Annotated in this window: 52 protein-coding genes, 1 tRNA gene, 1 other RNA gene and 1 pseudogene (2 of these 55 cut by a window edge); 27 read left to right on the forward strand and 28 right to left on the reverse strand. The window is 62.5% G+C overall.

The annotated features are described in order from the left end of the window. From VUN82_03360 to VUN82_03370, 3 genes are all read left to right on the forward strand, one after another. Positions 1–533, forward strand: partial view of a hypothetical protein gene (locus tag VUN82_03360; protein XAS72913.1) — the 3' end only. Its footprint begins 1,231 nt before the window's first position; the window shows 533 of its 1,764 coding nt (coding positions 1,232–1,764); its start codon lies off the left edge, out of view; the stop codon is at positions 531–533. A gap of 54 nt (positions 534–587) precedes the next feature. Then, positions 588–1,343: an SDR family NAD(P)-dependent oxidoreductase gene (locus VUN82_03365; GenBank protein ID XAS72914.1), complete on the forward strand. Its 756-nt coding sequence runs from the start codon at positions 588–590 to the stop codon at positions 1,341–1,343. Positions 1,344–1,561: 218 nt separating this feature from the next. Beyond that, positions 1,562–2,518, forward strand: a complete 957-nt coding sequence (locus tag VUN82_03370) for a nucleoside hydrolase (GenBank protein XAS72915.1) — start codon at positions 1,562–1,564, stop codon at positions 2,516–2,518. A 161-nt stretch (positions 2,519–2,679) separates the two neighbouring features. Here the strand turns inward: VUN82_03370 and VUN82_03375 are convergent. Then, positions 2,680–3,015, reverse strand: a pseudogene (locus VUN82_03375) (phosphogluconate dehydrogenase C-terminal domain-containing protein). 284 nt (positions 3,016–3,299) lie between these two features. Here VUN82_03375 and VUN82_03380 point away from each other — a divergent pair. From VUN82_03380 to VUN82_03390, 3 genes are all read left to right on the forward strand, one after another. Next, positions 3,300–3,530 (forward strand): hypothetical protein, encoded by a 231-nt coding sequence (locus VUN82_03380; GenBank protein ID XAS72916.1) that lies wholly within the window; start codon positions 3,300–3,302, stop codon positions 3,528–3,530. A gap of 191 nt (positions 3,531–3,721) precedes the next feature. Then, a complete protein-coding gene (locus VUN82_03385; protein ID XAS72917.1) occupies positions 3,722–4,081 on the forward strand; it encodes a LapA family protein in 360 nt (119 codons plus the stop codon). Next, positions 4,078–4,257 carry a hypothetical protein gene (locus tag VUN82_03390; protein XAS72918.1) on the forward strand — a complete coding sequence of 60 codons (180 nt, stop codon included), beginning with the start codon at positions 4,078–4,080 and terminating at the stop codon, positions 4,255–4,257. The genes VUN82_03385 and VUN82_03390 overlap by 4 nt, the downstream gene beginning before the upstream one ends. 133 nt (positions 4,258–4,390) lie before the next feature. Here the strand turns inward: VUN82_03390 and VUN82_03395 are convergent, their stop codons facing one another. Together VUN82_03395 and VUN82_03400 are read right to left on the reverse strand one after the other, a co-directional pair. After that, positions 4,391–4,690 (reverse strand): DUF4193 domain-containing protein, encoded by a 300-nt coding sequence (locus tag VUN82_03395; protein ID XAS72919.1) that lies wholly within the window; start codon positions 4,688–4,690, stop codon positions 4,391–4,393. A 157-nt stretch (positions 4,691–4,847) separates the two neighbouring features. Next, positions 4,848–7,340, reverse strand: a complete 2,493-nt coding sequence (locus VUN82_03400) for a glycoside hydrolase family 3 C-terminal domain-containing protein (GenBank protein ID XAS72920.1) — start codon at positions 7,338–7,340, stop codon at positions 4,848–4,850. A 141-nt stretch (positions 7,341–7,481) separates the two neighbouring features. On the opposite strand from VUN82_03400, the gene VUN82_03405 reads away from it, so the two are divergent. Beyond that, positions 7,482–8,096 carry a TetR/AcrR family transcriptional regulator gene (locus tag VUN82_03405; GenBank protein XAS72921.1) on the forward strand — a complete coding sequence of 205 codons (615 nt, stop codon included), beginning with the start codon at positions 7,482–7,484 and terminating at the stop codon, positions 8,094–8,096. A 54-nt stretch (positions 8,097–8,150) separates the two neighbouring features. Here VUN82_03405 and VUN82_03410 read toward each other — a convergent pair whose 3' ends face one another. Next, positions 8,151–9,497, reverse strand: coding sequence for an aspartate kinase (locus VUN82_03410; protein XAS72922.1), 1,347 nt, complete (start codon positions 9,495–9,497; stop codon positions 8,151–8,153). 205 nt (positions 9,498–9,702) lie between these two features. Here VUN82_03410 and VUN82_03415 point away from each other — a divergent pair, with 205 nt between their 5' ends. Next, positions 9,703–10,824, forward strand: a complete 1,122-nt coding sequence (locus tag VUN82_03415) for a hypothetical protein (protein ID XAS72923.1) — start codon at positions 9,703–9,705, stop codon at positions 10,822–10,824. On the opposite strand, the gene recR is transcribed toward VUN82_03415, so the two are convergent. From recR to ffs, 3 genes are all read right to left on the reverse strand, one after another. Beyond that, on the reverse strand, positions 10,778–11,377 hold the full coding sequence (gene recR, locus VUN82_03420; protein ID XAS72924.1) for a recombination mediator RecR: 600 nt from the start codon (positions 11,375–11,377) through the stop codon (positions 10,778–10,780). The two genes, VUN82_03415 and recR, sit on opposite strands and share 47 nt — an antisense overlap. A 33-nt stretch (positions 11,378–11,410) precedes the next feature. Then, positions 11,411–14,737, reverse strand: a complete 3,327-nt coding sequence (locus tag VUN82_03425) for a DNA polymerase III subunit gamma and tau (GenBank protein XAS72925.1) — start codon at positions 14,735–14,737, stop codon at positions 11,411–11,413. 34 nt (positions 14,738–14,771) lie between these two features. Next, positions 14,772–14,868: signal recognition particle sRNA small type (gene ffs / locus VUN82_03430), an RNA gene on the reverse strand. A 233-nt stretch (positions 14,869–15,101) separates the two neighbouring features. Here ffs and VUN82_03435 point away from each other — a divergent pair. Next, positions 15,102–15,665: a DUF3800 domain-containing protein gene (locus VUN82_03435; GenBank protein XAS72926.1), complete on the forward strand. Its 564-nt coding sequence runs from the start codon at positions 15,102–15,104 to the stop codon at positions 15,663–15,665. A gap of 151 nt (positions 15,666–15,816) precedes the next feature. Here VUN82_03435 and VUN82_03440 read toward each other — a convergent pair whose 3' ends face one another. Next, on the reverse strand, positions 15,817–16,140 hold the full coding sequence (locus tag VUN82_03440; protein ID XAS72927.1) for a hypothetical protein: 324 nt from the start codon (positions 16,138–16,140) through the stop codon (positions 15,817–15,819). A gap of 303 nt (positions 16,141–16,443) precedes the next feature. On the opposite strand from VUN82_03440, the gene VUN82_03445 reads away from it, so the two are divergent. Beyond that, positions 16,444–16,528, forward strand: a tRNA-Ser gene (locus VUN82_03445). A gap of 43 nt (positions 16,529–16,571) precedes the next feature. On the opposite strand, the gene VUN82_03450 is transcribed toward VUN82_03445, so the two are convergent. Next, positions 16,572–17,501, reverse strand: a complete 930-nt coding sequence (locus VUN82_03450; protein XAS72928.1) for a LysR substrate-binding domain-containing protein — start codon at positions 17,499–17,501, stop codon at positions 16,572–16,574. 123 nt (positions 17,502–17,624) lie between these two features. Here VUN82_03450 and VUN82_03455 point away from each other — a divergent pair, with 123 nt between their 5' ends. Next, positions 17,625–21,086 carry a bifunctional proline dehydrogenase/L-glutamate gamma-semialdehyde dehydrogenase gene (locus tag VUN82_03455; GenBank protein XAS72929.1) on the forward strand — a complete coding sequence of 1,154 codons (3,462 nt, stop codon included), beginning with the start codon at positions 17,625–17,627 and terminating at the stop codon, positions 21,084–21,086. 186 nt (positions 21,087–21,272) lie between these two features. On the opposite strand, the gene VUN82_03460 is transcribed toward VUN82_03455, so the two are convergent. Together VUN82_03460 and VUN82_03465 are read right to left on the reverse strand one after the other, a co-directional pair. Beyond that, positions 21,273–22,196, reverse strand: a complete 924-nt coding sequence (locus VUN82_03460) for an oxygenase MpaB family protein (protein ID XAS72930.1) — start codon at positions 22,194–22,196, stop codon at positions 21,273–21,275. 92 nt (positions 22,197–22,288) lie between these two features. Next, the gene (locus VUN82_03465; protein ID XAS72931.1) at positions 22,289–23,728 is read right to left on the reverse strand and encodes an MFS transporter; all 1,440 of its coding nucleotides are present in this window, start codon (positions 23,726–23,728) and stop codon (positions 22,289–22,291) included. A gap of 96 nt (positions 23,729–23,824) precedes the next feature. Between VUN82_03465 and VUN82_03470 the strand changes: the two genes are divergently transcribed. The 4 genes from VUN82_03470 to VUN82_03485 all read left to right on the forward strand — a co-directional run bounded on the left by VUN82_03470 (position 23,825) and on the right by VUN82_03485 (position 27,722). After that, positions 23,825–24,202, forward strand: a complete 378-nt coding sequence (locus tag VUN82_03470) for a MarR family transcriptional regulator (GenBank protein XAS72932.1) — start codon at positions 23,825–23,827, stop codon at positions 24,200–24,202. A gap of 197 nt (positions 24,203–24,399) precedes the next feature. Next, positions 24,400–26,016: a M23 family metallopeptidase gene (locus VUN82_03475; protein ID XAS72933.1), complete on the forward strand. Its 1,617-nt coding sequence runs from the start codon at positions 24,400–24,402 to the stop codon at positions 26,014–26,016. A 99-nt stretch (positions 26,017–26,115) separates the two neighbouring features. Beyond that, positions 26,116–26,598, forward strand: a complete 483-nt coding sequence (locus VUN82_03480) for a glutathione peroxidase (GenBank protein XAS72934.1) — start codon at positions 26,116–26,118, stop codon at positions 26,596–26,598. Between the two features lie 140 nt (positions 26,599–26,738). Then, on the forward strand, positions 26,739–27,722 hold the full coding sequence (locus tag VUN82_03485) for a phosphodiesterase (GenBank protein ID XAS72935.1): 984 nt from the start codon (positions 26,739–26,741) through the stop codon (positions 27,720–27,722). Here VUN82_03485 and VUN82_03490 read toward each other — a convergent pair. Together VUN82_03490 and VUN82_03495 are read right to left on the reverse strand one after the other, a co-directional pair. Then, positions 27,700–29,229 (reverse strand): stealth family protein, encoded by a 1,530-nt coding sequence (locus VUN82_03490; GenBank protein ID XAS74592.1) that lies wholly within the window; start codon positions 29,227–29,229, stop codon positions 27,700–27,702. The two genes, VUN82_03485 and VUN82_03490, sit on opposite strands and share 23 nt — an antisense overlap. A gap of 123 nt (positions 29,230–29,352) precedes the next feature. Next, a complete protein-coding gene (locus tag VUN82_03495) occupies positions 29,353–30,273 on the reverse strand; it encodes a hypothetical protein (GenBank protein ID XAS72936.1) in 921 nt (306 codons plus the stop codon). 137 nt (positions 30,274–30,410) lie between these two features. On the opposite strand from VUN82_03495, the gene VUN82_03500 reads away from it, so the two are divergent. Together VUN82_03500 and VUN82_03505 are read left to right on the forward strand one after the other, a co-directional pair. Further along, on the forward strand, positions 30,411–30,710 hold the full coding sequence (locus VUN82_03500) for a type II toxin-antitoxin system VapB family antitoxin (GenBank protein ID XAS72937.1): 300 nt from the start codon (positions 30,411–30,413) through the stop codon (positions 30,708–30,710). A gap of 22 nt (positions 30,711–30,732) precedes the next feature. Next, positions 30,733–31,377 carry a LytR C-terminal domain-containing protein gene (locus tag VUN82_03505; GenBank protein ID XAS72938.1) on the forward strand — a complete coding sequence of 215 codons (645 nt, stop codon included), beginning with the start codon at positions 30,733–30,735 and terminating at the stop codon, positions 31,375–31,377. Between the two features lie 115 nt (positions 31,378–31,492). Here VUN82_03505 and VUN82_03510 read toward each other — a convergent pair whose 3' ends face one another. Further along, complete coding sequence (locus VUN82_03510; protein ID XAS72939.1) at positions 31,493–32,179, reverse strand: TetR/AcrR family transcriptional regulator; 687 nt, start codon at positions 32,177–32,179, stop codon at positions 31,493–31,495. Between the two features lie 160 nt (positions 32,180–32,339). Between VUN82_03510 and VUN82_03515 the strand changes: the two genes are divergently transcribed. The 5 genes from VUN82_03515 (at position 32,340) to VUN82_03535 (ending at position 38,325) form a co-directional block, all read left to right on the forward strand. Next, positions 32,340–33,338, forward strand: coding sequence for a LacI family DNA-binding transcriptional regulator (locus VUN82_03515; protein XAS72940.1), 999 nt, complete (start codon positions 32,340–32,342; stop codon positions 33,336–33,338). A gap of 181 nt (positions 33,339–33,519) precedes the next feature. Beyond that, complete coding sequence (locus VUN82_03520; GenBank protein XAS72941.1) at positions 33,520–34,854, forward strand: extracellular solute-binding protein; 1,335 nt, start codon at positions 33,520–33,522, stop codon at positions 34,852–34,854. A gap of 36 nt (positions 34,855–34,890) precedes the next feature. Continuing rightward, positions 34,891–35,835, forward strand: a complete 945-nt coding sequence (locus VUN82_03525) for a sugar ABC transporter permease (GenBank protein ID XAS72942.1) — start codon at positions 34,891–34,893, stop codon at positions 35,833–35,835. 2 nt (positions 35,836–35,837) lie between these two features. Further along, positions 35,838–36,737 (forward strand): carbohydrate ABC transporter permease, encoded by a 900-nt coding sequence (locus tag VUN82_03530; GenBank protein ID XAS72943.1) that lies wholly within the window; start codon positions 35,838–35,840, stop codon positions 36,735–36,737. Between the two features lie 49 nt (positions 36,738–36,786). After that, complete coding sequence (locus tag VUN82_03535; protein XAS72944.1) at positions 36,787–38,325, forward strand: alpha-N-arabinofuranosidase; 1,539 nt, start codon at positions 36,787–36,789, stop codon at positions 38,323–38,325. Positions 38,326–38,406: 81 nt separating this feature from the next. On the opposite strand, the gene VUN82_03540 is transcribed toward VUN82_03535, so the two are convergent. After that, positions 38,407–39,108: a DsbA family oxidoreductase gene (locus VUN82_03540; GenBank protein XAS72945.1), complete on the reverse strand. Its 702-nt coding sequence runs from the start codon at positions 39,106–39,108 to the stop codon at positions 38,407–38,409. Between the two features lie 218 nt (positions 39,109–39,326). On the opposite strand from VUN82_03540, the gene VUN82_03545 reads away from it, so the two are divergent. Together VUN82_03545 and VUN82_03550 are read left to right on the forward strand one after the other, a co-directional pair. Continuing rightward, positions 39,327–40,409 carry a glycosyltransferase family 4 protein gene (locus tag VUN82_03545; protein XAS72946.1) on the forward strand — a complete coding sequence of 361 codons (1,083 nt, stop codon included), beginning with the start codon at positions 39,327–39,329 and terminating at the stop codon, positions 40,407–40,409. Positions 40,410–40,449: 40 nt separating this feature from the next. Beyond that, entirely contained in the window at positions 40,450–42,585 is a 2,136-nt protein-coding gene (locus tag VUN82_03550; GenBank protein XAS72947.1) for a glycogen debranching N-terminal domain-containing protein, read from the forward strand. 32 nt (positions 42,586–42,617) lie between these two features. Here VUN82_03550 and VUN82_03555 read toward each other — a convergent pair whose 3' ends face one another. The 5 genes from VUN82_03555 to VUN82_03575 all read right to left on the reverse strand — a co-directional run bounded on the left by VUN82_03555 (position 42,618) and on the right by VUN82_03575 (position 46,745). Further along, positions 42,618–43,148, reverse strand: a complete 531-nt coding sequence (locus VUN82_03555) for a GNAT family N-acetyltransferase (GenBank protein ID XAS72948.1) — start codon at positions 43,146–43,148, stop codon at positions 42,618–42,620. Positions 43,149–43,235: 87 nt separating this feature from the next. Next, on the reverse strand, positions 43,236–43,628 hold the full coding sequence (locus VUN82_03560) for a universal stress protein (GenBank protein XAS72949.1): 393 nt from the start codon (positions 43,626–43,628) through the stop codon (positions 43,236–43,238). Continuing rightward, positions 43,625–45,235 (reverse strand): tripartite tricarboxylate transporter permease, encoded by a 1,611-nt coding sequence (locus tag VUN82_03565; protein ID XAS72950.1) that lies wholly within the window; start codon positions 45,233–45,235, stop codon positions 43,625–43,627. Before VUN82_03565 ends, VUN82_03560 begins: the two co-directional genes overlap by 4 nt. Then, positions 45,235–45,738, reverse strand: a complete 504-nt coding sequence (locus VUN82_03570; protein XAS72951.1) for a tripartite tricarboxylate transporter TctB family protein — start codon at positions 45,736–45,738, stop codon at positions 45,235–45,237. Before VUN82_03570 ends, VUN82_03565 begins: the two co-directional genes overlap by 1 nt. Further along, positions 45,735–46,745: a tripartite tricarboxylate transporter substrate-binding protein gene (locus VUN82_03575; protein XAS72952.1), complete on the reverse strand. Its 1,011-nt coding sequence runs from the start codon at positions 46,743–46,745 to the stop codon at positions 45,735–45,737. The genes VUN82_03570 and VUN82_03575 overlap by 4 nt, the downstream gene beginning before the upstream one ends. A gap of 285 nt (positions 46,746–47,030) precedes the next feature. On the opposite strand from VUN82_03575, the gene VUN82_03580 reads away from it, so the two are divergent. From VUN82_03580 to VUN82_03590, 3 genes are all read left to right on the forward strand, one after another. Next, positions 47,031–48,602 (forward strand): sensor histidine kinase, encoded by a 1,572-nt coding sequence (locus VUN82_03580; protein XAS74593.1) that lies wholly within the window; start codon positions 47,031–47,033, stop codon positions 48,600–48,602. A gap of 2 nt (positions 48,603–48,604) precedes the next feature. Then, positions 48,605–49,273 (forward strand): response regulator, encoded by a 669-nt coding sequence (locus VUN82_03585; GenBank protein ID XAS72953.1) that lies wholly within the window; start codon positions 48,605–48,607, stop codon positions 49,271–49,273. A gap of 101 nt (positions 49,274–49,374) precedes the next feature. Then, positions 49,375–49,800 (forward strand): ChaB family protein, encoded by a 426-nt coding sequence (locus VUN82_03590; protein XAS74594.1) that lies wholly within the window; start codon positions 49,375–49,377, stop codon positions 49,798–49,800. Between the two features lie 30 nt (positions 49,801–49,830). Here the strand turns inward: VUN82_03590 and VUN82_03595 are convergent, their stop codons facing one another. The 8 genes from VUN82_03595 to VUN82_03630 form a co-directional block, all read right to left on the reverse strand. Then, positions 49,831–50,307 (reverse strand): heme-degrading domain-containing protein, encoded by a 477-nt coding sequence (locus VUN82_03595; protein XAS72954.1) that lies wholly within the window; start codon positions 50,305–50,307, stop codon positions 49,831–49,833. Beyond that, on the reverse strand, positions 50,304–51,338 hold the full coding sequence (locus VUN82_03600; GenBank protein XAS72955.1) for a Gfo/Idh/MocA family oxidoreductase: 1,035 nt from the start codon (positions 51,336–51,338) through the stop codon (positions 50,304–50,306). Before VUN82_03600 ends, VUN82_03595 begins: the two co-directional genes overlap by 4 nt. A gap of 4 nt (positions 51,339–51,342) precedes the next feature. Beyond that, a complete protein-coding gene (locus VUN82_03605) occupies positions 51,343–52,242 on the reverse strand; it encodes a biopolymer transporter Tol (GenBank protein XAS72956.1) in 900 nt (299 codons plus the stop codon). A gap of 30 nt (positions 52,243–52,272) precedes the next feature. Next, a complete protein-coding gene (locus VUN82_03610) occupies positions 52,273–53,274 on the reverse strand; it encodes a sugar phosphate isomerase/epimerase family protein (GenBank protein ID XAS72957.1) in 1,002 nt (333 codons plus the stop codon). Between the two features lies 1 nt (position 53,275). Then, positions 53,276–54,490, reverse strand: a complete 1,215-nt coding sequence (locus tag VUN82_03615) for a Gfo/Idh/MocA family oxidoreductase (protein ID XAS72958.1) — start codon at positions 54,488–54,490, stop codon at positions 53,276–53,278. Positions 54,491–54,508: 18 nt separating this feature from the next. Continuing rightward, positions 54,509–55,648 carry a Gfo/Idh/MocA family oxidoreductase gene (locus VUN82_03620; protein ID XAS72959.1) on the reverse strand — a complete coding sequence of 380 codons (1,140 nt, stop codon included), beginning with the start codon at positions 55,646–55,648 and terminating at the stop codon, positions 54,509–54,511. Beyond that, the gene (locus VUN82_03625) at positions 55,645–56,421 is read right to left on the reverse strand and encodes a sugar phosphate isomerase/epimerase (GenBank protein XAS72960.1); all 777 of its coding nucleotides are present in this window, start codon (positions 56,419–56,421) and stop codon (positions 55,645–55,647) included. The genes VUN82_03620 and VUN82_03625 overlap by 4 nt, the downstream gene beginning before the upstream one ends. A gap of 66 nt (positions 56,422–56,487) precedes the next feature. Beyond that, positions 56,488–57,137, reverse strand: the 3' portion of a protein-coding gene (locus VUN82_03630; protein ID XAS72961.1) for a carbohydrate ABC transporter permease. It continues 190 nt past the right edge of the window; only the last 650 of its 840 coding nucleotides appear in the window; its start codon lies off the right edge, out of view — the gene reads right to left on this strand; its stop codon occupies positions 56,488–56,490.

Consider the following 57,137-nt stretch of genomic DNA (forward strand, 5'->3'; position numbering starts at 1 on the left):
TGCAGGAGCTGGTGCTTGAAAATGCGCTGCGCCTGGGCGGCGGCAAGACCGTCCACGTGGGGCCGGTGACCCTCCTTCCCAGATTCAACGCCGTTGCAACGTCCGGCGTTGCCTCCGACATGGAATTTGATGAGTTGCAGGCCGAACCTTTCGCGGCTGCTTGGGTCTTGGCAAGTGTCGCGGCACTAACTCGCAAGGAGGTCGGTTCCGTAACCTTCTTCGAAACATCTGGGCCAAGGGGTATTGCTGACCGTACGGGACGGCTGAACCCTGCCGGTGAAGTGCTGAAGGAGCTTGCGGCCCTGAGGAGCAGCCCGACGCTGTCAGTTGACCTTTCGACCGATCTTCCCGTCACGATATATCCAGTCCAATCGTCGGCAGGCCTAGTCGTTTTCGGAGCAAACCTGTCCCAGTCGCGAGTAGACCTTAACATCCACGGACCGGATGACGACGTGGGCGAAGGGCCTCGGCGCCTTACCTTGCAGCCGTGGTCAGCAGACATTCTGCATTACTGTCCCCAACCTGTTGATTAGCTCAAGAAGTTCACGCCCGCGCCGAACCGCATCGCCCCACAAAAGGAGACCCTGATGACCCCACGCCTACAAGGAAAAACTGCCCTCGTTACAGGGGCCGGCTCGGGCATCGGACTTGCTGTTGCACAGCGATTCGTTGCCGAAGGTGCAACGGTCTACTTTGCCGATGTCAACGTGGAGGCAGCAGAAAAGGCTGCGGCGGCCACGGGAACAACCCACGCGCACGCTCTTCGGATGGATATTTCTGACGAGGAAAGTGTCATGGCCGCTTACGCTGCCTTGGCCGTTAACGACAGGCTGGATGTTGTTGTGGCGAACGCTGGAGTACAGCTGTTCGGTCATGATGCTCGAGTCGGGGAGCTTGATCTGGACGTGTGGGAGAAAACAATCAACATCAACCAGCGGGGCACGTTTCTCACCCTCAAGCACGCTGTCAGGGCAATGGAAAACAGGGGTGGCGCCATCATCTGCACAGGCAGCCCCACGGCCGTCGTGGCGTGCGGCAGGACGTTCACCGCGTACACCAGCTCCAAAGCCGGAGTGCACGGTCTTGCGCGTGTGGTCGCAGCTGATTACGCACACGCGGGAATCCGCGTCAACATCGTCGTCCCCGGATACACGGAGACGCCCCTCGTGCAGGCCATCGCAGATGACCCTGTTAGCCGCGCCGGCCTGGTTGAATCCACGATGATGAGGCGCCCGGGAACAGCCTCCGATGTGGAAGGCATCATGGTGTTCCTGGCTAGCGACGATGCCGCCTACGCTACCGGCGGCATTTTTACAGTCGACGGCGGCCTGACAGCACTATGAAGGGTCATGGCACTGTCCGCAGGGCATGCCATAAAGCCCTGGGAGGGCGCCAGTTGGACCTGGCCAGCATGCTCCGGCCGCGCAAACAGCCTCCGTAACGGCAGCAGGCAGGGTTCGTGGCCGTAACAAAATACAACCCGCAATCGGAAGCATGCTCAAAGCATGATTTCCAGTTGACTCAACATTTCGATAAGCAGCACTAACACTCAGGAGTCTCCATGCAAAGACGCAGACTAATTATCAATACCGACGCCAAGAACGAGGCGGACGATCAGTTTGCGATCGTCCAGGGTCTTCTTTCGCCGAGTCTGGACATCCGGGGAATTATTCCGGCGCATTTCGGAACATCCCGTACTCTTTCGAGCCGAGCAGAGTCGCGCGAAGAGGTCGATTTTTTGCTGGACCATCTCCGGCTTCGCGATAACATTGTGGTCGCCGATGGGGCAGATGTAGCGCTTCCTGACGAATTCACTGCCGTCCCCTCCGCGGGTTCGCGTTTGATAATTGACGAGGCGTTTGCGAGCGATGACCGCTTGTTTGTGGCATTTCTTGGTCCTTTGACTGACATGGCCTCGGCGATCCTCGAGGAGCCCTCTATCCAGGACCGGGACGTTGTCGTCGTGTGGATCGGTGGTCCTCCCTACGGCGGTACGGTTCACGAGTACTCAAATGAGTTCAATCTCAGCAACGACGTGCATGCCGCCAATGTGGTCTTCAGCTCGCGACTCACCATCTGGCAGATCCCGATGAGCGTCTACACCATGGTGGGCGTCGGTTATGCAGAACTGGCAGGTAGGGTCCGGCCTTGCGGAAAGTTGGGTGAATACCTTACTCAACAACTGATCGACTTCAACGACGCCCATGGGCTGAACATGGAGTACCGCACCCTGGGCGACAGCCCGGCCATTGGAGTCGTGATGAACCCATCTGGCGCAATTTGGCGGGACTGGCCAAGACGCCGCTTCACTGATGACTGCCAAATGATTCCGTCGGACGGTGGCTCAATCCTGGACGGCCCCCTCAAACCGACTCGCACTGTAGATGCTGATTTCGTCAATAGAACCGTGCGGGTAGCGGAATCAATTGACTCGCGCTGGCTCCTTGAGGATTTCTTCCATAAGCTGGATCAGTTCTCCAAGAGCATTGAAGCTGGTGGCGCCAGCGGAAAAATATAAGCGACAAGTGCAGTAGGACCTGGTCGCCGAAGGTCTTTTCAAGTAAGAAAGAAAAGCTCCCAACTGATACTGTTGGGAGCTTTTCTTTTGGGAGAAATAGGTGGTAATACGATGTGCCGTAGTAGGAAACTCACATGGCTGCCGCCACGGTCCTAACAGCTCTAACGCTTTACGGCTTCGAGCTTGAGCATTTTGGCGATGACGTTGTCGAGTTCGGAGTCGTTGAAGATCTTCTTCCAGTCGTCCTTGATGATGGTGTCTTTGCCGTACTGGATGGCGATTTCGCAGGCCTCGGAGAACGGGTTGGAGCCGCGCAGGGCGTTGGTGAGGGCGATTTGGACGTGGCCGAACAGCATGGCCTTCGCAGCGGCCTCGGGTACGCCGACGGTGTGGACGGTCTCGTGCAGCGCCTCGTTCAGGAGGGTGCCGATCATGCAGGCCTCGGGCGCGTCGTCGTCGATCGCGGCGACTACGTTCTGGGGGGCGCCTTCGCCGCCGACCCAACGCCAACACGAATGTATGCCGGCGTCGCTCCTGACATCCCAAGTAGCCATCTTGGAGCCCCCCTTGCGTAGATGAACCCCACATTGCGGTTCCTTTGGAATCGCCGCTGAACGTCGCAGTGGAATCCATCCTGGCCTCCTTGGCAGCCATGGCCCGGCCCCTTCCGGCACCAAACGCTCGCGCCTTTTCCGGTCCGCGGGCGTAAAATTGGCGTACTGGTACGGCATACGCCGTCCTGCCGCTTTTTCTCTCTCCAGTTGAAAGGAGGTGGAAGAACATGGGACGCAAGTTGGAAACCTTTCAGCACGTGACCGAGCGGCTGCAGTCCGTATTCGGACCGGCAACCCATGGGGACACGGATGCCCCTGTTGTGCATAAACACGACGACTTCGAAACGGCTTCCGAGGAAGACTTGAAGAATTTCGAGGTTGAGACCGATTCGGAGGGTCATCACTACGCTGTCCGGAACAACGATCCCGGGCCGACTTCAACTGACTACAGCGTGTGACCACCAGTGACTGTGACCGACAGTAACAGCGGCACCCAAATACCGAAGGACCGGACCGCGAACTCCGGTCCTTCCTTATTCCGATCCAGCCTTGCCCTGCCACTGTTGAGCCACTTATAAGCATGCTTATTATATGAGTGCACGGACAAGTGATGAGCACGCATACGTTCTGGGAAATGAGGGGGCTGTCAATGAGCGCTCAAGATGATGCGGCAATGGCCCAGAGAGGCTCTGGACGGGCGGACCACATACAGCCAGGGGTGGCACCGGCAAGTTCCCGGCCCACGCGAACAGCAGCGATCTGGGTGGCCGTAGCTGTGGGCCTGGTGGTGTTGGTCCTGTTGATCGTGTTCTTCGTCCAGAACCAGGACATGGTCACCGTCCGGTTCTTCGGATTGGAAGGCTCCCTCGCCCTCGGCACCACGCTTTTCATCGCAGCCGTTGGCGGGGGTGTGCTGGTGGCGCTTGCCGGCGGTGCGCGGATTCTTCAACTCAGGGTGAGCAACCATCGGCGCCAGAAGATGATCGGCGGACAGGGAGGCGGGCTATGACGGACACGCCACGCGACGATGACAAGTCGCCGGGCCCGCCTGCTCCAGAGGACGGCAGGGAGGCCGCCAGCCTTCTCGGCGACGCCCTTTCGCCTGTGGTCGCTCCTGAATACACCGACGAGGAGCGACTGTCGGAGCCAGATAAGTCCGAGCCCGATAAGTCCGAGCACGTATAAGGAGGGCAAAGAGGAAGCAGGCGACAAGTAGTTAATTGCGGAAGGACCGGAGCGTGCGCTCCGGTCCTTCCGCAATTAATCCCGACGGCGGCACTCCCTGACGATTCATGTTCCGCCGGGGTGGCGGTCGTCTTTAGCCTTCGCAGTCAGTGCAGTAGGCGACGCCATCCTTTTCGCGGGCAATCTGCGAACGGTGGCGGACCAGGAAGCATGAGTTACAAGTGAACTCGTCGTTTGCCTGGGGGATGACCTGGATGATGAGTTCTTCAGCGACGATTTCGCCGCCGGGACCGTTGGCGTCCAGGCCGTCAGTTTCGTCGAGTTCAAGAACGACGCTCTTCGCCGTGGGGGCGCTGGCGGACTGGAGCGCCTGGAGGGACTGCTCCTGGTTCTCTTTTACATCGGTACGGAGTTCGTCGTAGTCGGCTGCCACTTTTTGATGCCTCTTCGTGTTAGGGGGTTACCGGGTATGCAACGTACAGCATGCCATGAAAATTCCATACCATACCCCAGATTCGGCGCTTGTGGCGAAAACCACGTGCGTGGCGGCCCAAAAAAGGCCGCCACGCCGCGCCAATTGCCCTCTATTATTACCGCACCTCGATGTCCAGAGTCTGGAAGGTGTCCGCAACATGGCGACCCACCAGCAGCCGGAAGCTTCCACGCTCAAACTGCCAGCCGCCGTCGTAGTGCGCAAAAGCCTTTGCCGGAATGCGGACTTCAACGCTGTCAGTCCCCGCTGGAGCAAGGTGCGTTCCCGCGTAGCCCGCCAACCAACGGACCGGACGTTCCACAGCGGAATCGGTGCGCTCAAGGTAGACCTGAACCACTTCACGTCCCGTACGCGTGCCGGTGTTCTTCACCGGGACGTGCACAACCACGTCCTTGCCGGCCTGAACCGACTGTGGCGCGTGTGGGGTGCCGAATTCGAAAGTCGTATACCCGAGACCGAAGCCGAAAGGCAGCGCCGGAGCCGGGCCGCCTGCCGCTTGCTGCTTGAGCCACGCGCGGTAGCCCACATGAATTCCCTCGGAGTAGACCACTTTGCCGTCTACGGGAGTGGTGTTCAGGACCGGGACATCTCCAAGGGGTGCCGGCCACGTTGTAGGGAGCCGACCACCAGGTTCATCGGCGCCAAGCAGGATATCTGCAATCGCGCTGCCGAACTCCTGTCCACCGAACCAGCCCAGCAGCACCGCGTTTACCTTCTCGAGCCACGGCATCACCACCGGTGAGCCCGAGTTCACAACCACTACCGTGCGTGGGTTGACTGCGGCGACAGCCTCAACGAGTTCGTTCTGGAACCCGGGGAGGTCCAGGTCCTTACGGTCAAAGCCCTCGGATTCGATGGCTGCATTGGTTCCTACGACCACAACAGCTACATCTGAAGACCGGGCGGCTTCCACCGCGGCGTCGATCTCCGCCTGGGGATCCGCCACCACGGTTTCTTCGCCCAGCAGGATTGCCGTGAACGGGATGATCTGTTCCTTGGGGAGGCGGTATTCGGCCTCGATGCGCACGCTTTGGCCGACTGCGGTCTCAACTGCGTGAACAGTCTTGGGCGGATCGAAGAGTGCAGCACCGAGGACGTCGGTGTCGTCCTGGATCTCTTCGTTGAAGACTTCGGCTCCATCCAATGAGAGACGGATGTGCCCCACAGTGCCTACTCCGAGGTGGTGGACACCTGCCGAGTCGGCTGTCCAATCGGTTTCCATCCGAATGATGGCAGCGCCTTCCGGGATGCCGATTCCGAACCAGATCAAATGTGAGGCGAGGCGGTCGTCGCCCGAAATCTCTGTGCCGTCCTCCGCGAGGAACGTCACACGGATCCCTGGGACGTTGGAGACCGGATTGTGCAGTGAAGTCCGGGGGAACGCCTGGAGGCCCTCGGCCACCTTGGCGCCGCGCGCGTAGGTGACACGGACGCCGTCGGGCAGTGCATTACGCAGGCCCTCCAGTGGCGAGACGGTGTACTTAGGCATCACCGTGGCGCTTCCGCCGCCTTGCGTCCGGGCCTCTGCCGCATTGTGGCCAATCACCGCAACGCTGTTCAGGGTGGTGGGATCCAGTGGCAGGATGCCGCCTTCGTTACGGACCAGCACGGCGCCTCGGACGGCAACTTCACGCGCGACGGCGGCCCCGTCAAGTTTCGCGGGGAGATCGGTGACCGCGGGCTGGAAGCCTTCGAGGGAGCCGACGCGGGCAGCGAGTCGCAGGATACGGGTGACCTTTTCCCGGATGGCCCCGCGGCTGACTCGGCCATCATTGACGGCGGCCAGAAGCTTGGGTCCCCAATGGCCTACAGGCCCTGGCATTTCCAGATCCTGGTGGGCGTTTGCGGCATCAACGGAACGCACTCCCGTCCAGTCCGAAACCACCACGCCGTCGAAGCCCCATTCCGTGGAGAGCGGGGTTTCCAGCAGCTTGTTTTCGCTCGCCGTGGTGCCATTGATGGAGTTGTAGGAGCTCATGACCAGCCAAGCTCGCGCTTCCGTAATGGCGTCTTCAAACGCTGCCAGATAGAGCTCGCGCAGCGGGCGTTCGTCCACTACAGAGTCGGAAGTGAAGCGTTCCGTCTCGGCCTCGTTGGCCAGGTAGTGCTTGGGAGTCGCTCCTACGCCCATGGACTGCACTCCGGCGACGTACGCGGCGGCCATCGTTGCCGTGAGCCGCGGATCCTCGCTCATGCATTCGAAATGACGGCCACCCAGCGGCGAACGATGAAGGTTGATGGTGGGGCCGAGTACGGCGTGGACGCCCTTGCGGCGGGCCTCCTGGCCGAGAACCTGCCCGTAGCGGCGAGCGGTTTCCACGCTCCACGTGGCGGAGAGCGCGGACGAGGACGGGAGGGAGATTGAGTCGTGGCGTTCGTCGAAGTCTTCGCCACGGACGCCGGCCGGTCCGTCGGACAGGACGACGCGACTGAGCCCAATTTCAGGGATGGCGTGGGTGGACCAGACATCCGCTCCCGTCAGTAGTTGGATCTGCTGCTCCAGGGACAGGCTCTGTGCCAGTTCCCGGATGCGATCTTCGGCATCGGGCACGCCTGTTGCCAGGACTGCTTGGGAGAGTGTGGGGTTCATGTACTTGACTCCTGATGAACTCAATGACCCACCGTCGGGTCTTATCAGGAGACTTTAGCGACAAAAATCTAGTGTGACTAGGTTTTTATGGAAATAAATCTAGGACGACTCGATTTTTGATGGGTGAAATAGACTGACTCAATGTCTACTTCCAAGGCCCGCGGTCAATATGCGAAGGGTGCGGAACGCCGCGAACAAATCATCCAGACGGCTACCGACGTCTTTGCGACCGAAGGATTCGAAGGGACTGCGCTCAAGCGCGTCGCGGAACTCGTTGGGGTCAAGGAAGCCACCCTTTTCCACTACTTCAAGGGCAAGCAGGAACTCCTCACCGCAGTCCTGGCAGAGCGCGACCGACGGGCCATGGCTGTGGCAGGCCAGGAGGAGGTGGGCCTTAGCCTCATGCCGCCGATCGCCGAGCGGAACCAGCATGAGCCGGGGCTGACTACGCTGTACGCCGTCGCATCCGCCACAGCCAATGATCCCGGCCATGACTCCCACGGATACTTCAAAGAGCGGTACGAAAACGTGGTGCAGGGAATCAGCGAGGACATCGCCCGACGCCAGCAGACCGGTGAAGTCCGGGGCGACGTCGACGCGGCCATGCTGTCCAGATTGGTTGTCGCGGCGTTCGATGGCCTGCAGTTGCAGTGGCTCTATGACAAAGACGTGGACATGGCGGAGGGACTAAGGCAGCTCATCGACGTCCTGCTGGCTCCGACTCACCCAAGTAGCTCGCAGCAGAGCGCGTTATGAAGGCTCAAAACGCGCTCTGCTGCGACCTGGTTGGGGTGCGTCGCTTGCTGAGCCCTAGCGGCCGGTGCCGCCATAAACGGTAGCTTCAGCGTCGCCGTCGAGCTCGAACGCGGCGTGGATGGCGCGGACGGCGTCATCCAGGGCGTCCGCGCTGGTAACCACGGAGATGCGGATTTCCGACGTGGAGATCATGTCGATGTTGATGCCGGCATCGGAGAGGGCCTTGAAGAACGTTGCCGAAACGCCGGGGTGTGAACGCATCCCAGCGCCGATCAGGGACAGCTTGCCAACGTGCTCGTTGTATTCGATGCTCTCGAAGCCGATCTGGCCTTCAGCTGCCCGCAGGGCTGCCAAAGCATCGGCGCCTTCAACGATTGGGAGGGTGAACGAGATGTCCGTGCGGCCCGTGCCGTGGGTGGACACGTTCTGCACGATCATGTCGATGTTCGAGTGCGCGTCCGCGATTACCTGGAAGATCGCGGCGGCCTTGCCGGGGATGTCCGGTACGCCTACAACGGTGACCTTGGCTTCGGACCGGTCGTGTGCAACGCCTGAGATGATTGGCTGCTCCAAGGCAACTCCCTCTTGAATCGTGAACTTTTCATCGGCGCTCGGGATGACCCACGTGCCTTCGTGCTGGCTGAATGAGGAACGGACGTGCAGCGGCACGCCGAAACGGCGGGCATATTCCACGCACCGCAGGTGCAGAATCTTGGCGCCGGAAGCAGCGAGTTCCAGCATTTCTTCGCTGGAGATGCGGTCGATCTTCTGGGCGGAGGACACAACGCGGGGGTCGGCGGTGTAGATGCCGTCCACGTCGGTGTAGATTTCGCAAACGTCGGCTTCGAGCGCTGCAGCCAAAGCAACGGCCGTAGTGTCCGAGCCGCCACGCCCCAGCGTGGTGATCTCGTTGGTGCTGCGGCTCATGCCCTGGAAGCCCGCCACGATCGCAATGTGTCCCTTGTCCAGGGCGGTGCGGATGCGGTGGGGGTCGACGTCGATAATCCGGGCCTTGCCGTGGATGCCGTCGGTAATCATGCCTGCCTGGGAGCCCGTGAAGGACTGTGCCGAGGCGCCAAACTTGTTGATGGCCATAGCAAGCAGTGCCATGGAAATTCGCTCTCCTGCGGAAAGGAGCATGTCCATTTCGCGGGCAGGAGCGGAGTCCGTCACCTGTCCTGCGAGGTCCAGGAGTTCGTCGGTGGTGTCTCCCATGGCGGAAACAACAACCACAACCTCGTTGCCGGCCTTCTGCGCATCCACAACACGCTGAGCGACCCGCTTGATGCCATCAGCATCGGCAACCGAGGAACCGCCGAACTTCTGAACGATCAGCTGCTTGGTAATGGCAGCTCCGTCGGAGAGCTCTTCGATCTTCACTTCGGTAGTGGGCATAGTCATGCGCGCACCCTCACTGCATCAATAGGGTTCGAACGCGGCATGCCAAACTCCAAATTCCAAATTTGAGCACGCCTGCGTAGCTTATTTGGCCAGTTTATCGCCGTGTTGTCTCACCACAGGAATTGTGACCACATGGCGGCCACACAGGCGTTTCGGCAGCAGGTCCACGGGCGTACGATCCCTTTTATGAGCATTGCGTGGTGCCATGGCCTGGGTTCCTGAGGACCCGGACGATCCCGGGCCAGCGCGCAGCGATTCGGAATACGAAGTGATCGGCGGCGGCGTCATCGACGACCGGTTTCCGCGGCGCGACGGGACCGCGGGCAGTGAACACAGGCTGAACCATCAACCTGGGATCGCTGACATCCTTGGAGCCGCTGTGCGGGAGGCCTGGGATGACTGCCGCACGTCCTTGCGATCGTGGTTCTGGTTGGCCTGCGCATGCGCCCTGATGCTCGCCTGGGCGACGGCCGCAACTGTGGTCGCCTTCGGCGAAGCCAACGGATGGTTCGAATCGAGCCTGTCAAGCGCCATCTACATTTTGATGGCCGGATTGATGGCAGTCGTTTCGGCGCTCCTCGGAGCAATGTGGGGCTTCCGTCAATTAGGGCGAACATTCTTCGGCGTGCTGTTCGCCGCATTCTTCCGCGGGGCGGTCTTCGCAGTGCCATCCGGCATCGTGCTGCTCGCGGTGGGCGTGGCCGTCGGCGGGCCGATCGCGTTGGCGGGTGCCGGCGTCGTGGTTGTTGTCCTTGAAATTGTGTTGTTTGGACTCATAGGTGCCGGTGCCCGCGCATGCTCTGGCCGAACGGCGGCAAGTGTTGCCCTGGCTGCGGCGCTGGTGGCGTTCCTGTGCCTGGGCAATGTAGCTGCCACCATTGCGCTGCTGCCCGGGACCGTCGTGATGGACCAAGCGTCAGTGCCCATCAACGTGGAGCGGGACGACAACGGACGGATCACAGCGTACGAGTGCGTTGGGCGTCTCCGCCCCGTGGAAGTGACGCATACAGAGCGGGTTGCTTGGCTGGCAGCTTCCAACCCCGTCCTGCTCTTCGGTAGCATCGCCTCGGAGGCGCTCCCCAAGGAGCATGAACTGGCATGGGTGTTGTCCGGCCTGCAGTGGGCAGCGGATGGACCGAGCCGTGATGTTCCGTGTATCGGAGGGGAATCAAGTGATCAGCTTGCGCCTCCGGTGCCCATCGCCCTCACCGGCCTCGTGATTCAGGCAGTGGTCGCTGCCTTGGTGCTCCTGCCAGGGCGCTGGTTGTCGTCACGCCGCCTTATGTCAGCGCATTCCGGCGGCCCTCAAACGCCCGGCCAAGCGTGACTTCATCGGCGTACTCAAGGTCCCCGCCCACTGGCAGGCCGGAAGCCAACCGCGTGACCGTGATCCCGATCGATTTGAGCATGCGGGCCAAATAGGTAGCCGTGGCCTCGCCCTCAAGGTTTGGATCAGTAGCGATGATGATTTCCTGGATGGCGCCATCGTTGAGGCGTGTGAGGAGTTCGCGGATCCGCAACTGCTCCGGGCCAATGCCGGCGATCGGATTGATGGCTCCACCCAGCACGTGATACCGGCCGCGGAATGATCGCGTGCGCTCGACAGCAAGAACGTCCTTGGATTCCTCAACCACGCAAATGACCGACGGATCCCGCCTCGGGTCGCGACAAATGTTGCACATTTCCTGCTCGGTGACGTTGCCGCACACAGTGCAGAACTTGACCCGTTCCTTCACCGTGGTGATGGCCGTAACGAGCCGTTTCATGTCCTCGGGATCGGCCTCAAGGATGTGGAACGCCAGGCGCTGTGCCGATTTCGGGCCCACACCGGGAAGCCGGCCGAGCTCGTCAATCAGCTCTTGAACTGCACCTTCGTACAAAATGTCCTCGTTTGTTTGGTATCAATGCTGTCATCAGCGGGGTTGCAGGGGAGAACCATCCAAGGCGCGCTCTTCGATCAGCTTTCCGCCCAGAATACGCTCCACGGCAGCCCGCCCAAAGACCCTCGATTCCTCGATCGTCTCGTCCTCCGGGCTGGGGATGTCCTCAGGTGCCGGCTCCGACCGGGCCTGGGTCCGCACGGGCGCCTGCACCCGTCCGGCTTGGGCTTCAGGACTGTTGGTCAAGCGCTGGTAAAGGCTCTGGCGACCCGAAGGACCGCTCGACGGCGCGCCTTCCTCAAGCGTCGCAACGGAGCCACTGGCGTGTTGGGTTTCCGTAGCTGTGATGGGCCATGCGGCAGGCGCTTGGGTCGCCTGGGCAGGTATGGTGCCGGGCCAGCTCGACGCCGGAGCGACGTCCCAGCCCGACGAGCCGTTTTGCTCCGCTTTGGTCAGGTGGCCATACGTCGGGGTTGCTGCGTCAGCCGTGTTCGCTGGGGCTTGCGCCGCCGTTGCTTGCGCCGCTGGGGCTTGCCTGTCGGTTGGGGCCTGCCAGTCCGGGGCTTGCGCCGCGGCGGGTTCGTAGTCGGGGTTGCTCGACACACCCGTGTCGGCCTCAACTGGAGCCTGTGGTTTGGCACCCACGTTGGAGTCGGTCCCGACCACCCACGTGCCCGGCGCTTGTTCTACTGCCCGGGACCAGGGGTCGTGGGAAGCGGTCGCTTCTGAGGTTTTGACAGCTGTAGTGACCGGCGATGCGGGGGTGTGCTCCGCAGGGGTTTGGTGGTCAGGGATTTGTTCCGATGACGTGGACTGTGCCGGACGTTCCGAGAAAGCCTGTGCCTGGGTGGTATTCGGACCGGAAAAAGCGGGTGAGGGTTCCCAATCCATCGGCGGTTCTTCGTCCAGCGGTGGTGCATCTTCGTCGAGCGGAGGACCCCAATCCTCGTCGGGGTAGGAGTAGTCTCCAGTTGGCTCCAAAGCGGCAGCAGGCGCGCGTGTCTCTGCAGTTGCAGGTGCTTGGGCGGCCGGTGCTGGCGTCTCTGGATAGGCAAGTGCTGGTGCGGCTTGCTGCGCGGGTTCTGGCGTCGTCCACTGGGCAGGTTCTGGCGCAGCACTGGGAACCATGGCTTCCCTATGCGGCGCGTCCGTTGCCGAAGCAGAAGCGGCGGGTGCCGGCGTCGTGGGTTCTTGCTGTGCCGGGGCGTGCGCATTGGCGGGGACTGCCTCCGGCCCGGCGGGAACCGGTGGGGCTGCCTGAGGGCCAGCGGGTGCCAAGCCCCAGGCAGAGTCGACCGACGAAACAGGGGTCGGGGCAGGGGCAGGCGCGGCCGGCACTGGCACGTCCGGCACCGGGACAGCTGGCGCTGTGCTTGGGGCCGGCGCTGCCGAGAGTGATGCTGATGGTGATGTCGACGGTGCTGTGGTGCCAGGTGACGCCGGAAGATCCCGGCTAGTAGGTGCTTTTGGGTTTGGCTCAGAGCTCGCTGAGCTGTTGCCGCCGGCCACTGCGACGATCTGGCAGTCGATGCCGATGGTCTTGTGGATTGCCTGGCGAAGGTTCTCGGCGTGATCCGCGCGCCCAAAGGCACCGGCGAGCCCGGCCGTGGTGAAGGCGAGTGTCAGCACCTGGCCGTCGAACTGTGCCACCTGGGCATTCGGTTCGACCAAGGCCCAGGTGCTGCGCTTGATCTTGGTCAGCGTCTGCAGGACTTCGGGCCAGGCGCGACGGAGGGCTTCGACGTCTCCACCAGCGGCTGGCGCTGGCCGGGACGCCGGGGCTGGCTGCGAAGCTGGTGCGGTCTGCGAGGCGGGTGCAGTCTGCGGAGCTGGTTGTGGCGCGGCGGGAGGGGCCGTCGCAGCGGGTTGCTTCGGCGAGGGAGCATTCTGGACAGGACGCTGTGCAGCCGTCGACTCGTCCACGGGCCAGTCGTTGGTCGAGACGCGAGGAGCGGAGAGTTGCTCCCGCGACACGGGCGTTGACGACGTGTCCGGCACGGCTACAGGCGCCTGAACTGGTGCCGGTGCTGGTGACTGAACTGGTGCAGATGCCGGAGTCGCCGTCGGTGGGACCGATACTGCTGCCGCCGGCGCTTGCGCGGGGGCAGACTGGGCAACGGGTACAACCGCGGGTGAAGAAGCCGCGGCGGAAGGCGTGCCGGAAGCGGCAGCCGGGATCCCGGCGTCGCCCGCGTAATTCAGTCGACGCTCCACGCGGTCGATCCGGGCCGCAATGCCCCGTTCTGTTTCCTCGGAGCTGGGCAGCAGGATCCGCGCGCACAGAAGTTCCAAGTGCAGGCGCGGGGAGGTGGCTCCGGTCATTTCCGTGAGCGCCGTGTTGGTGACGTCCGCGGCGCGGGAAAGCTCCGCAGCGCCCAGGTTCGTGGCCTGGTTGCGCATCCGGGCAATCTGGTCCTCGGGCACGCCACGGAGGATCGCCTGTGCGCTCTCAGGCATTGCCTGGACGATGATGAGGTCCCGGAAGCGCTCCAGGAGGTCTTCCACGAAGCGCCGGGGATCGTGCCCGGTCTGGATAACGCGGTCAACGGCGCGGAAGACAGTTGCGGAATCGGCTGCTGCGACGGCGTCCACGACGTCGTCCAGCAAGGAAGCGTGCGTGTAGCCGAGAAGCGCGACGGCGAGCTCGTAGTCCAGGCCGTTGGGTCCCGCGCCTGCCATGAGCTGATCCAGCACGGACAAGGTATCGCGGACGGAACCGCCACCGGCGCGGATAACGAGCGAAAGCACGCCCGGAGCTACGGGGACGTTCTCCTGGTGGCAGAGCAGCTCAAGGTACTTCATGAGCGGCTCGGGCGGCACCAAGCGGAATGGGTAGTGGTGGGTACGCGAGCGGATGGTGCCGATGACTTTGTCCGGCTCCGTGGTGGCAAAGATGAACTTGATGTGTTCCGGCGGCTCTTCGACGATCTTCAGGAGCGCGTTGAAGCCAGCCGACGTGACCATGTGCGCTTCGTCGATAATGAAGATCTTGTAGCGGTCCCGCACCGGGGCGAAGGTTGCGCGCTCGCGGAGATCGCGGGCGTCGTCGACGCCGCCGTGGCTGGCGGCGTCAATCTCGATGACGTCCAGGGACCCTGAGCCGCCGCGCGCGAGTTCGATGCAGCTGGGGCATTTGCCGCAGGGGGTGTCGGTGGGTCCCTCGGCGCAGTTAAGGCAACGGGCCAGAATGCGCGCGGAGGTGGTCTTGCCGCAGCCGCGGGGGCCGGAGAAGAGGTACGCGTGGTTCACGCGGTTCTTCCGCAGGGCCGTCATCAGGGGCTCGGTGACGTGTTCCTGCCCGATAACGTCCGCGAAAGAGTCCGGGCGATACCTTCGATACAGGGCAGTTGTAACAGTCACAAGTGAAACCTACCTATAGGGACTGACATTTTAAATAAGAGACCCCTCATGCACCCGCCAGAGCCCATCTACCCTTGCTACCTTCCGGTCCTGGGGGAGTTCAACAGGATGACGCCACATGAGGGGCCGTCGACAAGCTTACCTGAACTTGGTTATTGGTTCGAATCGGCACAAAGGGCTGTGGAAAACGCTCGACGGCGGCTGGTTGCGAGTTTCGGCCGCTCCTGAGCGCTTGCCTTGGACGTGTGAGAGGAATCCGTAGTTTGTCGGAGAGGTGCAATAGGATCGCCAAATCAGTCCCGCCGCGTCTGCCGATAAAGTTCATTTGCGCAAAGGGTTAGTGATCTAGCGTTAAGACGGAGGGATGGCGACGTACGCGTTCATCGACGAGTCCCTGGTAGGTCTTCGAAGCGGGAATGATGTCTACGTCCTTGGGGCGGTAGTGCTTGCTCAATGTGACTTGGAAGTCGCTCGGGAAGCCCTGCGGTCGTTGAAAAGTAAATCAGCGAAGAAGCTGCATTGGCGCGATGAGCGTGTTGATTCGCGACGCCGGCTGGTCAAGGAAATCTCCAGTCTTCCGCTAACTTGTTGCGTGGTGGTCCGATCAGAGCCCAGGGCGGACAGTCAAGAGCGGCAGCGAAGGCTCTGTTTGGAGCGGCTGTTTCACGAACTGGATCATCTTGGAGTATTGCGCGCCGTTATTGAGTCCCGAGGCAAAGCGGATGACGGGCGGGACATGAAGATGCTCCAGATCATGCGTTCGGCACGTGCAATAGGCCCCGGCATACGGATGGAACATATGGCCGGGCCGAATGAACCACTACTCTGGGCCGCGGACATCGTATGCGGTGCCGTTACGCAGCGGGAGCAGAACGTGAGCGAATATTTTGACGAGATCGCCTCCTTGGCGAACCTCCACCTGCTCTGACCAGCAATTAAAAGCGCGAAGCCCCAGGCCCTGTCATCCGGCAGGAACTCCTGAGGCTCACTTCCAAGCCCACCTCGATGGACTGGCGTCTAACCAGTATCGTTGGCGAAGGCAACCAGGTCAACAGGGATGAGCGAAAGGACCCAACTTCTCAGCGCCACCCATTCACCGGCCACGTCATGAAAGCCGGTTCCTCGTAGGGGTGCGCAGCGCGCAGAGCCAGCACAACGGCGTCGAGCACGTCCTCCTCAACCACGCACTCAACCCGGGTTTCCGGCACCTGCTCGCTGGTTCCGACGTCGCCGATGAACGGCTGCGCGCCCGGCAGGGGAGTGAAGTGGCCAGTACCCGGTGCTGTAAACGAGCAATGCGAGTAGTCGCCGATCCGGCCTGCGCCGGCGTCCCCGATTGCCTTTAGGACGGCCGAAGTGTGGGTCTCGGGAACGTAAACAACCAGGGCGTGGAGCTGCGTCATGGGAACATCCTGTCAGTAACTTCGGCTGCAAAGCAGCGCACACCATTGCATATCTGCGGGTCACAGCGGACCATGGGTATGTACACCGATTGGGGCAATCTCAAGATTGTGAGCTGCGGGGCCTGGGGGCGAGGGGCCGGACCCGGCAGCTCAACGGTGATACCGCAAGAATGGGCGCGTTGGGGGCGTCCATTTTTCCGTTAAGGAGCGGTTTTGACCGACGCACCTGGAGGCCTCGCCGGGCCGATTACACGATGCCGAAATTCTCAGGTACAGTAGTATCTGCTTTCGATTCGGAAGCAAGGAGAATTCGCCTAGCGGCCTATGGCGCACGCCTGGAACGCGTGTTGGGTTAACGCCCTCGGGGGTTCAAATCCCCCATTCTCCGCGTTTGGCCCCGGTCCCCAGGACCGGGGCCTTTTGCGTTCCTGCTACCGCGCATCCGCCTGCTGCCCTGCGTCAACTTGCTGCGCAGCGGCCACCCGCTCCAGTACTTCCCGGCACGCAAGAATCGCGGGGTGGATCCGCCCGGCCGTCCTTGTGGACGTGAAGACGGTCCGCGTTGGCAGGCTGGGGAGGTCCAGCAGTTGGACGGGGCGCGTCCGGCCCGTCCAGACGAGGTCCGGCATGAGGGCAACGGCGTTTCCGGATTCAATGAGGCGGATCTGCGCCTGAAGGTCGGCTGTTTCGTAACGGACGTCCGGTTCGAAGCCGGCGGATCGGCAGGCCTGCTCAGCCCAGTGCCGGGAGGCGGCGCCACGGGGCTCCATGACCCAGGGCATGTTAGCGGTGTCGGCCAGTGAGGCAACAAGTTCCCCGCCCAGTCCTACCGGGGGAGTGGCCAGCCGGATGGCGTCACTGGTCAGCGTTGCCCGGTCCAGCCCCGGGTGATGCGGCGCAGCGTGTCCGGGATATTGCTCGGCCACTACGATGTCGAAGTCACGTGCCCAGGTTTCGTAAAGGGCCGTCTCGGGTTCGCGCTGGGTCATTTCCACGCGCACTTCCGGATACTCCTGGCGCATGATGCTGAGGAAGTCAGGCAGCAGCGCGAGTGCGGCCGACTGGAACACTGCCAACCGGACCGTTCCTGTGACTGTGGACAGCGACGCGGCCAGTTCGGTTTCGGCGCGTTCCAGTGTCTCCAGGAGGGCGGCGGTGTGTGCAACCAGGATCTCGGCTTGAGGTGTCAGCTGCACCCGGCGGCCAGCCTTGCGAAGCAGTTCGACGCCTGCTTCCTTCTCCAGCAGGGTCAGTTGCTGGGAAACGGAAGAGGGGCTGTACTGCATGGCATCGGCCACCTCAGCGAGCGTTCCGCGGATCTTCAATTCGTGCAGCAAACGCAGCCTGCGGACGTCCAGCAAGGCGGCCTCCAAAGGATCGGGATGGGTAATGAATATTCGTCAGAAAAGATCGCTTTTCCTAACGTGATTGTAGATCCATACTGATGGAAACAAACAAACTTCTCCGTCTCAGAAGGAGCTCCAATGACCAGCACCCTCCCGGTTGCCGCCGCCCCGCGCACTCAGGATTCCGGGCAGTTCGATGCACTTGCACAGGAAGCCATCGCGTTGGTCCGCCACTGGCTTACCGAAGCCAGCAAGATTCCCGTGGACGTGTCCGCCCAGCGCCTCGCCGGCGTCTTGAAGGACCCGAATGGCCTTGACTTCACGGTCGGATTCGTCGACGGCGTCATCCGCCCCGAGGATCTGTCGGTCGCCGGCCGCAAGCTCGCCGAGCTGGCCCCAAAGGTGCCCAAGTTCCTGCCGTGGTACATGCGCAGCGCTGTCCGTGTAGGTGGCGTGATGGCTCCGATCCTCCCGCACGTGGTCATTCCGATTGCGCGCCGCGTGCTCCGCGAGATGGTGGGCCACCTGATTGTGGACGCCACGGATGCCAAGCTCGGCCCCGCCATCGCCAAGATCCGCCAGGACGGCGTGCACCTGAACGTGAACCTCCTCGGCGAGGCTGTCCTCGGTGAGCACGAAGCCCAGCGCCGCCTGGATGGCACGCTCAAGCTCCTTGCCCGGGAAGACGTTGACTACGTCTCCATCAAGGAATCCTCCACCGTGGCCCCGCACTCCCCGTGGGCCTTCGACGAAGCCGTCGATCACGTGGTGGAGAAGCTCACCCCGCTGTACCGCCTGGCCGCGTCCTTCCCCAAGCCCAAGTTCATCAACCTGGACATGGAGGAGTACAAGGACCTCAGCATGACCATTGCCGTGTTCAAGCGGATCCTGGACATGCCGGAGTTCAAGAACCTCGAGGCCGGTATCGTGCTCCAGGCGTACCTCCCGGATGCGCTCGGTGCCATGCACGAACTGCAGGAGTGGGCCGCTGCCCGCCGCGCACAGGGCGGTGCACCCATCAAGGTCCGCGTCGTCAAAGGCGCCAACCTGCCCATGGAACAGGTAGAAGCTTCCCTGCACGATTGGCCGCTGGCGACGTGGGGCAGCAAGCAGGACTCGGACACCAGCTACAAGAACGTCATCAACTACGCCCTCACCCCGGAGCACATTGACGCCGTCCGCATTGGCGTCGCGGGACATAACCTGTTCGACGTCGCATTTGCGTGGCTGCTCGCCAAGGAACGTGGCGTGATCCAGGGCATCGAGTTCGAAATGCTCCTCGGCATGGCAACCGGCCAGGCCACGGCTGTCCGCAAGGACGTCGGCAGCCTCCTGCTCTACACACCGGTGGTCCACCCGGGCGAGTTCGACGTCGCCATCGCGTACCTGATCCGCCGCCTCGAAGAAGGTGCCAGCCAGGAAAACTTCATGTCCGCAGTGTTCGAGCTCAGTGAAAACGAAGCTCTCTTCAAGCGTGAGCAGCAGCGCTTCCTGAACTCCCTGGCCAGCATGACAGACGAGGTTCCGGGCCCCAACCGCAAGCAGGACCGCCGCCTGCCAGCCGAACCGGCCCCGTTGGAGGGCTTCCGCAACACTCCGGACACGGACCCGGCACTCCCGGCAAACCGCGCCTGGGGCCGCGAGATCCTCAAGCGCATTCCCGGCTCCACCGCCGGCAACAAGATCGTGGAATCCACCAAGGTCTCCGACACCGCCCAGCTGGACCAGATCATCGCCACCGCCGTGGATCACGGCAAGGCCTGGGGCGCCCGCCCGGCAGCCGAACGCGCCGCAATCCTGCACCGCGCCGGCGACGTCCTTGAAGCCCGCCGCGCAGAACTCCTCGAGGTCATGGCTTCCGAGACCGGCAAGACCATCGACCAAGGCGACCCCGAGGTCAGCGAAGCAATCGACTTCGCGCACTACTACGCCGAGCGCGCCAAGGACCTGGAAACGGTCGACGGCGCCACCTTCGTCCCAGCCAACCTCACCGTCGTGACCCCGCCGTGGAACTTCCCGGTGGCGATCCCCGCAGGCTCGACGCTCGCAGCGCTCGCCTCAGGTTCCGCCGTCGTGATTAAGCCTGCTAAGCAGGCGCGCCGCTCCGGTTCCGTCATGGTGGATGCGCTCTGGGAGGCTGGCGTGCCACGTGAAGTCCTGGCGCTCGTGCAGCTTGAAGAGCGGGAACTCGGCACCCAGCTGGTCTCGCACCCGAGCGTCGACCGCGTCATCCTCACCGGTGGCTACGAAACCGCTGAGCTGTTCCGCTCGTTCCGGCAGGACCTGCCGCTGCTCGCGGAAACGTCGGGCAAGAACGCTATCATCGTCACCCCGAGTGCTGACCTGGATCTGGCCGCGAAGGACGTCGTGTACTCGGCCTTCGGCCACGCAGGCCAGAAGTGCTCGGCTGCATCGCTGGTGATCCTCGTGGGCTCGGTCGCGAAGAGCGCGCGTTTCCATAACCAGCTGATTGACGCAGCCCGCTCGCTGACTGTCGGCTACCCGGAGAACGCCACATCGCAGATGGGGCCGATCATCGAGCCGGCCAGCGGCAAGCTCCTGAACGCCCTGACCACTCTGGGCGAAGGCGAAAGCTGGGCGATCAAGCCTGAGCGCCTGGACGAGACAGGCCGCCTGTGGTCCCCGGGCGTCCGTTCGGGCGTCAAGCGTGGCTCCTACTTCCACCTGACTGAGTTCTTCGGCCCGGTCCTTGGCGTGATGACTGCTGAGACCCTCGAGGAAGCCATCGCCATCCAGAACGAGATCGAGTACGGCCTCACCGCTGGCCTGCACTCCCTGGACTCCGCTGAAATGGGCGTCTGGCTGGACACCATCCAGGCCGGAAACCTGTACGTCAACCGCGGCATCACCGGTGCGATCGTCCAGCGCCAGCCGTTCGGTGGCTGGAAGAAGTCGGCCGTTGGCGCCGGAACCAAGGCTGGCGGACCGAACTACCTCATTGGCCTGGGCAGCTGGCTCCCCGCCGAAGCCAAGGCCAAGCGCGGCACCGTACTTCAGGGCGCTGCCGCCCAGGTGCTTGCAGCTGCCAAGTCCGCTGACGTGACGGCCGGGGAGCTCCAGACCCTCCAGCAGTCACTCTTCAGCGACGCCGCCGCCTGGGAATCCGAATTCGGCACCCGCAAGGACGTCTCGGCGCTCTCGGCAGAGCGCAACGTTTTCCGCTACCGCCCGATCCCGGTCACGGTCCGCCTCTCCGAAGGTGAGCGGCTCGCTGAGCTGCTCCGCGTAGTGGCAGCCGGCGCAGTGGCGGGCTCGGCGCTCAAGGTGAGCTCCGCCGTCGTGCTTGAAGATGCTGTGGTGAATGTGTTCGCGAACCTGGGCGTCAGCGTCCGGATCGAGGACGACGCCGCATGGCTGGCTCGTGCAGCAAAGTTCGACGCCGGCCGGATCCGCCTGATTGGTGGCGACTTTGCCGCGCTGAGCGCAGCCATGGGTGGCCGCCCGGATGTTGCCGTCTACCACGGTGAAGTGACGCAGGCCGGCCGCATCGAGATGCTCCCGTTCCTGCGCGAGCAGGCCGTGTCCATTACGGCGCACCGCTTCGGTACCCCGAACCACCTCTCGGACCACCTGATCTAAGGCCTGGCCACGAAGGCCGGGTAGGACGGATTCGTTCCGACCTGCCCGGCCTTCGTTGTTGTCGATTGATCAGGCCCTACGTCCACCACCCACTTTGGCTGGGTTTGAGCCCGACACACCAGGAATTGCGGCGCGGTCAAATGCCTACGGATTCAAAGTGGGTGGTGGCGGTACAGGCCAGGACCATCAGGCCTCCGCATATCCCAGCCTCTGCAGCCGCCGTCGCGCTGCGAGTTCGCTTGGACCATGTGAACCAAGGGCCAGCCGGACCATGCCCAGAACAATGCGACCGGTGGTGATGGCAGGCAAGGGGATTGGACCCAGTCGCGCGGGTCGCAGGCCCAGCATGTCCCGGTACTTGGGTTCAAGGCTTGCGACGGCGGCAGCGAACAGTATCCGGTATCCCGGCAGAAGGAGTGGGCTCAAGGGCGGGCGGCGTATAAAGGCAATGGTTTCCGCCAGCCGGTCATCCGAGCGCAAGATCCCGGAGGCGTACCAGGCTTCCAGTTCCTGGCGCACCTGGGCTTCGGTGAGCGGCGGGTCCTCCACGCCCATGAGCCGGCCGGCCTGCGCCCACTCGCGGACGTAGGCATCCGGGCTGCCGGGTATCGGATGGCCCCAGATGCGGTTGGCAGTAAGGAAGGAATCCGCGTAGGTGACATGGACCCAGCGGAGCAGTTCGGGATCATTGGCGGCGTAGGGGCGGTACGCTCCGGTGCCGTCCACGTAGCTTCCCCGGACGTGCTCGTGGATTTTCCGGACACGGTACGTTGCTGCCTCAGCAGCTTCCTTGGAGCCGTACGTGACCGTGAAAATCCAGCGCACGGTACTGGCCAGCCGGCCCAGAGGATCTTCTTTGAAGCCGGAGTGCTCGTAAACACCCGCAAGCGCGCCGGGATGCAGGGACTGCATCAGCAGGACCCTGATTCCGGCGACGATAGTGGCCATGGAGCCATGCACCGCCCAGACGGCCGAGCCCGGAAGGTGATATCCGGCGTCGTTCCCTTCTGCGAGGCGCGGCACCCACTCGGGTGGCGTTCCGGCCGTTCCCGTGAAAGTGCGTTGAAGTTCGTACCTGTACTCGGTGAGGTAATTCCTCATGCATCCCATGAGACCGCTCTTCGCGGAACCTGTACAGAGCAATTTGTGTACAGCTCCTGCCCTGCGGAGGCGGTCGAAAGGGCAGGAGCCGTGCACAAAACCTAGGAGCGAATCCGGCGCCTTGACGGTGCAGCTGCCACCAGCAGCGCTGCAATGGCGACGGCGGCACTCAGGATGAGGCCCGGGCGGTACTGTTCCAGCATGGCTTGGGCGCTGACGGTTCCAGCCGCCTGTCCGTGGCCGCTCACCAAAGCGGTGGTGACTGCCAGGACCAGTGCTGCCCCCACTTGGGTGCTGGTCTGGATCAAACCGGCAGCCAGGCCTTGCTCAGAGTCCTTGATGCCCGTGGTGGCCTGGACATTGATGGACGGGAAGGCCAGAGCGAATCCGATGCCCAGCAGGATCACCGAGGGCAGGATGTCCAAGGCGTAGTTGGGCGTGGTACCCACCCGGAGGAACAGGACGTAGCCCAATCCAAGCGCCGTGAGGCCTGTGAGGATCAGTTGGGTGGCACCGAATTTCTCGATCAGCCGGTCAGCAAAAGGTGCACTCGTGGCCACCAGCAGTCCAGCGGGCAGCAGAGCCAAAGCCATGCCCAAAGGCGTCCAACCGAGCACCGACTGCAGGAACATGGTGACGATGAACTGGAAACTCAGGTAGGAACCGAAAAGCCCCACTGCACTGAGGTTGGCCCGGGCTACCCAGCCTTCCTTAAGGATGCCGAAGCGGATCAGCGGGTGCTTGACCTTGTTCTCGATCACCGCGAAGGCCGCAAGGACCGCCGCAGATACTGCGAATCCGGCGATAGTTGCCACAGATCCCCAGCCCTGCTCCGGCGCTGAAACCAGCGTATAGACGAGGCCGAGCATGCCCAGCGCGAGCGTCACGGCACCCCAGATGTCATGCCCGCTGTTTTCTGCGGACGGCTTGTCTTTCGGAATGAATTTCATGCCCAGCAGGACAACAGCGACGGCGATCGGCACGGAAACCAGGAACGTCCACCGCCAGCTCAGGCTGGTCATCAGCCCGCCGACCACCAGGCCCAACGAGAAGCCGCTGGCGCCGAACGTGGTGAAGATGGATAGAGCCTTGTTGCGCTCGCGGCCCTCGGCGAAGTTAGTGGTGATGATCGAGAAACCTGTTGGCGCGGTGAACGCTGCCGCGAGGCCCTTAACGAACCGGGTGGCGATCAGGATCGCGGGATCATCCACGAGGCCACCGAGGAGTGAGGCTGCGGCGAACACCGCCAAGGCGATGAGGAATATGCGACGGCGGCCCAGCAGGTCCGCGAGTCGGCCGCCCAGGAGCAGGAGGCTTCCGTAACCCAGGACGTAGGCGGAGACGATCCACTGGAGGGAATCGGTTCCGAGGTTGAGTTCATGTCCGATGGAAGGCAGGGCCACGCCAACCATGGAAACATCCAGCCCGTCCAGGGCGAGGACGGTGCAGACAACCATCAGCAACAGCCACTGGGCGCGCGTCCAACGTACGGCTGCAACCACGGTCTCGGCAGATCTTTGAAGGGTGGTGGGTGATGTCATGCCACCAAGCTATATGACACGTCATTGAATGACAAGGAATATGACGCAGAATATTATGACGTGGATTCTAATGGCGGAATGGACTAGGATCGGGTCATGGCAACGACGCGTGACCGCCAGCTTGTTGAGCAGTGGCGAAGCATTCAGGACTCCTACTTCCGCACCGCAGGAGCCATTGACCGCGCCTTGGAAGCCAAGTTCGATATCGGGTTGAACGAGTTCGAAATCCTGGACCTCGTGGCAGAAAGCACTGACGCCGCTTGCCGCATGAAGTCTTTGGGGGAGCGCACCCCCATGACCCAAAGCGCCGTGTCCAAGGTGGTGGACAGGCTGGAAAAAGCAGGGCTGGTCTCCCGCCAAACGTGCGCCGATGATCGTCGCTCCCTGTTTCTTGAACTCACAGAAGCCGGCCGCGCGCTGCACGAATCCGCCGCCGTGGAACACCGTGCACTGCTCAAGGAAAACCTCGGCTAAGGCGTCCTCCCCGAATCTCAAGATCCCTTGAGCAAAAACTGAGGAAACCCTGCGCTTCACTGGGGCCGGAAAGCCTTTATTTTCATTTTGATTCCCGCAACAATGGTGCTTGCACGCCAGGCTGGGGTTTGGTGCCGCTGGCTTTGGGGAGTGTTCTTGTGGGCAAGCATAGTGAATCTTACCGATATGTAGACTTGGTGCGCACCGACGTTTTTCGTCGCATGCTCATCGCCGGAATCCTGGCAGCCGTAGCCTTTTTCGCTTTTGGTTTCCAACCCCTGAATTCCGTCTCTACCGGCTCCGTGGATGGTTCTGTGGCGCAAGGCGTCGTTGGACCTTTCTCGCTTGGCAGCCTAGTGCCGCCAGAAGCCGAAACAACAGTGATCGACACCATGCCTGAGCCGCCGGCCCAAGAGGCTGGCACGCCCATGGTCTACTTCGACCGCGCACTTGTCCGGACAGTGGCCAAGGACGGATCCTCCGGCCTGACCGTCGCTTCGTCAGGTTTGTCGCGTCCACCGGCCGGCAGCCTTTACGCGCCGCTGGAAGTCCTCAATCCGAGTTCTCCGTACGGCTACCGCTACAGTCCGTTGACCGGACTTCCCGGCGAGTTCCACTGGGGCCAGGATTACGCTGCGGCATGCGGCACACGGGTCTACGCCGCCGACGCCGGAGTGGTCAAGGCCGTCGGCTGGCACCCTTGGGGTGGAGGCAACCGTGTTGAGATTGAACACGGCAACGGCCTGGTCACCACGTACAACCACCTTCAAGGGATTGGTGTTACCCAAGGCCAGTCCGTGCGAGTCGGAGAAGTCATCGCCGAGGTAGGGACCACAGGGTGGTCCACTGGTTGCCACTTGCACTTTGAGACGATCGTAAACGGCCTGCACACCAACCCCAATGGCTGGATCTACCTGCCGCTCCGGCAGATCGATCCGCTGCAGAACATCACCATGGTGAACTACCAGCCTGGAGTTGGAACAGGCGTCTCTGCCTCGCCGCAGTGGGCCGTGCCGGTGTCAGACAGCAGCAACCGGGCCGTCATAGGTGGCGACCACGAAGAGAGCGTTGCTCCGCCGGTGATCACACAGCCGGGCACTTCGGGCACGACGCCGCCTGTCACGCAGGCGCCGCCGGCTACCTCGCCGCCCACGCAGACCGTCACACCGACTCCGACGGCCACGGCAACGCCAACCCCGACAGGGACGGCAACGCCTACGCCAACGGCTACAGCGACACCAACCGCGACGGCAACGCCAAGCCCGACGGCGACTTCCACGCCGACGCCCACGCCGACGCCCACGCCGACGTCCACTACAACGACGCCTGTCACGACGACGCCTGGTACGACAACACCTGGCACAACGACACCTGGCACAACGACTACTGTGCCCAGCACGTCGCCGGTGGCTCCCAACACCGCCACCCCGCCCGCCGTCGTCGAGCCCGTGGCGCCGGTCGCGCCCGTGGCGCCTGTTGCTCCCGCAGCGCCCGTGAATCCGGCCCCTGCTCCAGTAGCCCCTGCGCCCGCACCGGTAGCTGTTGCACCAGCCCCCGTGGTAGTTGCGCCAGCGCCGGTAGTTGTAGCACCGGCACCCGTGGTGGTTGCTCCCGCCCCGGCCGTGGTCACTCAAACCGTGGCGCCCGTGGCTCCCGTGCCGGCGGCCCCCGTGCCCAGCCCCGCGGCAGTGCTTCCGTCAACGCCTCCGGCAGTGGTTCTTCCGCCTGGATACATCCTCATTGGCCCGGACAAGGTCCAGCGGCCGGACGGCGTGATCGTGCCGTTGTCTTCGCTCATCCTTCCCGCGTCATAAGCCAGCGAGCGTAGGTACCCCTAGGTTTCATGGCTGCGGCAGCTCCCGTAAGCTCGATGGCGGCAATCCCGCCAGACGACGTCGTCAGGAAGCGATCACATGAGAACCCTGTACAGCATTCCCCTCACCTTCAACGATGGCTCTGAAGCAGACTTCGGACGCTTTGAAGGGAAAGCGGTCCTGGTGGTGAACGTGGCCTCCGAATGCGGCTTCACGCGCCAGTACGCGGGCCTTGAGGAACTCTACGGAAAGTACCGTGAGGACGGCCTGGAAATCCTTGGCGTGCCCTGCAACCAGTTCGGCGGCCAGGAGCCCGGCGCCGACGAGGAAATCGCGGAGTTCTGCGAACGCAACTTTGGCGTCTCTTTCCCGCTCACCAGCAAGGCCAACGTGCTGGGCAAAGAGCAGCATCCATTGTTTGCCGAGCTGACCCGGGATGAGTCCGGGCAGCCGGTCAAGGTCAAGTGGAACTTTGAGAAGTTCGTCATAAACCGTGACGGCGAGCTGGTTGCACGGTTCCCCTCAACGGTTGAACCTGACGCGCAGGAACTGGTTGACGCCGTTGAAAAGGCTTTGTCATAAGAGTCCTCGAATTCGAAAGGAGAAAGAAATTTTCCAACATTCCGCCGGCAGTTGGCCTCTTGTTGGCTTGTTGTCTGGTTGGATTGGAAGTACTGGAATGACACGGGAGACGCCGTCTCCCACCAAACGCTAAGGCAGCTATGGAGCTCATCGAGGCCGAGTACCCCAAACCAGGTCATGTGCTTTTGCACTTGAGCGATCTTCACTTGGTGGCCGGTCCAGACACACTTCATGGTTCTGTTGACAGCGCTGCCAGGCTCCAGGAGATCTGCGATCAGATCATTGCCTCCAGGATCAGGCCAGAGGCCATCATCTTCACCGGAGACCTTGCGGACAAGGGCGAGTTCCGAGCCTACAAACGTCTCCGCGAAATGATTGAGCCTGTGTGCGATGCGCTCGGAGCGAAGGCCATTTGGGCCATGGGCAACCACGACAACCGCGCGAACTTCCGTTCCGCCTTCCTGGATGCCTCCGTAGCGAGCCGGCCGCAGGATCCTGTGGACCGCAGCTACTTCGTCAACGGGCTCCGGATCATCACCCTGGACACCACGGTCCCCGGACACCACCATGGCGAGTTGTCCGAATCCCAGCTTCAGTGGCTGGCTGACGAGTTGGCCACTCCCGCCCCGGACGGCACCATACTTGCCCTTCACCATCCGCCGGTCCCGTGCGTCCAGGACCTGGCCGTGTTGGTGGAGTTGCGCGGCCAAGCCGCCCTGGCCGCCGTCGTCCGAAACACAGACGTCCGCACCATCCTGGGTGGCCACCTGCACTACTCGACGACGGCGAGCTTCGCCGGCATCCCGGTATCGGTCGCCTCAGCTACCTGCTATACCCAAGACCTGGGGGTGCGTGCCGGCGGACAGCGCGGACGTGACGGAGCGCAGTCGTACAACATGATCCACGTCTACGAGCACACGATCGTGCATTCCGTGGTTCCGATGTCCGGTGGCGTCACAGTTGGCGAGCCCTTGGATGCAGCCGAGGTTCAGCGGCGGCTGGGGGCGGCCGGCATCCGCATTCCGCACGAGTCCCGGGTGGGGGCCCACACGTCGCCGGGCACGCACACCTCCTCGCTTCCGCTTGTTTCTCCCGGTGGCTTTACTTCTCCCAAGGTGCCTTAACCGGGAAGTACTTCTCCAGGAAGTCGGTCACCAGGTCGGCTCGTTCATTCGCCTCGACTTCGGGGAAACTGCCGTCATTCAGGCAGAAGAAGTCCATGTGGCGCTTTGCGAGCAGCTTGGGCAGGTAGTGCAGTCCGGCCCACATGGTGGAGTCCACATACCTGACCTTGGCGTTGGTCTGCGTAACGGCGCGGCCGGTGAGCAGTGCGTAGTAGTGGTAGAACGAGTTGGTCACTGAAATGTTGTCGGCTGCTCGGAACCGGCTGCCGGCGGTCTTCGCGAACTCGGCGGGAAATTCCTTCTCCATCTGGGCCACCACGCTCCGGCGCAGGGGAGCGGCCGTGTGTTCCAGGTGCCTGGTGGTGATCCGTCCGAAGCGTTCCCACAGCAGCTTGCGGTTGACACGTGCAGCGTTCTCGAAGCCACTGCGTTCGGCATCGTTCTCTCCGAGCCCAATTCGCGTGTCAGCCTCGATGAACTTGGTGATTCCTCCGGGCGTGAAGAACATGTCCGGGCCAACGGGACGGCCGAAGAACATGTCGTCGTTGGAGTAGAGGAAGTGCTCGGACAGTCCCTCGATGTGGTGCAGCTGGCACTCCACGGCTTGCGAGTTGTGGGTGGGCAACACTGACGGATCGGCGAAGAACTCTTCGCTGCGCACGATCGTCACCGAGGGGTGGTCGGCCAACCACGCCGGGGCGGGCGAATCGGTGGCGATGAAGATCCTGCGGATCCACGGTGCAAACATGTGTACCGAGCGCAGCGCATACTTCAGCTCGTTGATCTGCCGGAAGCGTGCCTCATGGTCGTCGCCCTCGCCGAGGACAGCCCCAGACTGCTGGGCGCGCCTCCTGGCGATGTATTCGGGGTCGCTGCCATCCACCCACGAGAAGACGATGTCGATGTCGAAGTCGATGTCGCTTGCATGGTCAGCGAACATGTTCTCGATGGTCGGCCAGGTGAGGCCGTGGCGCTGCACGGTACCGCGCACGGCGTCCTGGCGCAGCATGGTGCGCCGTGTCAGGGAATTCTCCACGGGGAGTTCAAGGCGGTCGCCTTCGAACCTCCACAGCTCCAACTGGACACCAAGGGCAGGGCCGTACCAAAGCCCGCCGCCGAGCTCCACCCTGGGCCGGTACAGGCGGAAGATCCGTGCCTTCCGGTTGGCCGAGAGTTCGCCATCTGCCACCAGGACCGAGGTTTTCTTCTTGGCATCGACGGTCATGGAGTAGAACGGCTCATTGCGGAAGGCAGCAACCAGGGCCTCGCGCACATCCTTGCGCGACTCCCAGTCGACGGCGATGACCGGCCTTTCGTCGTTGCCACGCACCAGGATGAAGTCCACGCCGGCTGCGTCCAAGGCAGCGCGGATGGCCAGGAGGTCAGCAACCATGGCCTGCTGGGGCGTGAGGTCGCCGTTAAGGAGGGCGTATCGCCCGCGGTGACGGACGACGTCGGACCTGTGCTTCAGGTGGGCAACGACGGCAGGTGAGACCGCCTCGGCGATCGCATCTTCCTCTACGGTGGGGCTGCCGTGGTAAATCGGATCGACCTGTGCTTGCGTGATGGCTTTTCTCCGTACTGTTGTGAGTCGTTACTGTTGTGAGTCGTTTCTGGGGAATCCAGGAGTCTAGATGGCGAGGGCGTCGCGCCAGCTGCGCAGGAAGGCTCCGCCGGCGTCGTCGTGAATGACGTCGTCCGCCAGCTCGAGGTCAGCGGCGGTAAGAATGGTGTAAGGCTTCACCGGAACGCCGTCTGCGGGCCGGACGTCCACGTGCTTCACGTCGTGGTCGTTGTGGTGAAGCCAGTCTGCCATGGCGTAGTCCGTACGGGAATCACCTACTGTGCGCCAGGAGAGTGGGGTGATTCCCTGGGCGGCCAACAATTCCACAGCCCGGCTGGCGCCAAGGTCCTTGCCCAAGCGGACGGATTCGATGTCCGTGGAAATGATGGTGGGGTCCAGTCGGTAGTCCACGGTGTCATCGGACTCAGGGGCGTGGTGGTCCAGGATGGCTGCGTTCAGGCCGTGGCGGCCCATGATGTTCAGGGCATCGGCGTCGAAGAGTTTTTGCTCGGCCAGGTAATCTTCGCTGGCCACTTCAACGTGCTGCTCAACGGAGACCATGGCACGCTTGGTCTCATCGAAGAACATATGCGCGGAGTAGTCCTCGGCAACGAGCCTGCGGATGTCATCCCCATATGCCTTGGGCACGGCGAGCTCGTGGTCCACGTGGATGGGGCCAGGACCGGCGGCGGTGTAGCTGAACCACACGGCGCCCTTTTCGCAGATGGCGTGGATGATGGTGTCGGCCGGCATTCCAGCAGCGATCATCGGCCCCATGACCTGTTCGCTGATGAAGGCATCCGAGCGGCCTGTGTTGAAGATGACGGGGATGCCGGCCGAAGCCAGCGCCGCGAGGTCTGCGATGATATCCGGCTTGACGTCGCGCGTCACAGGGCTGGCGATGGGGCCGTCGACGTCCAGCAGCAGCGCGAGGGCTGGGGCCGTGTGGGCAGCGGTCCGGTCGGTACCTTGGAGCGATTGAGTCATGCCCCTATTCTGTCAGTCCCCGAGGTGTGCATCACAGCTGTGACGCCAGACGTTCGGATAGTCACCGTTTGGCCACAACCTGCGTGTGCCGGGGGTCACAAGTTCCGTTAGCGCAGCAACTTCCATAGGCTTGCAGGGTGATCTTCAAAGCTGTGGGCGAGGGACGCCCGTACCCTGACCATGGATATTCCGCGCCCCGTGACTGGGCTGCCCTTCCACCGCGGCCCGTTCGCCTCGATGAACTCGTCACCACCAAGCGCACCCTTGATCTGGAGGCGTTGCTGGCAGAAGATTCAACGTTTTTTGGGGATTTGTTCCCGCACGTGGTTCAGTACCAGGGCGTGCTGTACCTCGAAGATGGGCTGCATCGGGCAGTCCGCACCGCGCTCCACCAGAGGACGGCCATCCACGCACGCGTGCTGGTGATCGATGGCTAGGCAGCGCAAGCGTCCCAAAGATGTGACGCAGTTACACGGGCACCATGTGGTGACCGGACCGGAGCTTCGTGCCACCTTCGCCGAGGACGCACGTGCCCAACGCAGCCGCTTCCGGCGCCGGGTCTTCCACGCCATCGTTCTTGTCCTGCTGGTTGGTGTCATAGCGGCCGGAGCAATCGGCGCCTGGGCCATCATGAACGGCGTCATCAGGATTCCGACGGCGATCGCCAGCAAGGCGCCCACCAGCCTCTGCCCCACCACCACGTTCGATTACGTGCCCAACGAAACCGTGAATATCAACGTCTTCAACGCCACATCGCGTGCAGGCCTCGCTACTACTGTTGCCGACGAGTTCAAAGCACGGGGGCACAAAGTCCTGTCTGTGGACAACAGCGACACTGCCTACTCGGGGATCGGCGTGGTCGTTTCAGGAGTCAAAGGCCAGGCAGCTGCATTCAACATCCAGCGGAATTTGGCGGGTACGGACTACTTCCAGGACAACCGCGAAGACGAATCAGTGGACGTAGTCCTCACCCGAGGCTTTCAGGGCTTGGTGGAACCGCAGCTCGTGGATCAGACTCCCGGCAAGCTCAGCTGTCCGCGTGAGGACCTGAGGATTGCGGATACTTCCCGATGGCCGATCATCCCCACCCGCCCGGCTCAGTAGGGCGGGGCAGTAGGCCGGGACAGTAGGCCGGGCTGACGACGCGTAGGCTGATTTTCGCCACGCAAAGTGGTGGGCGATGCCCTGATTTGGGTGTCGCCGCCCTGTTGCTCTGGCGTTAGCCGGCCAGAGTGTCAGGGACTGCACCATCCACGCGGATGGCCTTGCCGGCCTCATCGAACTGCGCTCCCGCACCTAGCTGGATGAACCGCACCGTTTGCGCTGTCTGGAGCTCGACGTCGGAGGCTGGGGCAGGCGGGGGAGTCTCGCCGTCGGGCGTTCGGTTGCGTCGTGCGGCGCTTGCTGAGAGTGTGCCGTGGATGAGCCGCGCCAACTGGGCGACATCCGTGTCCGGCAGGTAGCCCTGCTGGACGCCGTCAGTCAGGATGTCCTGGAGGAGGACGTTGAGATCGCCCACGTGATCCGCGAGCTTAGCGAACGAGGCTGGGGATAAGACGGCGGCCATCGCTGGCCCCGGCGGAAGGTGGCGGCGGCTGAGGTCTTCTACCTGGGCGCGGACGTAGAGGGCCAGCCGGTCCACCGGGTTATCAAGAGCTGCAAGCGATTCGCGAAGGTCCACGATGAAGCGCTCGGTTTCATCCAGCGCGTACGCAATGAGCAACTGCTCCATGTCTGCGTAGTAGTTGTAAACGGCGGTGCGGCCAACACCCGCGTGGCGCGCGACGTCCGTCATGGTGAGGCCGGGCAGGCCATGGGTAAAGAGGAGCTCGCCAAAGGCGGTCAGAATACGGCGTTGGGTCTCGGCGCGTTGGGCAGCATTCGTGGCGGCCGTGATCCTGGGCATATAGACACTTTACAATGATGTGTCACCAAGTCCTGCCAACTGGTGTACATCTGGCGCCCTTGGAGGCCTTCCTCGAGCCATTGCGCATGGGCAAACTCGCGTAACATCGTGGGAACCGGACTCGAACTTCACCCGGACACTAAATTCACAAGGGGGACTGTTGCGGGCAACGGTCAAGGATGTGGCACGCCGCGCGGGAGTGTCGCCGAAAACCGTCTCGAACGTCATGAACGGAATCGTGCCGGTCAGCGCTCCAACGCGGCTCAGGGTTGAGCAGGCAATGCAGGAGCTGGATTACGTTCCCAACCTTTCCGCCCGCGGACTCCGCAACGGCCGCTCCGGTGTCATCGCGTTGGCCTTGCCTGATCTGGCCACCCCGTTCTCCGCTGAGATAGCCCAGAGCATCGTGGAAGTAGCCCACGAGCAGGGCTGGAGCGTCCAGATCGAGGAAACCGGTTCGGATCCGCAGCGCGAGCAGGAGTTGATGACCCGCGCGCGCTCCAACCTCATCGATGGGCTCATTCTCAATCCGGTGGTGCTGGATGAAAGTGCCGTCAAGGTTGGGGTGGCCTTGCCTCCCGTCGTGCTGCTGGGTGAAGTGACCCAGGAGCTTGCGGACCGTGTTTACGTGGACAGTTTCGCGGCGGCACGGGATATGACGCTGGCCCTGGCCAAGTTCGGGCGTCGGCGTATCGCCGTGCTCGGCATAAACAAGACTAGGCAGTCTGCCACGTCGATTCAACGCAGACAGGGTTACGAGGCTGCACTCCAGATCCTCGGGATCCCCTTGGATGAATCCCTGCTGATTTCCTGCTCGCCTTGGACGCCTGGAGCTGCAGCCGAATCACTGACCCGCTATCTGGATTCCAACCCGCTGCCGGAGGCGCTGTTCTGCTTCACGGATTCGCTGGCCATTGGAGCCCTCAATACGCTGTGGAAGAGGGGTGTCCGTGTTCCTGATGACGTCGCGGTGGCCGGTTTCGACGACGTCATGGATGGGCGCTACGCAGTTCCCTCGCTGACCACCGTATCTTTCGACAAGCGGACCATCGCCACCGAAGCGCTGCGCCTGCTCACTGAGCGTATGGCGGACAGGGGCCACGGACAACGCGTCGTCACGGTGGACTACACCATTGTAGAGCGGGACAGCACGGGCTAAGCGGCCCTTGAAATTTAAGTGTGCGCGCTAACAATTTCTCTTGCCTCAAATATTACAACGATGTAATGTGAGAGCCGCGTCACCCCCGGGCCACCCTTTTACCCGGCAGTGGAGATGCACCGAAGCCGGATTTGCGCAGCAGTTGTGTCCTTTTCAGCGGACCCTTCCAAAGGAGTGACGGGTGAAGCAGTTTGAATCTTTGACCGGGAAACAGTTGTCCCGGAGACAGTTATTAACGGGATCGGCCCTCCTCGGAGGCGGGCTTCTGGCCACCAGCCTCACGGGCTGTGGAGGTGCGGCCCAAGCCACCGGCGTCAGGGAGATCAACTTCTGGCATCTCTTATCCGGCGGCGACGGTACCAAGATGCAAGCGATGATCGCCAATGCCAATCAAGCCAACCCCGGTTTCAAGGTGCACCCCACCGTGTTGGCCTGGGGCCCGCCGTACTACACCAAGCTGGCCATGGCATCTGCCGGGGGCCGACCTCCTGAGGTAGCCATCATGCATGCCAGCCGGGTCCCGGGGTATGCCCCGGGCGGCCTCATAGAGCCTTGGGATCTGGGGCTGCTTGCGGAGAATGGCATCACGCCGGAGAACTTCGCGCCGCGCATCTGGGAAAAGGGCCAGCAAGATGGGAAGGTTTTCTCCATCGCGCTGGACTCCCACCCGTTCATCATGTTCTACAACACGGACGTCGCCGGTAAAGCCGGGCTCCTGGAAAGTAATGGCCAGTTGCAGGAGGTCAGTTCGCCCGATGAGTTCAAGGCCATGGCACTGGAGATGCAAAAGATCACCAAGGCCCACGGATTGTCCTTTGGCTACCTGAACCTGGGCTCGCAGATGTGGCGACTGTTCTACACGCTCTACAAGCAGCACGGAGCGGAAATTGTCCTCACGCCCGGCCGCCAGATGGAGGCGGACAGGGACGCTGCGATCGAATCGCTGGAGTTCATGGCCTCGCTCTTCGACGACACCATCGCGGCCAAGAGCGGCGACATCAACACCGGTATCGCAGAATTCGTCCGTGGCGATTCGGGAATGCTCTTCAGTGGAGGCTGGGAACTGCCCACCATGAAGAAAGCAAAGTTGCCGGTTGACGCCGCCACCATCCCCACTCTTTATGGGACACCGGCCTCCTACGCCGACTCGCATTCCTTCGTCCTCCCGCGGCAGCTCGCGGTAGACGAAGCGAAACGGAAGGATGCGTACAAGTTCGTCAGTGACGTTCTGAAGGGTTCGCTGTTGTGGGCCGAGGCCGGCCATATCCCGGCGTACCAGCCGGTGGTTCAATCGCCGGACTACGGGAAGCTCACGCCGCAGATCCACTACGCCAACGCGGCGGACATCATCGCCTACGATCCCGAATCCTGGTTCAGCGGCTCGGGATCGGACTGGCAGACCTACTTTGCCGAGCATATCCAGAACGTGCTTCTGGGGCGCGACAAAGCAAGCACAGGGTGGGATGGCTTCGTGGCCCGCACCAACGACCTTCTATCCCGGCCCAACCCGGTCTGACCGGTACCAGCGCACCGAGCGACAAAGGAGTCCTTCATGAGTTCCTCTACACTGTCCCGGCAGACCAGCCAACCACGGACAACACCAGGCCCAGGCAAGGCAGGGCTATCTCTGCGAAGAAGCAGGGACAACCTGAACGGATGGGCCTTCGCAACCCCGTTCCTGGTGTTCTTCCTCGTCTTCCTCGTTTGGCCCATTCTGTACGGCTTTTACATGAGTCTCACGGGCAAATCCCTGACAGGCGCCAACGACAGTCTCATCGGCTTTGCAAACTATGCTGAAGCCTTTGCCGATGCCGGCATGTGGCGTTCATTGGGCAACACCCTGTACTTCACAGTCATCAGCACTGTCCCACTGGTGCTGGTTGCGTTGGTGATGGCGGCGCTCCTGAATATCGGCCTTCCAGCCCAGTGGCTATGGCGGCTTTCCTACTTTGCACCGTTCCTGTTGGCTTCCACCGTTGTCTCGTTGTTCTTCGTCTGGATGTACAACCCGCAACTGGGTTTGATCAACGATTTCCTGTCAAAGTTCGGAATACCAAAAGTCGGGTGGCTGAACGATCCCAATGTGGCCATGTGGTCAATCGTGATCGCGACACTCTGGTGGACGGTGGGCTTCAATTTCCTTCTCTATCTGGCGGCAATGCAGAACATCCCCGTCCAGCACTATGAGGCAGCGTCACTGGATGGTGCCGGCCCTTGGCGGCAATTCTTCTCCATCACTCTGCCGCAGCTCACGCCCACCACCGTAATGATCGTGTTGCTCCAGATCCTGGCTTCCCTGAAGGTCTTTGACCAGATTTACCAGATGACAGCCGGGGGTCCGGGCGGATCTACCCGTCCCGTGGTCCAGTACATCTTCGAAACCGGGTTCACCGGATACCGGCTGGGGTATTCCGCAGCTATCTCCTACATCTTCTTCGGACTGATTGTGCTGGTTTCCGCGCTGCAGTTCGTCATCACCCGCCGCAGGAGCGCATAGCCATGGCAACCCCTACCCTCACCCGTTCGACCCCAGCCGCGCCAACCACCGCCCTGAAAATCCGCCAGCCACGGAAAAGGCTGACCGTCGGCAGGGTCGCAGCAGTCGTCGTCGCCGCTTTGATCGCTGTCCTCTGGCTGATCCCGTTCGCGTGGGCCACGGTCACTGCCTTCAAGTCCGAAGCGGATGCGTCGGCGTCCAAGGTCAGCTGGTTTCCGCCGTCGGGATTTACCTTCGATGCCTTCGTCAATGTGTTCCAAGCCGGGAACATCCCGCTCTGGACGTGGAACTCGCTCTACACCTCCGCGGCCATCACGGCAATCACACTGGTGATCTCGGCTCTCATGGCCTACGCACTCTCCAGGATCGAGTTCAAAGGCAAGAAGGTCCTGATGGTCGTGATCATCGCAGCCATCATTGTCCCGCCACCCGTGCTGATGATTCCGCTCTTCTACCAAATGCTCGCGTTCAAAATGATCGATACCTCATGGGCCATCATCCTGCCGCAGGTGATCCATCCCGCCATGGTGTTTGTCCTCAAAAAGTTCTTCGACCAGATCCCGCATGAACTGGAAGAAGCTGCAGTGATGGACGGCGCCAGTCGCCTCCGGATCTTCCTGCAGATCATCCTGCCGTTGTCCCGGCCCATCCTGGCCGCCGTCGCGATCTTCGTGTTCATCGGTGCGTGGAACAACTTCCTGTGGCCCTTCATCTCCACCAACGACGACTCCCTGCTGACCCTCCCCGTAGGCCTGCAAACCATCAAGAGTGCTTACGGCGTCCAGTACGCACAGAACATGGCGTCCGCTTTGTTGGCCGCTTTGCCGCTCATCGTCGTCTTCCTGTTCTTCCAACGCCAGATCATCAAGGGCGTCGCGACGACGGGACTCGCCGGAACCTGATCCGGCACCTTCGCCTACCAACTGTTTGAGAACACAACCAAGGAGATACATGTCCCGCGCACGCATCACCCTCGATCGCGATTTCACCATCGGCGAGGTACCCCGACGCCTCTTCGGCTCCTTCGTGGAACACATGGGCCGCTGTGTGTACAGCGGCATCTACGAACCCGGACACCCTGAGGCCGACGAGAACGGCTTCCGCCAGGACGTCCTGAAGCTGGTCAAGGAACTTGGCGCCACTGTTATCCGGTACCCCGGCGGCAACTTCGTCTCCGGCTATAACTGGGAGGACGGGATCGGCCCCCGCGAAACCAGGCCCCGCCGCCTGGACGGTGCCTGGCACACGGTGGAAACGAATGCTTTCGGCCTTCACGAGTTCGTGGACTGGTCCAAGCAAGCCGGTACGGAAATCATGGAAGCCATCAACCTGGGCACCAGGGGAGTGGATGCTGCCCGCGAGATCGTGGAGTACGCCAACCACCCTGGCGGGAGCTACTGGTCCGATCTGCGCGCCAAGAACGGCCACAAGGACCCGTTCGATATCAAGCTGTGGTGCCTGGGCAACGAAATGGACGGCCCGTGGCAGATCGGCCACAAGACCGCCGAGGAGTATGGGCGACTTGCCCAGGAAGCGGCCAAGGCCATGCGCTTCGTGGACCCCGACATTGAGCTTGTTGCGTGCGGCAGCTCCAACTCCCGGATGCCCACGTTCGGTGCCTGGGAGCAGACGGTCCTCACCCACACCTACGACGAGGTGGATTACGTTTCCCTCCATGCCTACTACTACGAGCACGAAGGTGATGTTGGCAGCTTCCTGGCATCCGCCGTCGATACCGACTACTTCATCGAGTCAGTGATCGCCACCGCGGACGCCGTGCGGGCCAAGGGCAAGCACAAGAAACACATCAACCTGTCCTTCGACGAATGGAACGTCTGGTACCAGCGCGGCCTGGACACTGAGGACCAGCCTCACAACGTGATCAAGGCGGGCTGGCGCGAGCACCCGCGCATCATCGAAGACAAGTACAACGTGACGGATGCCGTGGTGGTGGGCACCCTGCTCAACTCCCTGCTCCGCCACGGCGACCGCGTCAAGATCGCCAACCAGGCGCAACTGGTCAACGTCATCGCGCCCATCCTGTCGGAAGAGAACGGACCGGCGTGGAAGCAGACCATTTTCCACCCGTTCGCCCGGATGGCTGAGCTCGCCAAGGGCCAGATCCTGCGGCTTTCGGTGGACTCGGACAAGTACTCGAACAACCGCTTCGGGGACACGGACCTTGTAGATGTCAGCGCTACGTGGAACGAGGAAACGGGCCGGCTGGCCCTGTTCTTCGCGAACCGCGGGCTGGAAGAAGCTGCCGACGTCGAGGTTGCCCTGCGCGGCTTCGACGCCCGCCAGGTTCTCCGCGCCGAAGTCCTGGAGATCCCCGAGGGCGGCGACAGGTTCACCACCAACACGCAGGACCAGCAGGGCCGCGTCGGTCTGAAGCCGCTGGAAGGCGTCAAGGCGACTGGTTCGGAGCTTCGGCTGACGCTGCCCGCGTTGTCCTGGGCCGTCGTCGAGCTTGAGGTCGTGAAGGCCTAGCGTCGCCCCTTAAGAGCAACGCGGGGTCACTTATGGCCTATCCCGAGGCGGATTATGGGCCATAAGTGACCTCGCGTTGTTTTAATTGACGCTGCAGCCGTCCGGACCGCAGGCCTCTGCGTCGGATGCGCCCACGGGGATCAGGGGATTGGCTTCCTGCCACGCCTGGTTCAGCGCCTCACTGAAGAGCTCAGCCGGCTGGGCGCCCGAGATGCCGTACTTGCGGTCGATGACGAAGAACGGAACGCCGGTGACGCCGATGGCGCGGGCCTCGTTGATGTCCTCGTTGACGGCGTCTGAATATTTGTCGCTGGTGAACAGCTCTGCGACTTCGCTGGCCGGGAGTTCCAGAGCGGCGCCAAGTTCCGTGAGGTATTCCTGGTTGCCGATGTCCTTGCCGTGCTCGAAGTGATCGCTCAGCAACCGTTCTTTGGCGGCATCCTGGCGGCCATGGGCTGCGGCGAGGTGGATGAGGCGGTGGGCCGTGAAGCTGTTGGCGACTACTACCTTGTCGAAGTGATAGTCCAGGTCCTCGCCCTTGGCGGTCTCCGTGACATGGGCGAACATCTGCTTGACCTGCTCCGGGGCCATGCCCTTGCGCTTGCTCAGGTAATCCAGTTCCGTGCCGTCATAGTGCTCCGGGATTGAGGGATCCAGCTGGTAGCTCTTCCACTCAATGTCCACGGAATCACGGTGCGGGAACTGTGCCAGGGCAGTCTCAAAACGGCGCTTGCCGATGTAGCACCACGGACACGCGACGTCGGACCAGATCTCAATCTTCATGCTGTGGTCAACCTCCAGGGCCGCGGGGGCATTCCGGAAAAGTCTGTTATTTTCGTCACCCATTGCCGGGGCGGGCGTGCCCAGCCTAATGTGTGAAGCAGGTTATGCAGCTAGCCGGTGGGGCGCTCTTCGCCCCAGGAATCGCGTGTGTCTGGGGCCGCGATCAACACGAGGTTGAACCCCGTGCGTGGGTTCGAATGTTTGTGGAGGCCTACAGCATGCGCGTTGGACTCATCGTTGGGCCATGGTTCACAGTGCCCCCGGAACGGTACGGCGGCACGGAACGGGTTGTAGATGCGTTGGCCCGCGCCCTTGCCGATGCCGGGCACGAGGTGCTCCTGGCCACGGCAGCCGACAGTACTTGCCCGGTTCCCCAATTGCGGGGCTTTGGGCCGAGCGAGCCTGAAGAGTTGGGGCAGACGCTCAGCGAGTTGCACCACGTCATCAAGGCTTATGCCGGCATGAAGGACGTAGACATCATCCACGACCACACCCTTGCCGGGCCCCTCTACGCCCACCGGCCGCCGGGTGTTCCCGTAGTGACCACCGTCCATGGCCCGCTGACACCGAGGTATGCAGGGCTCTACCGGGATATGGCCCAGGACACCGCAATCATCGGCATTTCGCATGACCAATGCAGCCGCATTTCCGACCTGCAAATATCCGCAGTCATCCACCACGGCCTGGACCTGTCCACGGTTTCTGTCGGCGACGGGGCCGGCGGCTACGCATGCTTTGTTGGACGTATGTGCCCGGACAAAGGCTTGCTGGAGGCGGTGGCCGTTGCCCGCGAGGCCGGTGTGCCGCTGCGCATCGCTGCCAAGATGCATGCCAAGGAGGAGCGGGACTACTTCCACGACGTCGTGGAGCCGATCCTTGGGTCACAGGAAGAATTCCTCGGCGAACTCTCAGATCCGGAGAAGTACGAACTGATGGGTGGGGCGATGGCGCTGATCAACCCCATCCAGTGGCATGAACCGTTCGGGCTGGTCATGATCGAGGCGTTGGCCACAGGAACACCAGTTCTGTCCACCCCCATGGGCGCGGCACCGGAAATAGTCCAGCATGGCGTCACAGGATATCTCTCGCAGACCAATGAACTCGCAGGGTTTGTACAGGACGTGCAAGGGATCAGCCGTGCGGAATGTCGGCGAACCGTGGATGAGTATTTCAACGCTGCACGGATGGCGGCGGACCATCTGGACCTTTACGCCACGGTCATTGAAGAATTCAAGGCCGGGGGACTTCCCGGGGACGGCAAGTTGCAAGACAATCAGAGGCAAGCCCCCATCAACCTGTGACTGATGAGCAGGACATCTCCCGAGGAAGGCTTCGTGGGCCATGACTGCTTGGAACGCCGATACGGAGGCAGGCGCTTCCGAGCTGGGCGCTGTAACCATCGTGGAAGGTTCATCCTTCTGCATCTCCGCCCACTCCGGTGACATCCACGGCGGCGGCTCCCAAGGCACCTACTACCAGGACACCCGGATCGTGTCGCGTTGGATCCTGAGGATCAACGGGGCCCTCCGGGAACCATTGGGCACCACCAACCGCACCGCGTTCCAAGCCGAATATGTTGGCCGGGCCTGCTCCAGCGATGGGCGCTTTGACAGTCCGCTGGTTGTACAGCATCAGCGGCATGTGGGCGCCGGACTGCGGGATGACCTCACTATCAGGAACTACTCCGGGCAGCCGGCGCCGTGCGAAATCGAGTTGCTCATCGACGCCGACCTCGCAGACCTCTTCGACGTCAAGGGTGGCCGGGCAAGCCGGGCAGGAACCGCGGAGAAGACTGCCCACAAGAAGGAGCTGCACATTGAGTCCGTCCACGCCAACGGGGAACGCCGTGGCGTGGTGTTCCGGGCTTCGGGAGCCAAAGCGAATCCGGAAGGACTAACGTTCCACATCACCATCCCGGCCCGCAGTCAATGGAGTACCAGCGTCATTGCCATTCCGTTGATCAACGGAAAACGCCCGGATGACCCGTTCACGGAAACCACGGCGCTGCACCACACCATTGGGGTCCGTCGGCACATGGCGTGGGCGGAGCACATTCCCCGGATCGCAGTCACGGACAGAAACGTTGAGGAAGTCCTGGAACGAAGCCAGAGCGATCTTGGTTCGTTGCGGATCTTCGACCACGAACACCCCGGGCGTGCTGCTGTCGCAGCAGGCGCGCCGTGGTTCATGGCACTGTTTGGACGCGACTCCATAGTGGCGTCGTATATGTCACTCATGGTGGATCCCGGACTGGCAGCGGGCTCGTTGCAAACACTGGCCGGACTTCAGGGCAGCAAAGAGGACGTCGACTCCGAGGAAGAACCGGGTCGGATGCCCCACGAGGTGAGGCTGGGAGTCACGGCAGGACTCTCCTTGGGCGGAACCGCCTACTACGGGACGATCGATGCGACCCCTCTCTTCGTCATGCTGCTGGGGGAGCTGAGCCGATGGGGCTTGGGCGCGGACATCATCGAGTCCCTCCTTCCCCATGCCGATCGTGCTATCTCCTGGATGGAAAACTACGGCGACCGGGATGGCGATGGGTTCATCGAGTACCAGCGCCCCAACAGCCACGGCCTGATCAATCAAGGGTGGAAGGACTCCTGGGACGGCATCAACTTCGCAGACGGCAGGATCGCTGAAACACCCATCGCATTGTGCGAGGTCCAGGCCTACGCCTATGGGGCCTACGTTGGGCGTTCGCTCTTGGCGCGTGCAGCGGGCGATACCGCCGTCGAACGCCGTTGCGCCGACCGGGCCGAAGCGCTGAAGGATGCGTTCAACGAGGCTTTCTGGCTGCCGGACAAGGGTTATTTCGCCCTTGCCCTGGATAAGGACAAGAAACCCGTGGATTCCTGTACGTCCAACATGGGCCACTGTTTGTGGACGGGCATTGTGGACGAGGACAAGGCTGCACTTGTGGCGGAGCGGCTGATGTCGCCTGAGATGTTCACGGGCTGGGGGATCCGCACCCTGGGTTCGGACATGGGAGCTTACAACCCCGTCAGCTACCACAACGGCTCGGTCTGGCCTCACGATACGGCTCTCGTGGCCACTGGACTCATGCGGTACGGCTTCGTCAAGGAAGCCAGCCGGGTAGCGAGTGGATTGTTCGACGCCGCTGAGCACTTTGGCGGTCAGCTTCCGGAACTGTTCTGCGGCTTTGATCGCTCAGACTTTCCGGAGCCGGTGCCCTATCCGACGGCGTGTTCCCCGCAGGCGTGGGCGGCTGCGGCCCCGATTCAGCTGGCCCGCATCCTGCTGCGGTTTGACCCAGATTTCACTAGGAAAGTACTGCATCTGGCGCCCATCCTCCCGGATGCGTTCGGGGAGTTCAAAGCCGAAAACGTGCTGCTGGGGCGCTCGCGGGTCACCATCCAGGCTTCCGCGGGCAATGGCACCGTGACAGGGTTACCGGCTGGCTTGGAGCTGCACTCCGATCCCCGACCACCCTTGGCGGGGGACTTGTTCGGCTAGCTGGTCACGGCCTCAGGCCGAGCTGCCATTGACTAGAGTGTGTGTTCCATGACGAAGTCATGTTCCACGGTGTCTCCCAGTTTGAAGGACTTGGTGCCCACCCTCTGGAATCCATTCTTTTCGTAGAAGCGGATGGCCTTGGCGTTTTCACTGTTCACGCCGAGCCAGACTCCGGCCGCGCCCTTCTCTGCGGCATCGGCGATCGAGGCCTTCATGAGGCGGGATGCGGCTCCCTGGCCGTGGTGGTCCGGGTGGACGTAGCACTTGCTGACTTCCGTGGAGGGGAGCGCAGAGAGCACGGAAGCTACATCCGGGTCGCTTGCCGGCTTGGCAATCAGCATGGTGTACCCGTTGAGCTGGCCGTCGTCGTCGAGCACCAAAATGGTGATGTTCGGATCGGCGAGGTAATCCACGAAGTTGGCCTCGGCGAGCGTCTTCTCGAGATGGGCCTGGATGTCCGCCGGTGAGGCGCCGGGCGGGCACGCCAGCGGGAAGGTGACGGCCGCCAGTTCGGCGAGCTTTCCGGCGTCGTCTGCTGTTGCTGTTCGAATGGTCTCGGCCACGTGGTCCCCCTTGGAGTCTGTTTACGGCTAATGCCCCTAAGAACGAATCTTAAGGGCATTAGCTGAACACATCTCCCGGTTTTGCGTTTAGTCTGCTTTCACCGCGAGCACCGGGCAGTCCGCCTCCAACAGGATCCGTTGCGAGACGCTGCCCATGATGAGTTTGCCTACCGGGCTGCGGCGGCGGAGGCCAATCACAATCAGCTCGGCGTTGTGCTCGTCGGCCGCATCCAGTACCTCAGCAGCGGCATCATGGCCGCGGACGGGCTGCTTGATGATGTGCTCGATGCCTTGCAGTGCCAGGCGTTCCTCGATGGTCTGGATCTCAGGTTCCTGGGCATACCTGTTGTCCACCAAGGCGTCGCCCTTGGAAGAGTTGATCACCAACAAGGTGTCGTTGCTTTTCTTCGCTTCGGCGATGGCTTGGGTCAATGCGGCTTCGCCCTCGGGCGTGGGGACGTATCCCACCACGATGGTCATGGCTTCTCCTTGTTGTGGTGGACGTTGTGGTGGCCGTTGTGCTGGAACTCGTCAGCTTGGCTGGCGGCATCCTCTGTCAGGGGCGTTTCACTGGGGTGCGCCGGTACGACGCTGGCTGGCACCGGACGGTTGCGGCGGACCAGCTTGAAGAGCAGCGGCCAGAGGATGACGATAGCCACGATGATGTAGACGACGACGGCGATTGGCTCGCTCCACAGCCCGGCGGGGTCACCGGCGAACAGCTGGAGAGTCCTGCGCAGCTGCCCTTCGATGCGCGGGCCGAGGATGACGCCCAGAATCAGGGGCAACACAGGTAGCCCGAAGCGCCGCATCATGAATCCCAGCGCTCCGAGCACCAGCAGGATCACCAGGTCGAAGGCTTGCAGGTTCACCGAGTAGGCGCCCAGCGTGGCGAAGAACAGAATGCCGGCATAGAGGTAGGGCCGTGGAAGCTGCAGCAGCTTGGCCCACAGGGGTGCCAGGGGCAGGTTGATGAGCAGGAGCAGCAGGTTACCGATGAAGAGGCTCGCGATGAGCGCCCACACCAGGGGACCTTGGCTGGAGAACAGCTGCGGGCCGGGCTGGATGCCGTACGAGGTGAACGCCGCGAGCATGACGGCGGCAGTGGCATTGGTGGGCAAGCCGAGGGCGAGCATTGGGGTCAGGGTTCCGGCTGCGGCAGCGTTGTTGGCCGCTTCGGGGCCTGCGACGCCTTCGATGGCTCCCTTGCCGAATTCCTCCGGATGTTTGGTCAGCCGTTTCTCGGTGACATAGGAGAGGAAGGTGGGGATCTCGGCACCGCCGGCGGGAAGTGCGCCAAACGGGAAGCCGAAGGCCGTGCCGCGCAACCAGGGTTTCCAGGAGCGGGCCCAGTCCTTCTTGCCCATCCAAGGCCGCCCGACGGGAATGATGTGAAGCGGTGAACGCCGCAAGTGCGCGGCAACCCACAGTGCTTCACCAACGGCGAAGATGGCCACTGCCACCACCACGATATCCAGGCCGTCGGCCAGCATCGGCTGGCCAAAGGTCAGGCGGCGCTGGCCGGTAACGGAGTCAATGCCCACCAAACCGATGGCCAGGCCCAGTCCCAGGGAGGCAAAGCCCCTGAGCCGGGATGAACCCAGGACCGCGGTGACGGCCAGCAAAGCGAGGATCATGATGGCGAAGTAACTCGGTGCGCCCAGGCTTACGGCGAACTGAACCACCAACGGTGCAAGTCCTGCCAGCAGGGCCGTACCGATCGTGCCGGCAATGAACGAACCAATCGCCGCCGTCGCTAGCGCTTGTGCTGCCCGCCCGGCTTTCGCCATCTTGTTGCCCTCGATGGCCGTCACAACAGACGACGATTCGCCGGGTGTGTTCAGCAGGATGGACGTCGTCGATCCGCCATACATGCCGCCGTAATAGATGCCCGCGAACATAATAAAGGCGCTGGTGGGCTCAAGGGCGGCCGTAACAGGAAGCAGCAGCGCCACAGTCATGGCCGGGCCGAGCCCTGGCAGAACACCAACGGCCGTTCCCAGGAGCACGCCGATCATGGCGTACAAGAGGTTCAGGGGGGTGAGGGCGGTGGCAAAACCGTCCATCAAAGAGGACCAGACGTCCATCAGAGGATTCCTTCCAGGAGTCCGGCCGGCAACGCAATGCCAAGGCCGAGGTAGAAGCCGTAGAAGGTGGCCAGGGATAGTGCAACGGAGATGATCCCGTCACGAACGTAGTGCCGGCTGCCAAGTGCCAGCACGCTGCCCCAGAACAGGACAGTGCCGGAGATGACCCAGCCGGCCCAGTCGATGAGCAGGATGTTGAGGATGAAGGCTCCTGCAAGGGGAAGCACGGTCTTCCAATCGGCGGGGTGCGCGAGGTCAATGTCCTCGCCGCCTTCCACTTCGCCTTTGCCACCGCGGAGAACGTTGATGGCCAGCAGAACTGCGCAGACCACCAGGAGCCCGGCAACAACGAAGGGAACCGCCTTGGGCCCTACCGGGTCCGACTTCGAATAGGGGGTGACCAGGCCGTTGGCGTCGAGGAAGACAAGGACGCCTACCGCGCCGAGCAGGAGGGCTACCCCCAGCTCGGCGCGGCCCTTGAGGCCTGTTGCCAGAGTGCTCACGCCAAGCCAAGCTTGGTGAGCACGTCCGCCACCCGCTTGTCCTGGTCCGTCAGGAACTTCTGGAACTCGTCACCGGTGATGAAGGCGTCGGTCCAGCTGTGGGTCTTGAGGGCTTCTTTCCAGCCAGCGGATTCGTGCATCTTCTCCAGTGCGGCAATCAGGGACTTCTTGTCGTCCTCGCTGATGCCTGGAGGCGCCACCATGCCACGCCAGTTGGTGAAGACCAGATCGATCTTGGACTCCTTCAGCGTGGGGGCGTCAACACCTTCAAGACGCTTCTCGCCACTGGTGGCCAGGACGCGTACTTCACCGGACTTGATCTGCTGAAGGTACTCGCCGGCACCCGAAGCAGCGAAGCCAAGCTTGTTGCCCAGGATGGCTGGAAGGAGATCTCCACCGCCGTCGTAAGCGACGTAGTTGACCTTCGTGGCGTCAATGCCAACTGCGCCTGCCAACTGCATGGGCAAGAGGTGGTCGGGACCACCAGGCGAGGAACCGCCACCCACGGAGATCGAACCGGGATCTGCCTTCCAGGCCTTCACGAGGTCATCGATGGTCTTGTATGGGGAGTCCTTGCTGACCATGATGGCGCCGGGCTCTTCAATGAGCCGTGCCAGCGGGGTGGTCTGGGTCAGCTTCGACTCGGACTTGTTGGTGTAACTGGCACCAACAACACCCAGACCCATGAGCATGGTGAGGTCCCCGTTGCCCTTTTCGTTGACGACGCGGGCCAGACCCACCGTGCCGCCTGCACCTGCAAGGTTGAAGACCTCCGTGTTGTTGGCGATCTTCTCGTCGTCGAGCACCTTGGCGGCCGCCCGTGCGGTGGTGTCGTAACCGCCGCCGGGAGTATTGGGAACCATGATCTGGAGTCCGGTGACGGGTCCGGCTGCAGCGCCGGAGCTGGCAGAACCGGTGGAGCTCTTACCTGTGGCGCCGCAGCCGGTGGCCATCAGGGCGATGCCGGCAGCGACGGCGGCGATTCGCAATGCGCGGATCTGGCGCATGGTGTTCCTCTTCTCATCATCGAAAAATTCAGTGCGGGGCGATCAGCGTTGTGCCCCCGTGAACTGATGCTAGGTGCCGGCGTGACGGTCATCACTCTTGTGTTCGCAGTGATCTTTAAGTTCATTGCGTTCACGCCTCTGCCGTGTCATACGGCGCAGCCCCGCTGGTGCTCAGCGTGCTTAGGGTATAGTTCCGATACGCCAAGGCGGACTACTTTGAAACTGTTAGCGGCCCTTGCATATTGGAATCACCAAAGGATCCAAACAGTGACTCGACGAAGAGGAATGTCCTTGGCAGGGCAGTACCTTGTGCTGCAGTTGTTGATCGTCCTGGCGGTCCTGGTCGCTGTTGTAGCCATCTCCCTGGCCCAATCTGCTGCTGCTTTTGAACGCACTGAAGGACGCCGGGCATTGTCCGCGGCAGAGGCCCTGGGCAACAACCCCACTGTGCGCGCCCTGTTGCCCACCGCCGAACCCCGCAACGGGTCATCCCTTCCCGCCGTGGCCGAGTCCATTCGCACTGTATCCGGATCTTCCCACGTGGCACTCGCAAAGCTGGACGGCACGGTAGTGACGTCCTCGGATCCCAGCCAGCTGGGCAAGCCGCTCCTGCTGGGCGACAGCAGGGTCAAGGAAGGCCGGGCCTGGACCGGAGTCCTTGCCGGCAACGAAGGGAAAGTTCTCTCAGCACACGTGCCGGTACTGGACGACTCCGGGGCCATGATCGGCATCGCCTCCATCAGCAGGAACTATCCGTCCGCCCTTGAACGGCTGGAAGACGTGGTCCCCAACCTCCTCACCTACCTTGGCGTCGCGAGTGTCCTGGGCGTCGCCGGTTCCCTTCTGCTGTCCCGTCGCGTCAAACGGCAAACCCTCGGAATGGAGCCCCGGGAGATCACGGGGCTCGTGGAAAACCGTGAAGCGATGCTGCAAGGCCTCAAGGAAGGGGTGGTGGCGCTGGACCCGCACGAGCGGATTACAGTGGCAAATGAGAGCGCCCGTCAACTCCTCGGATTGCCCGCAGACTGTGTGGGCCGAAAACTTGGGTCTCTCCATGTGGACCACGCGCTGAAGGTGGGACTAACCCGGGAACAGTCAGACCCCGACCAACTGGTGCTCGTGGGGGACCGGCTGGTAGTCATGAACAGGGTGGCCCTGAAGTCCCATGGGCGCGACATCGGCTCCGTGACAACCCTGAGGGACCGGACCGAGTTGTCGTCCTTGGAGAGTGAACTCGGAGCCACGCGAACCGTGACGGACACTTTGCGTGCCCAAGCCCACGAATTCGCAAACCAACTCCACGTCATTTCCGGCCTGATCCAGATTGGCGAATATGATTCCGTGGTGCAGTTCGTCAACGGCGCCACCGTGGACCGGACCCGGCTCAACGATGAAGTGACCAGCCGTATCGAGGACCCGGCGCTCGCCGCCCTCCTGATAGCCAAAGCCAGTTTGGCCACCGAGCGGGGCGTGGAACTGCAGATCGACCCGCAGTCCGGGCTCCCGCGCGTGAACGAGGAACTCTCCCGGGACCTCACCACCGTGGTGGGCAATTTGGTGGATAACGCGTTCGACGCCGTCGCCGGACGGGTTGGGGCATCCGTACGGGTGTTGGTGGTCAACTCTGCGGACGGTGTTTCGGTCACCGTCCGGGACAACGGACCAGGCGTGCCCTCCGGCTCCGCTGAGGACATTTTCCGGCAGGGTTTTTCCACGAAGGAACCCGGGCCTGGCGACGCCCGGGGCTTCGGCCTGGCGCTCTCACGGGTGATCTGCCGTCGGTCCGGGGGCGATCTAACGGTCGCCAACGACCATGGGGCAATTTTCACCGCACAATTCAATAAAGGGGCAGTGTAATCGTGATCAAAGTCTTGATTGTGGATGACGACTTCATGGTGGCCAAGGTCCACGCAGGTTTCATCCAGCGGACGCCCGGGTTCGGCGTCGTTGGTGTTGCGCACACAGGCGCGCAGGCCATCCTTGAAACGCAGCGGCTGCAGCCGGACCTTGTGCTGTTGGATATCCATCTCCCGGACATCAACGGGCTGGACCTGATGCATCAGCTCCGGGACGTTGCCCCGGACCTTGACGTGTTGGTGATCAGTGCGGCCCGTGAAACCGAGACGGTGCGCAAAGCACTGCGCGGGGGTATTGTGCACTACCTGATCAAGCCGTTTTCGCAGTCTGATCTTCAGGAACGTTTGCAGCACTATCTGAATGCCTACCAAGGGCTGGACGCCTCCAAGGACGTGGCCGAGCAATCGGATGTCAACCGGGTATTCGGGCTGGATTCCGCTCAACGTACGCTGCCCAAGGGCTGCAGCGTGGAGACACTGGAACTCGTGGAGGCCGCGCTGAAATCAGCCCCCGGCGACGTCTCCGCCGCCGAAGTTGCCGAGCAATTGGGGACCTCCCGGGTCAGCGCCCGCCGTTACCTTGAGTACCTCCATGACGAAGGCGCGTTGGAAGTGCGGCTGAAGTACGGCGTCGGGCGTCCTGAGAGAAGGTATGTGCTGAAGGGGCGGTGAGCCGCTTGTGACGGGGTGCCCGTCCGTCTTGCCCCAAGGGTCAATTGATAAACTGGGTGCACGTCCATGATCAGGCTTTCTGACAAAGGAGCGTGAGTACGATGCCCAAGACCGGCAAGAACGATCATGCCCGCAAAGACGAACTCCCCTCCACTCTGCAGCGCTCTGAGCAGAAGGCCCAGGATACCTTCGCCAAGACCTACGACTCCGCCATGGAGACGTACGACAACGATGAGAGCCGGGCGGCCCGCACCGCCTTTGCCGCGGTGAAGCACAGCTACGAGAAGGTTGGCGACCATTGGGAGGCGAAGGAGGAACGCGGTCCTTCTGACCCGCACGCGGAAGAGGGCATTGAGTCAACGCGACCAACCGCCGGGGGAGTGGACGCCAACGCATCCAAGGAACATCTCTATCAACGCGCCCAGGAGCTGGACATCAAAGGCCGCTCGAAAATGAGCAAGGATGAACTCGTCACGGCGCTGCAGAAAGCCAACGACGCCGCAACGCGGAAGGCGCGAGGGGGCTAGGTCGGGATTCCAGGTCCTCGGCCGACATAACTACGCCGCCACCGTCTTCAGATAATTCCGGATCCCATCGACCACTAGCTCATGGTCCTCATCAGAGCTCAATCCGGCCACGGTAACGGCACCAATAACACCGGCACCGCGCACACGGATCGGGAACGAGCCACCGGCGAGCGTGTAATCCTCATGGGCAAGCCAGCCGCCTCCCAGAGGGCTGTGCGTGCGGGCGGAGAACTGTTCAGTTAACAAGGCTGTGCTGTGTTCAAAACGCAGCACCGAGGCAGACTTGCGGCGGATCCACTCCTCTTGGTCGGCCGTGGCTCCGGGCAGGACGCAGCGGAAGAGCACAAGGTTGTGCCGCCGGATATCGATGGCAACGCCATAATCGGAAGCGATCGCGTGGTTGGCGATGAGCGAGCCGAGGCGCCAAGCGTCGTGGTGGTCAAAGCTTGCGAAGACGAGTTCTTCCTCTTGCTGGCGGAGCTCCACAAGGCGGGCAGATTCAGTCATTTCGTTGCACCTTCTTCTGAAACAACAGCATCCGCCGCGTACGACAGCCCGATCTGGCGGCGGATTTCATCCATGGCCGCCATGATGGCCACGCTTTCGCTCGGCGGCAGGATGGTGCCAGCGGTCTCACCGGCGCGGATCAGGCGTTCCAGCTCGGCCGCCTGGTACTGCATTCCCCGGCTCTTCACGGGCTGCTCGAAACGCTCCACCACCTCGCCATCAACGCGGAAAACGGTGAAGGGCACTTGGTTGTACCAGGTGTGTTCGATGTCGATATAGCCCTCTGTACCGATCACCATAGCGCGGTTGGCGCTGGCGGCGTCGAGTTCGCAGTCCACAATGGCCTGTTGCCCGTCGGCGTACTCGAAGATGGCCGCCGTTTGCCTGTCCACGCCGGTGGCCGACATGGAGGCGCTTGCCCGGATTATGGCAGGCGTACCCAGGATGTCGAAGGCAAAGGAGATCGGGTAGATGCCCAGGTCCAGCAAAGCTCCGCCGCCCAGGGCGGGATCGTTGAGCCGGTGGGCAGGGTCCTTGGGAAGGCTCTGGTTGTGGCTGGCAACCACCTTCCGGACCTCGCCGATGGTGCCTTCCTGGATGAGTTCGCGGATGCGCACCATGTGCGGGAGGAAACGCGTCCACATAGCTTCCAAAGCCACAAGGCCTTTGGACTCGGCCAGGTCCACGATCTCCTGGGCTTGGCGGGCGTTCATCGTGAAGGCCTTCTCCACCAGCACGTGCTTTCCGGCGTTGAGCGCCAAGAGTGCGTTGGCATGATGGAACGGGTGCGGCGTAGCGATGTAGACCACGTCAACCAGCGGGTCTGCCACCAAGTCCTCGTAACTGCCGTGTGCGGTCATCACGCCGTGCAGCTCAGCGAAGGCTTTGCTCGACTCCAATGAGCGTGAGCCCACAGCCTGCACGGTAAAGCCGTTCTCTTTCAGGTCCTGCGTCTGGAGTCCGGCAATAAATCCTGTGCCGAGGATGCCCCAGCGGATTGTTCCGTCGGAGGTGCCATTGCTGAGGGTCACGTGCTTAGTCCTTCGTCGAGTCAGAAAGCGGGTAGGCCACATACGCAAAACGCCGGGAGTCCGGCGACCAGCTGTTGACGTTGAGGCTACCTTGGCCACCGAAAAGTGGCCATGTATGCAGCGGCGTGGCCCAGTCGTGTGTAGAAACAAGTACGACGGCGACCGGCAGGTCAGCGGGGTGTCCTACCGTTCCGCTGGGGAACCGGATGTAACTGGCGTACCGGCCATCGGGGGAGAGATGCGGGAACCAGTCGACTGTTTCGGATTCGAGGAGCCGCTCGAAGCCAGTGCCGTCCACGCGAACCCGGGCGAGCTGGGCGTGACCCGGCGTGGACGAAAAGGATTCCGTGTTCAGGTAAAGCCATTTCCCATCGGGCGAGTATTCCGGCCCGTCGCAGTGGCCAGCGCCGACATCAAAGCGGCCGACATCCACGCTGGCGGTAGCGCCGCCGTCGGACGCTGTGGTCATCAGGCGACCTGGCTGCGTGAAGTCTCCCGCTTCGATCCCCACATACGCCAACTCCTTGCCGTCCGGGCTGACGCCGTGGAGGAAATGGAAGAAGCCGTCGTCCTCGGTGATGCGAGTGACCGGTCCGCCGCCCAGTAAAGCACGGTAGATGTGGCCGTCGTTCGCGGAGACGAAGATTCCCTGGCCGTCAGGTGTCAGGACGTGGTCGTTGTTCAGGTCCGGGACCCCCGTGAGGGAGATAGGTTCCAGAGAGCCTGCGTCGAGATCGAAACGCCATAGCTTGCCATCCCCGTTGAGGATGAGTGAGCTTCCGTCGAGGGTCCAGTTGGGCGCTTCGAGAAGGAGGTCGTCGGTGCTGTAAAGCAGCGCCGACTCCCCGGTGACCGACGCGATCCACACCTCACAGCGCTGGCCGGATTGAAGGGTGCGGATCACGTCGGTCCTTTCCTGGTCCTTGCTGCTGAACTAGTCCTTGCTGCTGAAGGCGGCGTCGAAGCTGGTTTGGGAGGCGGGGAAGTCGTATCTTTTGAGGGCGGCGAGGGCTTCGGGGGCGCCGTGGAGGCGGTCCATGCCGGCGTCTTCCCATTCGATGCTGATGGGGCCGGTGTAGCCGATGGCGGTAAGGGCCCGGAAGGAGGATTCCCAGGGCACGTCTCCGCGTCCGGCGGAAACGAAGTCCCAGCCACGGCGCGGATCTCCCCAGGGCAGGTGGGAGCCCATCACGGTGTTGCGGCCGGTGGGCCGGAGCTTGGTGTCCTTGCAGTCCACGTGGTAGATGCGGTCCTTGAAGTCCCAGATGAAGGAGACGGGGTCGATGCCTTGCCACATGAAGTGGGAGGGGTCCCAGTTCAGGCCGAACGTGGGCCGGTGGCCGATGGCTTCCAGGGTCCGGACGGTGGTCCAGTAGTCGTAGGCGATCTCGGAAGGGTGGACTTCGTGGGCGAAGCGGACCCCGCATTCATCGAACACGTCCAGGATGGGGTTCCACCGGTCCGCGAAGTCCTGGTAGCCGGCGTCGATGACTTTTTCGGGGACGGGCGGGAACATGGCGACGTACTGCCAGATGGAGGACCCGGTGAACCCGACCACGGTGTCGACCCCCAATGCGCGGGCGAGCCGGGCGGTGTGTTTCATTTCTTCGGCGGCGCGTTGACGGACGCCTTCGGGGTCCCCGTCACCCCACACGCGGGACCCGACGATTGCTTCGTGGCGGAAGTCGATGGGGTCATCGCACACGGCCTGGCCTTTGAGGTGGTTGGAGATGGCCCAGACCTTCAGGTTGTACTTTTCAAGGACGGCGAGTTTGGACTCGACGTAGCCGGGTTCGTCCCAGCGCCAGGCGTCCAGGTGGTCTCCGGAGACGGCGATTTCCAGGCCGTCGTAGCCCCAGCCCGAGGCAAGGCGGGCGACTTCCTCGAAGGGGAGGTCGGCCCACTGGCCGGTGAACAAGGTGTACGGGCGGGGCATGTCAGGCTCCTTCAGTGGTGGTGGTGGTGTTTAGGGAGGTGGTGTGAAGCTGGATCAGTGAGCTTTTGGCCGCCGCGGATTCTTCGATGGCAGCGAGCACATGCTGGACGTTCAGCCCTTCTTCGAACGACGGCGAGGGCTGGCTGCCGTCCCGAATGGCCAGCAGGAAGTCCCGGATCTGGTGCGTGAAGGTGTGTTCCCAGCCGATGATGTGACCCTGCGGCCACCACGCTTCGAGGTAGGGGTGCTCGGGTTCGTTGACGAGGATCCGGCGGAAGCCCTGCTCGCGGACTGGTGCGGTCGCGTCCAGGAAGCCGAGCTCGTTCAGCGCTTCGAGGTCGAACAGGATGGTGCCTTTGTCTCCGTAGATTTCGAGCTTGAGGGAGTTCTTCTGGCCGGTCGCTACCCGGCTGACTTCCAGCGAGGCGATTGCTCCGGAGGCGAGTGTCAACGTGGCCCAGGCGGCGTCGTCGACCGTTACGTCTTCGGGGCCATTCGGCCCCGGGCGGCGATTCACGAAGGTGTGCAGGCGGCCCGTGACCTCGGTGACGCCGTCACCCAGGAGGAACAGGACTTGGTCGATGGCGTGCGAGGCGATGTCGCCCAGCGCGCCGGATCCGGCGGTTTCCTTGCGGAGCCGCCAGGTCATGGGGGATTCGGCGTCGGAGAGCCAGTCCTGCAGGTAGGCGGCCCGGACGTGCCGGACGGTGCCGAGGCGGCCTTCGGCGATCAGTTCGCGTGCAAGCGCCAACGCGGGGACGCGGCGGTAGTTGAAACCGATCATCGACTGCACGCCCTTGGCGCGGCCTGAGGCGGCGGCTGCAGTCATGGCTTCGGCCTCGGCGATCGTATTCGCCAGCGGCTTTTCCACCAGGACGTGTTTGCCGGCCTCGAGGGCGGCGATGGCGATTTCGGCGTGCATCCAGCCCGGGGCGCAGATATCGACGATGTGGATGTCGTCACGTTCAATGACCGAGCGCCAGTCCGTGGCGGACTCGGCCCAGCCGTACTTGGCGGCGGCCTCGGCTACCAGGGAGGCGTCCCGGCCGACGAGCACTTTTTGCTCGAAGGCCGGGACGTCGAAGAAGCTGGCCACATTCCGCCACGCGTTCGAGTGGGCTTTACCCATGAACGCGTAGCCGATCGCGGCGACCCCCAATGGGCGGGTAGGTTGCTGGGTGCCCTGGCTCTGGTCAGTGTGGGCGGGGGTGCTCATGGTGGGGTTCCTCGTTACTTACGGAGTTGCGGTTGCCTGGAGTGTTGCGGTTTCCGGCGCCCAGTCCTCCGGGACTGCTTCAGAGGCGGGCGCGTTGCTGGTGACGTCTACGAACGAGCCCGATTCCACGGATTCGGAAATCGAGACCATCGTGTCCAGCACGTGGTAGGCCAGTTCGCCGGTGGCGCGGTGCGGGGCGCCTGAACGGAGGGCACGGGCCATGTCCAGCACGCCCAGGCCCCGCCCGTTGGCCGGTCCGGTGGCCGGGATGATCTCGGGTTCTTCCGCACCTGGACGCCAGAGCTTGAGGTCGCCGTCGAAATAGTTCGGGTCCGGCAGCGAGAGCGTGGCTTCGGAGCCGGTGATTTCCACGAACCCCATCCGCAGGCGCGGGGACTCGAACGAGAACACGCTGTGCGAGGACGCACCGCTTTCGAACTGCGCCATCGCGGAGACGTGGGTGGGGACCTCGACGGCGAATTCCTCCCCGGCCTTCGGACCGGAACCAATGATCCGGGTCGCTTTCGCGGAGGAGCCGACGGCGGCCACCTTACGGACCGAGCCGAACGTCTGGATGAGGGCCGTGAGGTAGTACGGGCCCATGTCGAACAACGGGCCGGCGCCGTCCTGAAACAAGAACGCCGGGTTCGGGTGCCAGGATTCCGGGCCCGGCGTCTGGAAGGTGGTCATTCCCGTCAACGGGGTGCCGATGTCCCCGCGCTCGATGATCCTGCGCGCGGTCTGCAAGCCGGCCCCCAGGAACGTATCAGGCGCTGTGCCAAGCCGCGTCCCCGCAGCGTCGGCTGCTTTCAGCAGGCCAAGGCCGGACTCGCGGTCCAGGGAGAATGGCTTCTCCGTCCAGACGTGCTTGCCGGCGTTGACTGCGGCCGTGGCAACCTCGACGTGCGCCGCCGGGATGGTCAGGTTCACGATGATCTCGACGTCGGGATGGTTCAGTGCCAGCTCGGGCGCACCGAATTCGGGGATCCCGTATTCCTTGGCCCGCGCCGCGGCGGCCTCGACGAAGAGGTCTGCGATCACCAGGACCTTCACGTCCGGAAAGACCGTAAGGTTATCCAGATACTGCTTGCTGATATTGCCCGCACCGATGACGGCGACGTCAACGGGACCCTTGCGGGTTGAAGGTGTGAAACTCATGCCCCTGCCTCCTCGGAAATAGTTCCCTCGGCTGCCTGAACGCTTGCCGCAGCCGTCAAATACCTCAGGCTCTCGGTGATGCCCTCAAAAATATCGCCGGAGTAGTCGTCGAACTCCACCACGCCAACTTCCAGGGACTTGGCTGCTGAGATGATGTCTAGGACCGGGATGCTTCCCTGGCCGGCGGGCTGTTGGGCCTTGGTATCCGTGGTGGCCGGTCCGTCCTTGATGTGGATGAGCTTCACCCGGTCGCCCAGGCGCTCCAGCAGCGAAACCGGATCCTGGCCACCGACAGCTGCCCAATACGTATCCACCTCGAGGACGAGTTCCGGATCCAGCAGTCCCTCGAAGTACTCCAGTGCGGTCTGGCCCTCAATGGTGGACTCCAGCTCCCACGCATGGTTGTGGTAGCCAACGCGAATGCCGTACTCGGCGCCCTTCTTCGCTGCCGCGTTCAGCGCTGCGGCGGTGGACTGGATAGTCCCGGCGTCCTGCCAGTGCTCCGCAGGAAGGAAAGGATCAATCACGGTGGTGATGCCCAGTTCCTTGGCCGCAGCGAAAATCTCTTCCTGGTCCTGGCTCAAAAGGGGCGCGTGCCCGGACGGAGCGGTGAGGCCGTTCTCCCTCAAAGCAGCGCCGAGTTCTTGGGCGGTGGCCACGAAGTTGTACGGTTCCACCTGCGTGAAGCCGATCTCCGCGACTCTCCTGATGGTCCCAGACAGGTCTTCCTGGATGGCGTTGCGAACGGTGTAGAGCTGAAGTGAATACGACATGGATGCCTTCTCAGTGATCGTCCGGTGTTGCTCGTACTTGGCTGTTGCTCGTACTTAACAGTGAACCTACTTAACCGCTCCTGACGACAGCCCTGCCACCAAGTGTTTTTGCACCAGGATGAATCCGATCAAAACGGGAAGGCTGACCACAACGGAAGCGGCCATGAGCTGGTTCCAAAACACGTCTGATTCACTGGCGTAGGCCTTGAGCCCCAGGGACAGTGTTTTTGTGGATTCGTTGGTCAGCACGGATGCGAACAAAACCTCGCCCCATGCGGAGATGAAGGAATACACGGCAACTGCGATGATGCCCGGCTTGGCAACAGGGAGGATCACACGGAACAGTGCTCCCATCCTCCCGGTGCCATCGATCATCGAAGCCTCTTCCAGTTCCTTGGGTATCGAGGCGAAGTAGCCGCTCAGCATCCAGATGGCGAAGGGCAACGTGAACGTCATGTACGTGATGATCAGCCCGAGGTAGGAGCCCTGCAGCTGCAAGCCGGTCATGTTGCGGATCTGCGTGAAGATCAGGTACAGCGGCAGGAGGAACAGGATGCCAGGGAACATCTGGGTGGAGAGGACAGTCAGGCTGAAGGCGCGCTTTCCCTTGAACTGCAAGCGCGCAATGGCGTAGGCGGCCAGGACTGCGACTGTCACTGAGCACGCTGTTGCGCAGACGGTGATGATGAGGCTGTTCTGGAAGTACTTGGCCAGCG

This window comes from Micrococcaceae bacterium Sec5.1 (genome assembly GCA_039636795.1).
Taxonomy (GTDB): Bacteria; Actinomycetota; Actinomycetes; order Actinomycetales; family Micrococcaceae; genus Arthrobacter.

What these genes read in the sequence shown, in the direction of transcription:
- VUN82_03365 (XAS72914.1), top strand. Translation starts at nt 588, where the DNA reads ATGACCCCACGCCTACAAGGAAAAACTGCCCTCGTTACAGGGGCCGGC.
- VUN82_03370 (XAS72915.1), top strand. Translation starts at nt 1,562, where the DNA reads ATGCAAAGACGCAGACTAATTATCAATACCGACGCCAAGAACGAGGCG.
- VUN82_03380 (XAS72916.1), top strand. Translation starts at nt 3,300, where the DNA reads ATGGGACGCAAGTTGGAAACCTTTCAGCACGTGACCGAGCGGCTGCAG.
- VUN82_03385 (XAS72917.1), top strand. Translation starts at nt 3,722, where the DNA reads ATGAGCGCTCAAGATGATGCGGCAATGGCCCAGAGAGGCTCTGGACGG.
- VUN82_03390 (XAS72918.1), top strand. Translation starts at nt 4,078, where the DNA reads ATGACGGACACGCCACGCGACGATGACAAGTCGCCGGGCCCGCCTGCT.
- VUN82_03400 (XAS72920.1), bottom strand. Translation starts at nt 7,340, where the DNA reads ATGAACCCCACACTCTCCCAAGCAGTCCTGGCAACAGGCGTGCCCGAT.
- VUN82_03405 (XAS72921.1), top strand. Translation starts at nt 7,482, where the DNA reads ATGTCTACTTCCAAGGCCCGCGGTCAATATGCGAAGGGTGCGGAACGC.
- VUN82_03410 (XAS72922.1), bottom strand. Translation starts at nt 9,497, where the DNA reads ATGACTATGCCCACTACCGAAGTGAAGATCGAAGAGCTCTCCGACGGA.
- VUN82_03415 (XAS72923.1), top strand. Translation starts at nt 9,703, where the DNA reads ATGGCCTGGGTTCCTGAGGACCCGGACGATCCCGGGCCAGCGCGCAGC.
- VUN82_03435 (XAS72926.1), top strand. Translation starts at nt 15,102, where the DNA reads ATGGCGACGTACGCGTTCATCGACGAGTCCCTGGTAGGTCTTCGAAGC.
- VUN82_03440 (XAS72927.1), bottom strand. Translation starts at nt 16,140, where the DNA reads ATGACGCAGCTCCACGCCCTGGTTGTTTACGTTCCCGAGACCCACACT.
- VUN82_03455 (XAS72929.1), top strand. Translation starts at nt 17,625, where the DNA reads ATGACCAGCACCCTCCCGGTTGCCGCCGCCCCGCGCACTCAGGATTCC.
- VUN82_03460 (XAS72930.1), bottom strand. Translation starts at nt 22,196, where the DNA reads ATGGGATGCATGAGGAATTACCTCACCGAGTACAGGTACGAACTTCAA.
- VUN82_03465 (XAS72931.1), bottom strand. Translation starts at nt 23,728, where the DNA reads ATGACATCACCCACCACCCTTCAAAGATCTGCCGAGACCGTGGTTGCA.
- VUN82_03470 (XAS72932.1), top strand. Translation starts at nt 23,825, where the DNA reads ATGGCAACGACGCGTGACCGCCAGCTTGTTGAGCAGTGGCGAAGCATT.
- VUN82_03480 (XAS72934.1), top strand. Translation starts at nt 26,116, where the DNA reads ATGAGAACCCTGTACAGCATTCCCCTCACCTTCAACGATGGCTCTGAA.
- VUN82_03485 (XAS72935.1), top strand. Translation starts at nt 26,739, where the DNA reads ATGGAGCTCATCGAGGCCGAGTACCCCAAACCAGGTCATGTGCTTTTG.
- VUN82_03495 (XAS72936.1), bottom strand. Translation starts at nt 30,273, where the DNA reads ATGACTCAATCGCTCCAAGGTACCGACCGGACCGCTGCCCACACGGCC.
- VUN82_03510 (XAS72939.1), bottom strand. Translation starts at nt 32,179, where the DNA reads ATGCCCAGGATCACGGCCGCCACGAATGCTGCCCAACGCGCCGAGACC.
- VUN82_03525 (XAS72942.1), top strand. Translation starts at nt 34,891, where the DNA reads ATGAGTTCCTCTACACTGTCCCGGCAGACCAGCCAACCACGGACAACA.
- VUN82_03530 (XAS72943.1), top strand. Translation starts at nt 35,838, where the DNA reads ATGGCAACCCCTACCCTCACCCGTTCGACCCCAGCCGCGCCAACCACC.
- VUN82_03535 (XAS72944.1), top strand. Translation starts at nt 36,787, where the DNA reads ATGTCCCGCGCACGCATCACCCTCGATCGCGATTTCACCATCGGCGAG.
- VUN82_03540 (XAS72945.1), bottom strand. Translation starts at nt 39,108, where the DNA reads ATGAAGATTGAGATCTGGTCCGACGTCGCGTGTCCGTGGTGCTACATC.
- VUN82_03545 (XAS72946.1), top strand. Translation starts at nt 39,327, where the DNA reads ATGCGCGTTGGACTCATCGTTGGGCCATGGTTCACAGTGCCCCCGGAA.
- VUN82_03550 (XAS72947.1), top strand. Translation starts at nt 40,450, where the DNA reads ATGACTGCTTGGAACGCCGATACGGAGGCAGGCGCTTCCGAGCTGGGC.
- VUN82_03560 (XAS72949.1), bottom strand. Translation starts at nt 43,628, where the DNA reads ATGACCATCGTGGTGGGATACGTCCCCACGCCCGAGGGCGAAGCCGCA.
- VUN82_03565 (XAS72950.1), bottom strand. Translation starts at nt 45,235, where the DNA reads ATGGACGTCTGGTCCTCTTTGATGGACGGTTTTGCCACCGCCCTCACC.
- VUN82_03575 (XAS72952.1), bottom strand. Translation starts at nt 46,745, where the DNA reads ATGCGCCAGATCCGCGCATTGCGAATCGCCGCCGTCGCTGCCGGCATC.
- VUN82_03580 (XAS74593.1), top strand. Translation starts at nt 47,031, where the DNA reads ATGTCCTTGGCAGGGCAGTACCTTGTGCTGCAGTTGTTGATCGTCCTG.
- VUN82_03590 (XAS74594.1), top strand. Translation starts at nt 49,375, where the DNA reads ATGCCCAAGACCGGCAAGAACGATCATGCCCGCAAAGACGAACTCCCC.
- VUN82_03595 (XAS72954.1), bottom strand. Translation starts at nt 50,307, where the DNA reads ATGACTGAATCTGCCCGCCTTGTGGAGCTCCGCCAGCAAGAGGAAGAA.
- VUN82_03610 (XAS72957.1), bottom strand. Translation starts at nt 53,274, where the DNA reads ATGCCCCGCCCGTACACCTTGTTCACCGGCCAGTGGGCCGACCTCCCC.
- VUN82_03615 (XAS72958.1), bottom strand. Translation starts at nt 54,490, where the DNA reads ATGAGCACCCCCGCCCACACTGACCAGAGCCAGGGCACCCAGCAACCT.
- VUN82_03620 (XAS72959.1), bottom strand. Translation starts at nt 55,648, where the DNA reads ATGAGTTTCACACCTTCAACCCGCAAGGGTCCCGTTGACGTCGCCGTC.
- VUN82_03625 (XAS72960.1), bottom strand. Translation starts at nt 56,421, where the DNA reads ATGTCGTATTCACTTCAGCTCTACACCGTTCGCAACGCCATCCAGGAA.